The sequence below is a fragment of the Paracoccus alkenifer genome, from assembly GCF_900108405.1.
Classification (GTDB): domain Bacteria; phylum Pseudomonadota; class Alphaproteobacteria; order Rhodobacterales; family Rhodobacteraceae; genus Paracoccus; species Paracoccus alkenifer.
Genome location: NZ_FNXG01000003.1, coordinates 340,601 through 395,469, shown reverse-complemented (window position 1 = coordinate 395,469; position 54,869 = coordinate 340,601). Strand labels below are relative to the sequence as shown.

The following is a 54,869-nucleotide window of genomic DNA, read 5'->3' as shown; positions in this document are numbered from 1 at the left end:
CGTTTCTACAACCCGAATCTGCGGCTGATTCGCAGTCTGGAAAAGCCGGTGGTGTGCGCGGTGAACGGGGTGGCGGCCGGGGCGGGCGCCAATATCGCCCTTGCCTGCGACATCGTTCTGGCGGCGAAATCGGCGAAATTCATCCAGGCCTTTGCCAGAATCGGCCTGATCCCCGATGCGGGCGGCAGCTGGAGCCTGACCCGCATTCTGGGCGAGCCGCGCGCCAAGGCGCTGGCGCTGACCGCCGAACCGCTGACGGCGGAAAAGGCCGCCGAATGGGGGCTGATCTGGAAAGCCGTGGACGACGGCGCGCTGATGGATCAGGCGAACGCGCTGACCCGCAGCCTCGCGGCCGGGCCGACCCTCGGCCTTGGCCTGACCAAGCGGCTGGTCCAGGCCGCGGCGACCAACAGCCTTGACGAACAGCTCGATCTGGAACGCGATTGCCAGCAGGCTGCCGGCCGCAGCGCCGATTATGCCGAAGGCGTCACGGCTTTCCTCGAAAAACGCCCGGCCAGGTTCCAGGGGAAATGACATGACCCCGCAGCAACTTGCCGAAGCCTGCGCCGCGGCGTTGTGGACGGACGACAGCGCCTCGCAGCGCCTTGGGATGGTGCTTGACCGCATCGGCCCCGGCATGGCGGTGCTGTCGATGGCCGTGACCGGGCAGATGACCAACGGCCACGGCACCATCCATGGCGGCTATATCTTCATGCTGGCCGACAGCGCATTCGCCTTTGCCTGCAACACCGTCGACCAGCGTTCGGTCGGCCAGCAAGCGGCGATCACCTATCTTGCCCCCGCCTTCAGGGGCGACCGGCTGACCGCCACCGCCCGCGAAATTTCGCGCCGGGGACGAGGCGGGCTGTATGACGTGACCGTGACCAACCAGAATGACGAGATCATTGCCGAATTCCGCGGCCATTCGCGCACGGTCAAGGGGACATTGCTGGCGCCCGAGGGGACGCCCGCGACTGCAATCTGAGGGAGGACGATTATGGAAGACCTGACCCCGCGCAAACAGGATCTCGACCCGATCGAGATCGCCTCGCGCGATGAAATCGAGGCGCTGCAATTCCACCGGATGAAGCGGTCGCTCAAGCACGCCTTTGAAAATTCGCCGTTCTATCGCAACCGCTTTATCGAACATGACGTGCATCCCGAGGATCTCAAGACCCTGCGGGACATCGCCAAATTCCCCTTTACCGTGAAACAGGACCTGCGAGACAACTATCCCTTTGGGATATTTGCCGTGCCGCAGTCCAGGCTGGTGCGCATCCACGGTTCGTCCGGGACCACCGGCAAGCCGACCGTCGTGGGCTATACCCAGGCCGACATCGACCATTGGGCGAACCTGATCGCGCGCTCGATCCGGGCGGCGGGCGGGCGTCCGGGCGACATCCTGCACAACGCCTATGGCTACGGGCTGTTCACCGGCGGCATCGGCGCGCATTACGGCGCCGAGCGGCTGGGCTGCACCGTGGTCCCGATCTCGGGCGGCATGACCGAACGCCAGGTGACGCTGATCAACGACTTCAAGCCGCGCGTCATCATGGTGACGCCCAGCTACATGCTGTCGATCCTTGACGAATTCCGCCGCCAGGGGCTGGACCCGCGGCAAAGCTCGTTGCAGGTCGGGATCTTCGGCGCCGAGCCATGGACCAACGCCATGCGCGAGGAAATCGAGGACGCCTTTGACATGCACGCGGTCGATATTTACGGCCTGTCCGAGGTCATGGGGCCGGGCGTCGCGCAGGAATGCGTCGAGACCAAGGACGGGCTGCATATCTGGGAGGATCATTTCTATCCCGAGATCATCGACCCTGTGACCGGCGAGGTGCTGGAGGACGGCCAGATGGGCGAACTCGTGTTCACCACGCTGACCAAAGAGGGCCTGCCGATGGTGCGCTATCGCACCCGCGACCTGACCCGCCTGCTGCCCGGCACCGCCCGGTCGATGCGCCGCATCGAAAAGATCACCGGCCGGTCCGACGACATGATCATCCTGCGCGGCGTCAATGTCTTTCCGACCCAGATCGAGGAACAGATCCTGAAATGCCGGGGTCTGACGCCGCATTTCCAGATCGAACTGAGCCGTTCGGGCCGGATGGACAACATGGTCGTGCATGTCGAATGCACCCCCGACCACAGCGCCGAGGACGCGCGGGCCAAGTCGGCCAGGGATCTGGCGCATCACATCAAGTCGATCGTCGGGGTTTCAAGCCGGGTCGAGGTCTGCGATCCGCACTCGGTCGCCCGGTCCGACGGCAAGGCAAAACGCGTGGTGGACAACCGCCCGAAAGAATGACGCAGGATCTGCGCGGGCGTGACAGTCGCCCGCGCAGCCGCTAGAAGCGGAAAAAGCCGTGCTTTCTCCGGGTCTCGCAGGAGTGGCGCGCGCCCTGCACTCAGGAAAGTGACGGTCATGGCTCGGACACGGGCACAGGATTTCGAGGAAAAAAGTCGCGGCATTCTGGACAACGCTGCCCAGGTTTTTGCCGAGCAGGGCATGGACAAGGCGTCCATGTCGCAGATCGCAGCCCATGCGGGGGTTTCGAAAGCGCTGCTTTATCACTACTACCCCAGCAAGGACGCGCTGATCTTTGCGATCATCCTGACCCACCTGCAAGAGCTGGATTCAGCCGTGGAAGCGGCCGATGATCCGGCCCTGCCCCCCGATCAGCGGCTGCGCCGGCTGGTCGGCGCCGTGCTGGAAAACTATCGGGGTGCCGATAATCAGCACAAGGTCCAGCTTAATGCCACCTCGGCCCTTTCGGATGATCGAAAGGCTGAAATCCTGACGCTGGAACGCCAGATCGTGCGGCGCTTTTCGGTGGTGCTGGACCAGATCAATCCCGACCTGAACGACAAGAGCCGCCCGCTGCTGACCCCGGTCACCATGTCGCTTTTCGGGATGATGAACTGGATGTATATGTGGTTCAAGGATGGCGGCCGCATCTCGCGCGAGGATTACGCCGATGTGGCCACGACCCTGATTCTTGAAGGAATCAGGGCGGTCCGCTGAGGCGCGGGACTCAGGACCGGCCCGGCGCCGGTGCGGGTTTTCCCTGATCATGTCCAAGGTCGCGCTGGCCGGCGCTGCCGGTCCACGATCCCCGATCCCCGATCCTCGGTCCCGAGGGCCGGGGATGGCGGCGGCGATGCGCCCGGCCGCCGGCTGCGGCAACCATCTGGATCACGCGATCACATCAGCCGAGCGGCAGATTGACTCTCTCCCTTGATAGGAACAAACAGGGAACTAACTGGCGGAATCAGTCGATGCAAGATCAGAAGGCGCCATTCTCGCATGTCCAGCCGACCTCTCAGCCCCGCCCTCGTGGCGCTTCGTGCCCGCATCGCGCGGATCGAGGCCGGGGATGCGGCACGGCCCCAGGTGCTGCCTTTCGGGATCGCGCCCTTTGACCGCAGCCTGCCCGGCGGCGGGCTGGCGCTGGGGTGTCTGCACGAGGTCGCGGGGCAGGGGGACGGTGCGGCGGCCACCGGCTTTGTGGCAGGGATTGCCGCGCGCACGCGGGGCGGGGTGCTGTGGTGCGTGGCGCGGCAGGATCTGTTCGCGCCGGGGCTGGAACAATCCGGCCTGCCGCCCGACCGGGTGATCCATGTCGAGGCCGGGGACGACAGGGCGGTGCTGGCCTGCATGGAGGAAGGGCTGCGCCACGGCGGGCTTGGCGCGGTGATCGGCGATATCGCCCGGCTGCCGATGGTGGCCTCGCGCCGGCTGCATCTGGCCGCGCGGGAAAGCGGCACGCTGTGTCTTGCGCTGCGGCGATGGGGACCGGGTGCGGATGGCGATTTCGGGCAGCCGACGGCGGCGATGACGCGCTGGCGGGTTTCGGCGCTGCCCTCGGCCCCGCTGCCGGTGCCCGGCGTGGGCCGTGCGCGCTGGCGGATCGAGCTGGTCCGCGCCCGCGCCGGCGAAGGCTTTGAAATCGAACTGGAGGCATGTGATGGCACGGGTCATCTCGGTCTTCCTGCCGACATGGCCGGTGGACCGGCTGCGGCGGCAGGCGGACGGCGCCGCGCCCCCGGCTGAGGCGCCGCTGGTCATTGCGGGCCGGGACGGCAGCCGCCGGGTGGTGATGGCGGTGGACGGGCGCGCGCAGGCGCTGGGGCTGCGGGCCGGAATGGCGCTGGCCAAGGCGCAGGCGCTGGTGCCGGGGCTGGCCGTCGTGCCGGCCGACCCGCGGGCCGATGCCAGGGGGCTGGAACGTCTGGCGCTGTGGCTGATGCAGCGGATCGCGCCGGTGGTGGCGGTCGATGCGCCCGACGGGATCGTGATCGATTCCACCGGCGCCGATCACCTGCACGGCGGAGAGGCCCCGATGCTGGACGCGCTGGTCGGGCGGCTGGCCCTTGCCGGCGTGACCGCCCGGGCCGCCATCGCCGACAGCTGGGGCGCGGCCCATGCGCTGGCGCGCTATCGGGCCGATCCGGTGCTGGTCGCCGCCCCCGGCACCGCGGGGGCGATGCTTGCGCCGCTGCCGGTGCAGGCCCTGCGGCTGCCGCCGGCGCTTTGCGACGGGCTGCATGATCTGGGCCTTGCCTGTATCGGCGATCTTGTCGGCCAGCCCCGCGCGCCGCTGACCCGCCGTTTCGGCCCGGAACCCTGCCGCAGGCTGGATCAGGCGCTGGGGCGGGCGGTCGAGCCCATCATTCCCCTGCGTGCCTCTGATCCGATCGAGGCCCGGTGCAGCTTTGCCGAACCGATCGCCGCCGCTGAAACCATCGCGCGCCATATCGCCCGGCTGGTCGATGCCCTTTGCGCCCTGCTTGCCGAACGTGGGCTGGGCGCGCGTCGCCTTGACCTGCTGTGCCACCGGATCGACGGCACCGTGCAGCCTGTCCGCGTGGGGCTTGCCCGCCCGGTGCGCGACCCTCGTCGGCTGGCCCGGCTGCTTTGCGACCGGATCGAGACCATCGATCCCGGGCCGGGGATCGAGATCATGTCGCTGGCGGCGATCCTGGCCCAGCCCCTGGCCGAACGGCAATCGGCCAGCGCGCTGGTCGAACAGGCCGAGCCGGATCTGTCGGGACTGATCGACCGGCTGTCCAACCGGGTCGGGGCGGGGGCGGTCTATCGTTTCGCGCCGGTCGCCAGCGATGTGCCGGAAAGATCCGTGCGCCGCATCCCGCCTCTGGCCGGGGACTGCGGCGCCGGCTGGCCCGGCCACTGGCCCCGGCCCGCGCGCCTGCTGACGCATCCCGACCCGATCGAGACCATGGCGCTGCTGCCCGATCATCCGCCGCACTGGTTTCGCTGGCGCGGCGCCCGCCATCTGGTGCGCCGCGCCGACGGCCCCGAGCGCATCTTTGGCGAGTGGTGGAAACGCGACGCCGAACTGGCCGCGGTGCGCGATTATTTCCGCGTCGAGGACGACTCTGGCGCGCGGTTCTGGATCTTTCGCGCCGGCGACGGCGAGGATGCGGCCACCGGCTCGCACCGCTGGTTCCTGCACGGGGTGTTCGGATGAATCGGTGCGCCGGACAGGATCGCGGGCATGGTCGCGGGAACGGTGCGTGTGAACACGCACCCTACGGGGGGCGCCCATGACCCTGCGCTATGCCGAATTGCAGGTGACCTCGCATTTTTCGTTCCTGCGCGGAGCCTCGTCGGCGGCCGAGCTGTTCGCCACCGCCGCCGCGATGGGGATCGAGGCGCTGGCGGTCGCGGATCGCAATACGCTTGCCGGGATCGTCCGCGCGCATGAGGCGGCACGGGAAACCGGGGTGCGGCTGGTGGTCGGTTGCCGGCTGGACCTGGCCTGCGGCATGTCGGTGCTGGTCTATCCCACCGACCGCCCGGCCTGGTCGCGGCTGTGCCGGCTGCTGTCGCTGGGTAAATCGCGGGCGGGCAAGGGCGGCTGCCATCTGGAATGGCCGGATCTGGCCGCCAGTGCGCAGGGGCTGCTGGCGGTGCTGGTCCCCGATCTGGCCGACGACGCCTGCGCCCTGCGGCTGCGCCGCCTGCGCGAGGTGTTCGGCGACCGCGCCTATCTGGCGCTGACCCTGCGGCGGCGGCCGAACGACCAGCTGCGACTGTGGGAACTGTCGCAGCTGGCGCAGCGGTTCCGCGTGGCCACGGTCGCCACCAACGACGTGCTGTTTCACGACCCCGGGCGGCGGCAGTTGCAGGACGTGGTCACCGCCATTCGCCACAACACCACCATCGACGCGCTGGGGCTGCGCCGCGAACGCCACGCCGACCGCCATCTGAAACCCCCGGCCGAGATGCACCGCCTGCTGGCGCGCTGGCCCGAGGCGCTGGCCCGCACGCTGGAAATCGCCGACCGCTGCCGGTTCAGCCTTGACGAGCTGCGCTATCAATACCCCGAAGAACGCGACGACCCCGCGCTGACCCCGCAGGAAACGCTTGAGCATCTGACCTGGCAGGGCGCCGCCGGGCGCTATCCCGCCGGCATTCCCGACAAGGTGGCGGCCACGCTGCGCCATGAGCTGGCGCTGATCGGCAGGCTGGACTATGCGCCGTATTTCCTGACGGTGGACAGCATCGTGCGCCATGCCCGCGCGCAGGGTATCCTGTGTCAGGGCCGCGGCTCGGCGGCGAACAGCGCGGTCTGCTATGTGCTGGGCATCACCTCGATCGACCCCGGCCACATCGACCTGCTGTTCGAGCGTTTCGTCAGCGAGGAACGCCGCGAGCCGCCCGACATCGACGTGGATTTCGAGCATGAGCGCCGCGAAGAGGTGATCCAGTGGGTCTTTGATCACTATGGCCGCGACCGCGCCGCGCTGACCGCCACGGTGATCCGCTACCGCTCGAAAGGCGCGCTGCGCGACGTGGGCAAGGCGATGGGCCTGCCCGAGGATCTGATCGCGACGCTGTCCAGCCAGCTGGGGCGCTGGAACGACGGCATCGGCGCGCGCGAACTGGCGGAACTGAACCTCAACGCCCACGACCGCCGGCTGCGGCTGACGCTGGAACTGGCCGCCCAGCTGCGCGGCGCGCCCCGGCATCTGTCGCAGCACCCCGGCGGCTTTGTGCTGACCCGTGACCGGCTGGACGATCTGGTCCCGATCGAGCCGGCGGCGATGGCGGACCGCCAGATCATCGAATGGGACAAGGACGACATCGACGCCCTGCGCTTCATGAAGGTGGACGTGCTGGCGCTGGGGATGCTCAGCTGCCTGAAACGGGGGCTGAAGCTCTTGGCCGACCACAAGGGGCTGCGGCTGGATCTGGCGACGATCCCGCAGGACGACGGGCCGACCTATGACATGATCTGCAAGGCCGACACGCTGGGCACCTTTCAGATCGAAAGCCGGGCGCAGATGACGATGCTGCCGCGGCTGCGGCCCCGCGAATATTACGATCTTGTGATCCAGGTGGCCATCGTCCGCCCCGGTCCGATCCAGGGCGACATGGTGCATCCCTATCTGCGCCGCCGCAACGGGCAGGAAGCGGTCGTCTACCCCATGCCGGAACTGGAAAAGGTGCTGGGCAAGACCTATGGCGTGCCGCTGTTCCAGGAACAGGCGATGCGCGTCGCCATCGAATGTGCGGGCTTTACCCCCGGTCAGGCCGACCTGCTGCGCAAATCCATGGCGACCTTTAAATCCGCGGGCGGGATTGCGCATTTCCGCGACAGGCTGGTCGCCGGGATGGTCGCGCGCGGCTACCCGGCGGATTTCGCCGAACGCATCTTTCGGCAGCTCGAAGGCTTCGGCTCTTACGGGTTTCCCGAAAGCCATGCCGCCAGCTTTGCGCTGCTGGCCTATGCCTCGGCCTGGCTGAAATGCCGCCACCCGGATGTGTTCTGCGCGGCGCTGCTGAACAGCCAGCCGATGGGGTTCTATGCCCCCGCGCAGATCGTCCGCGACGCCCGCGAACACGGGGTGGAAATCCGCCCGGTCTGCGTCAATGCCAGCGACTGGGACTGCACGCTGGAACCGGCGGGGACGGGGTTTGCCGTGCGGCTGGGGCTGCGCATGGTCCGGGGGCTGTCCAAGGCCCATGGCAAAGCCATCGCGCGCCAGCGGGGGGACCGGCCCTTCGCCTCGGTGGACGAGCTGCTGCGCCGGGCAGGCGTGCCCGTCACGGCCCTGACCGCCCTGGCCGAGGCCGACGCCTTTCGCCCCGCCCTCGGCCTTGCCCGGCGCGAGGCGCTATGGGCGATCCGCGGCCTGCGCCATCAGGAACTGCCGCTGTTCGCCGCCGCCGCCGCCCGGCACGAGGGCGCGATGCTGCCCGAGATGGCAGAGCCGCCCGCGACCCTGCGTCCGATGCCCGCGGGGCGCGAGGTGGTGTCCGATTACCGCCACACCGGCCTGAGCCTGCGCCGCCATCCCGTGTCGTTTCTGCGCGCCGATCTGGCTCGCCGCCGCATCGTCACCTGCGCCGCGGCCATGGGCGCGGACAACCGCCGCCGGGTCGAGGCGGCCGGGATCATCCTTGTCCGCCAGCGCCCCGGCTCGGCCAAGGGGGTGATGTTCATCACGCTTGAGGACGAGACCGGCATCGCCAACGTGGTGGTCTTGCCGAAGCTGTTCGAGCGATACCGCCGCGTCATCCTGTCTGCCGGCATGATCGCCGTCGCCGGCCGCATCCAGAGCGCGGACGGGGTGGTGCATCTGGTCGCCCAGCGCATCACCGATCTTTCACCCGAGCTTGCCAGCGTCGGCGAACACGGCACCCTGTCCGCCACAAGGGAAACCAGGCTGCCCGAGACACTGCCCTGCCGCCCCCCAGATTCGATCCGCGTCCCGACCCGGGATTTCCGCTGACATATCCTGGCCGCCAGCCCCGGGGGCTGCGGATCACCCCTGCGCGGACAGCGCCTTGAGCTTGTATTCGCCCATGTCGTTCCAGACATGCTGGCGCCAGATCTTGCCGTCGCGCAGGTCGAACAGGTCGACAAAGCGGATGTCCTCGAAGGTCGAGCCGTCCAGCCATTCGCCATACAGCCGGCCGGCGATCAGCACGCTCTCGCCCTCGGGGGTGGTCCAGCTGTCGCGGCGGTCGAAATGCTTGCCGACAAAGCGATAGCGGGTGGCGGCGCCGGCGACCATCGCGTCGATGCTGTCGAATCGGGCCCCGCCGGGAAACACCATCTCAAGCGCATCGGCGGCGACAAAGCTGCGCGCCAGATCAAGGTCGCGTTTTTCCATCGCGATCAGAAAAGCCTCGCAGATCGCGACGGCATCGGTGGGTTGCGTCATCTGACTATCCTTCAGGTTGCGTGTGCGTCCCGGACCTCGCCGCTGCGCAAAAGATACTTTACAAATGACTTAAAGGAATAACAATATGCAGCATAGGCGCCCATGCGGGTCGCGGACCCCACCGGGTCGCGCCCGCACACGGCGCGCAAGCAGAGGAGATCACATGGAAACGTCATCGCTGACCGCCCGCCAGCTTTACGAACATGCCAAGGCCAACCCGACCCGGCGCCGCTTTGGCTTTGGTCGCAAGCCCATGCTGATCCATATCGACCTGCAACTTTCCTATACCGGCGTCGGCGAATTCGCGACGGCGTATGAAACCGACCCCCGGCAGGTGGATCACGTCAACCACCTGTCCACCCTGGCCCGCGCCAAGGGGCTGCCGATCACCTGGACTTATGTCGCCTATATGGAATCGGGCGAGGATTGCGGGGTCTGGGGCACCCGCACCGACACCCCCGATTCGCTACAGAACATCAAGGTGGGTTCGCGCCGGGCGGAACTGGACCCCCGGCTGGATGTCGATCGCGTCAAGGACATCGTCATCAACAAGCGCATGGCCTCGGCGTTTCATGAAACCAACCTGCAATCGCTGATGGTCTGGCATCAATGCGATACTGTGGTGCTGACGGGGGGATCCACCTCGGGGTGTGTGCGCGCGACGGTGGTCGATGCGATCTCGCGCGGGTATCGGGTGATCGTCCCCGAGGAATGCGTGGCCGACAAGCATGAAAGCCCGCATTTCGCCAATCTCTACGATATTTCGGTGAAATACGGCGATGTGATCCCCGTGGCCGAGGCCATCGAATGGTATGAATCCTTTCAGCCCGGGGATTGCTGAGATGACCGGCCAGCCGGAAATGCAGGCCGATCTGGGGCTTTACGACTATCTGCCCTGGCCGGGGCGGCCGAAAATCACCTGGCCCGGCGGCAAGAAGCTGGCGGTGTGGATCGCCCCGAACATCGAGTTCTACGAATACGACCCGCCCGACAATCCGACCCGCACCCCCTGGGGGCGGCCCAACCCGGATGTGCTGCAATATTCGCACCGCGATTACGGCAACCGCGCCGGCTGGCAGCGGATGATGGCGGCGATGGACCGGGCGGGATTTCGCGGCTCGGTCTCGCTGAACGTGGCGCTGTGCGACCACCACCCCGAAATCATCCGCGCCTGCGCCGACCGGGGGTGGGAGTTCTTTTCCCACGGCATCTACAACACCCGCTATGTCTATAACATGACCATCGAGCAAGAGCGCGAGATCATCCGCGACGCCTTCGACACGGTCCGCAACCATACCGGGCAAGAGCTGGCGGGCTGGCTGTCGCCGGCGCTGTCCAACAACCTGTGGACCATGGATATTCTGGCCGAAGCCGGCATCCAGTATACTTGCGACATGTTCCACGACGACCAGCCGATGCCGGTCAAGGTGGCGTCGGGGCGGCTGATCTCGATGCCCTACTCGCTGGAAATGAACGACGTGATCGTCTATAACAGCCACAAGGTGACGCCCCGCCATTACGGCGAAATCATTCGCCGCCAGTTCGACCAGCTTTACCGGGAATCGGACGACAGCGGCATGGTGATGTGCATCCCGTTGCATCCCTATCTGGTCGGCCAGCCGCATCGGATCGACGCCTTTGCCGAGGCCATCGCCTATATCGCCGGCCATGACGGTGTCTGGCAGGCGACGGGGCGCGAGATCGCCGCCGCCTATCACGCCAGCGGCGCCTATGACGCGATGACCGCCGCCGCGGCCGCACATGCAGGGGGGGCGCGCTGATGCCCATGCCCGACAGCTATCTGGATTATCCCGCCCGCCGCTACGGCATGGACCACGACCGCTACGATTGGTCCGACATGTTCCAGCGCCAGCCGATCCGCTGGCCGGGCGGCGCGCGCATCGCGCTGTCCATCGTCACCCATGTGCAGCATTTCCCGCTGGACATGCCGGCGAAACCCTTCAAGGCGCCGGGCGCGCTGTCGATGCCCTATCCGGATTTTCGTTATTTCACCAACCGCGACTATGGCAACCGGCTGGGCGTGTTCCGCATCCTGCGGCTGCTGTCCGACATGGGGCTGCGCGGCAGTTTCGCGATCAACGGCTGCATTGCCGCGCGCTATCCGGCGGTGGTGCGGGCGGTGGTCGAGGGCGGGCACGAGGTGGTGGCCCACGGGCTGGACATGGGCAAGGTCCACCACTCGGGCCTGACCGAGGCCGACGAGGACGCGATCATCGCCCAGGCGCTGCGGCTGCTGCGCGCAGGCTCGGGGCAGGCGGTCGAGGGCTGGCTGTCGCCCGGGCGCGCGCAGGGGTTCAACACCCCCGAGCTGCTGGCCCGCAACGGCGTGCGCTGGTGTCTCGACTGGGCCAACGACGACCTGCCCTATGAAATGCGCACCGCGCAGGGGCCGCTGCTGGCGATGCCGCTGGCCTATGAGACCGACGACCGGGTGGTGGCCAGCGAATATTTCCACTCGGAACCGGAATGGGTGCAGCAGGTCAAGGACCGCTTTGACGTGCTGTATCGCGAAAGCGCCGAATACGGCGGCCGGGTGATGAGCGTGCCGCTGCACAGCTGGGTCTCGGGGATGCCCTATCGGGTGGAATATCTGCGCGAGGCGCTGGGCTACATGCTGGCCCATGACGGCGTGTGGACCGCCCCGGCAGGCGAAATCGCCACGGCCTTTGCCGGTCAGGAATGACCGGCCCCGGCCCGCGCGCGAGATCCCGCGCGGGCCATCGCCGCGGCCAGCGGCGCCAGACACAGGAACGACCCGAATGACCGACCCCCGGCCCCCCGCACCGCGGACAATGTTCGAAAAGATCTGGGCGGCGCATGAGATCCTGCGCCATCCCTCGGGGCCGTCGCTGCTGTATATCGACCGCGACCTGATCCACGAGGGCAGCTTTCACGCCTTTGCCGATCTCAAGCGGCGCGGGCTGGCGCCGCGCCGGCCAAAGCAGGTGTTCGGCATCGCCGATCACTATGTGCCCACGCTTGGCCGCCGCCCCGAGGATGCGGCCACCCCGGCGATCGAGCGGATGATCCGCACCTTCGACGCCAATATGGGCTGGGGCGGCGTGCGCCATTTCGGCATCGGTGATCCGGCACAGGGCATCGTGCACGTGGTGGCGCCCGAACAGGGCATCACCCTGCCGGGGCTGACCATCGTCTGTTCGGACAGCCACACCTCGACGCAGGGCGCGCTGGGTGCGATGGCCTTCGGCATCGGCCAGTCGGAAAACGCCCATGTCCTGGCCACCCAGACCCTGTGGCAGATGCGCCCGAAAACCATGCGGGTCACGGTCGAGGGCAGGCTGGGCACCGGCGTCACCGCCAAGGACGTGGTGCTGACCCTGATCGCCCGTATCGGTGCGGCCGGCGCGGTGGGCCATGCCATCGAATATGCCGGGCCGGTGGTGCGCAACCTGTCGATCGAGGGGCGGCTGACCATCTGCAACATGTCGATCGAGGCTGCCGCAAGGCTGGGCATGGTCGCCCCCGACGAGACCACATTTCGCTATCTGCAAGGCAGGCTTTACGGCCCCGATGCGCAGGAATGGGACGGGGCGGTGGAAAAATGGCAGCGCCTGCCCAGCGACGAGGGCGCGGTTTTCGACCGCGAGATCACGCTGGACGGGGCCGCCATCGCGCCGATGGTCACCTGGGGCACCAGCCCCGACGATGCGGTGCCGATCACCGGGCGGGTTCCCGACCCGGCGGGCATGGCGGATGACGACAAGCGCAAATCGGCGGCCAAGGCGCTGGAATACATGGGCCTGACGCCGGGAACGCCGCTGGACGGGCTGCCCATCGACCGGGTGTTTCTGGGTTCGTGCACCAATGCGCGGATCGAGGATCTGCGCGCCGCCGCCGCGGTCCTGCGCGGGCGCAAGGCGGTGGTGCCGGCGATGGTGGTGCCCGGCTCGACCCGGGTGCGCGATCAGGCCGAGGCCGAGGGGCTGGGCGCGATCTTCCGCGAGGCCGGGTTCGAGTGGCGCCATTCCGGCTGCTCGATGTGTGCGGCGATGAATGGCGATGTGGTGGGGCGGGGCGAGCGCTGCGCCTCGACCTCGAACCGCAATTTCGTGGGCCGGCAGGGACCGGGCGCGCGCACGCATCTGCTGTCGCCGGCCATGGCGGCGGCGGCGGCGATCACCGGCCGGCTGACCGACGTGCGCCGCCTGATGGAGGATGCGCCATGAAACCTTTCACCCGTGTGACCGCGCCGGCGGTTTTCGTGCCCGGCCTCAATTGCGACACCGACCAGATCATTCCGGGGCGCTTCATCAAGGCCGACCGCGCCGAGGGTTATGACAAGTTCCTGTTTCACGACATCCGCCGCGATGCCGCGGGCGAGCTGGACCCGGATTTCCCGCTGAACCGCCCCGGCGCCGAGGCCGCGAAAATCCTGCTGGTCGAGGATAATTTCGGCTGCGGCTCGTCGCGCGAAGGGGCGGTCTATGCGCTGGCCGATGCCGGGATCCGGGCGCTGATCGCGCCGGGTTTCGGCGACATCTTTCACAGCAACGCGCTGAAAAACGGCCTGGTGCCGGTGCGCCTGCCGCCCGAGACCTGCGCGGCGCTGGCCGATCACCTGACCGACAATCCCGGCGCCGTCATCACCGTCGATCTCGAAGCCGGGCTTGTGACCCTGCCGGGCAATCTGGGCAGCCACGATTTTTCCATCCCCGCCTTTTCGCGCGAGGCGATCCTGAAAGGGTTGGACGAGATCGAGATGACCATGACCCATATGGACGAAATCCGCGCCTTCGAGACGGCGCGGATCGCCGCGAACCCGTGGCTGGGGCGGTAAGACCGATGCGAACCAAGTTCGGCCCAGCGGGCTGACAACACCAGGGAGGAAACCACGATGACCCATTATATCAACCGCCGCGGCCTGCTGAAGGCATCCGGGGCCATGGCGCTGCTGAGCGGGCTTGCCAGCCCCTCGATCCTGCGCGCGCAGACCCCGGTGGTCAAGATCGGCGTGCTTGAGCCGCTGACCGGCAACCTCGCCTATAACGGCACCCAATGCGCCGCCGGGGCGAAATTCGCCGCCGAGGCCATCAACGCCGCCGGCGGCATCAAAAGCATGGGCGGCGCGCAGATCGAGCTGGTGATCGTCGATGCCGAAAGCCGGCCCGAGGTCGCGGCCGCCGCCGTCGATACGCTGGCCGAGGCGGGCGTATGCGCCTTTACCGGCGCCAGCGCCTCGGCCCTTGGGCTGGCCTCGTCGCAGGCGGCGGCGAAATACGATCTGGCGCAGGTGTTCTCGGTCGGCACCGCCGAAGCCATCGTCGAGCGCGGGCTGCACAACGTGTTCCGCTATACCCCGGGGGTGAACAAGATCACCGCGGTGGCGATGGACAACCTCAAGCTGCTCAACGACGGGGCGGGCAATCCGGTCAAGACCGCGGCCATCATCCACGAGGACGGCCCCTTCGGGACCAGCATGGCCGACCTGATCGAAAAGACCCTGCCCGATCAGGGCATCACCGTGGTCGAGCGCATCGCCCACCCGACCCCGCATCGCGATTTCAACAACATCGCCCTGCGGGTCAAGGCGTCCAAGGCCGACATCATCATCCCCTCGAACTACATCAACGAATACACGCTGATGACGCGGGCGCTGCAACAGCAGCGGGTCGAGTTGATGGCGATCTATTCGGTGCTGGGCGGCGCGGCCTCGAACATCAAGTTCGTGCGCGAAAACAACGATCTGGCCCAGTATGTCATCGACTGCAACCACTGGTATGACCCCAAGAAAGAGGCATCGCAGGCGCTGGCCGCCAGCGTGGCCGCCGCCGGGCTGGACATGACCTATGACGTGATGGTGGCCTATGCCACGATCCAGGTCGTGGCCGACGCGCTGGAACGGGGGGCCTCGGACGATCGGCTCAAGATGATCGAGGCGCTGGCGGCGTCCGATTATGCGGATTCGATCATGCCCTACGGCCCGACCAAATTCGTCAACGGCGACAATGTGAGCGCGGCGCCGGTGAACCTGCAAGTGCGCGGCGACAAGATCGAGGTGATCTTCCCCGCCGAATACGCCACCGCCGAGCCGGTGTTCCCGCGCCCCGCCGCGGGCTGAGCCACCCGGTCCCCGCCGGCTTGCCCGGCGGGGGCCGCCACGTCTCTGAGAGCATGCACCCATGTCCAGCCTGATCCTGCCAGCCGTTCTGAACGGCCTGACGATGGGGGCGGTCTATGCGCTGATCGCGCTTGGCCTGACCCTGATCTACGGCGTTCTGCATATCATCAACTTTGCCCATGGTAGCCTGCTGATGCTGGGCCTCTATGCGGCTTATTTCCTGTTTTCATATCTGGGCATCGACCCCTATCTGGCGATCATCTTCGTGGTGCCGGCGTTTTTCGTGCTGGGCTATCTGCTGCAACGGGTGGTGATCGCCCCGATGAGCGCGGGGTCCGAACAGAACGTGCTGCTGGTCACGCTGGCGCTGTCGCTGGTGATCGACAATCTGGCGCTGTTTTTCTGGACGTCGAACACCCGCACGGTCGACATCCCCTATGCCTGGGACACGGTCGAGGTGCTGGGTGCCTATTTGACCAAGGGCCGCGTCATCGCGTTTTTCGCGGCGCTGCTGGTGGCCGGGCTGATGTGGCTGTTCATGACCCGCACCCGCACCGGCTCGGCCATCCGCGCGGTGGCGATCGAAAAGCGCGGGGCCGAGATCGTCGGCATCGACGTCAACCACACCTATGCGCTGACCTTTGGCATCGGCACCGCCTGCGTGGCGCTGGCCGCCTGCCTGCTGCTGCCGACATTCTACGCCACGCCGCAGGTCGGCTATACCTTTGTGCTGGTCGCCTTTACCACGGTGGTGATGGGCGGCATGGGCAGCCTGCCGGGCGCGCTGGTCGCGGGGCTGGCGCTGGGCGTCATCGAGGCGCTGGGCGGGCTGTTTCTGGGCGAAAGCCTGGGCCAGATCGGCATTTTCGTCGCCTTTATCCTGACATTGCTGTTCCGGCCTGCCGGGCTTTTGGGAAGGAAGCCGACATGATGCGTCTTGCTTCGTATGGGCAGGTCGCGCTGGTCGTGGCGGTTCTGGCCTATCTGGGGGCGGTCTATGTCATGCCCTCGCAGGTGTGGATGGGCTTTACCATCAACGCCCTGGCCATGACCATAGTGGCGCTGTCCTGGAACGTGACCGGCGGCTTTGGCGGCATGTCGTCCTTTGGCCATGCGGCGATGTATGGCACCGGCGCCTATGCCTCGGCGGTGTTGCAGGTGCAGTTCGGCGTCAATGCCTGGCTGGCCTTTGGCGCCGGCATCATGGCGGGCGCGCTGATGGGCGGCTTTATCGGGGCGCTGTCGTTCCGCTATGGGTTGAAGGGCTCGTATTTCGCGCTGGTCACGCTGGCCTTTGCCGAGGTGCTGCGCATCTGCGCGGCCTCGTTCAACATCACCGGCGGCGGGCGCGGGCTGCAACTGGCCATCGAGCCGGGGGTGGCGGCGCTGCAGTTCAACAAGGACCGGGTGCTGACCTATACGCTGCTGCTGGCCATCGTGGCGCTGGTGATGGCGCTGACCGCATGGCTGAAATATTCCCGCTTCGGCGCCTATCTGGTCGCCGTGCGCGAGAACGAGGACGCCGCGCGGGCGCTGGGCATCGACACCTATCGCGTCAAGGTGACCGCCATGGCGATCTCGGGCGCGTTCGGGGGGCTGGCAGGCGCGATCTATCTGCAACTGTGGCTGTTCATCGATTCCGCGGTGGTTTACGGGGTCGCGATTTCGGTGGTGGCGCTGATCGGGCCGATCATCGGCGGCGCGGGCACGGTCTGGGGGCCGCTGGTCGGCACGCTGGGCCTGCATCTGCTGGGCGAGGGTGCCAAGACCGCGCTGCACAACGCGCCGGGCCTGAATTTCGTGCTTTACGCGGTGGTGCTGATCGTGGCGCTGCGGTTCCTGCCCCAAGGCATCATGGGGCTGGCGGCGCGGATCGGCGCCTTTGGCCGAAAGGGGGGTGACGATGCTTGAGGTTCGCAACCTGACCAAGCGGTTCGGCGGGCTGGTGGCGGTGTCGGATGCCTCGCTCGACGTGCCCGAAGGCGCGATCGTCGGCCTGCTGGGGCCGAACGGCGCCGGCAAGACCACCTGCTTTACCATCATCGCCGGCTTTACCCGCGCCGATTCCGGCAGCGTGCGCCTGAACGGGCAGGACATCACCGGCATGGCCCCGCATCGCATCTGTGGGCTGGGCATGGTGCGGACCTTTCAGATCGTGCAGCCCTTTGCCGGGTTGACGGTTCAGGAAAACATCGCCGTCGGTGCCTATCTGCGCCATGACAACCGCCGCGATGCCATGGCCGAGGCCCGCGCCATCGGCAAAAGGCTGGGCATGGGCGCGATGCTGGACCGCCCGGCCAGTTCGCTGACCATCGCTGGCCGCAAACGGCTGGAAATCGCCCGCGCGCTGGCCACCGGCGCAAAGCTGCTGCTGCTGGACGAGGTGATGGCCGGGCTGATCCCCACCGAGGTCACCGAGATCGTCGGCATCATCCGCCAGATCCGCGACGAGGGGCACACTTTCCTGATGATCGAACATGTCATGCAGGCGGTGATGAGCCTGGCCGAGACCGCCTATGTCCTGAACTACGGCAAGATGATCGCGCAGGGCACGCCGCGGCAGCTGGTGCGCGACCCGGCGGTGGTCGAGGCCTATCTGGGCCACGGCGCCGCCGCCCGACTGCAAGAGGCCGAACATGCTTGAGATCACCGGAATCCATGCCGGCTACGGGCAGATGGCGGTGCTGCGCGGCATCGACATGCGGATCGGCCCCGGCGAGATCGTGGCGCTGCTTGGCTCGAACGGGGTGGGCAAGACCACGCTGAACAATGTCATCAGCGGCTTCATTGTGCCCAGTGCGGGCGAGGTGCGCTTTGACGGCGAGCGGCTGACCGGCCGGCGCCCGCGCGAGATCGTGGCGATGGGCATCGCGCAGGTGCCCGAGGGGCGCAAGGTGTTTCCCAACCTGACCGTGGCCGAAAATCTGGAACTGGGGGCGTTCCGGCGGGCCGGCGCGCGCAAGCGGCAGAATTTCGACCGTATCTGCGCGATCTTTCCGCGGCTTTCCGAAAGGCTGGAACAGCTTGCCGGCACGCTGTCGGGCGGCGAGCAGCAGATGCTGGCCATCGGGCGCGGCCTGATGTCGGAACCGCGGCTGCTGATCCTTGACGAGCCGTCGCTGGGCCTGTCGCCGCTGCTGGTCGAGGAAATGTTCGCGCTCGTCACCCGGATCAATGCCGAAGGCGTCGCGGTGCTGCTGGTCGAACAGAACGTCATGCAGTCGCTGGGTGTCGCCGGGCGGGCCTATGTGCTGGAACAGGGGCAGCTGGTCATGCAGGGCACCGCCGCCGAAATGCTGGCCGATCCGAAATTGCGGCAGGCCTATCTGGGCCTGTGAGGCTGGCGGCCGGCACCCGCCGGTCGCCCGGAAATGGAGAGATACTCATGTCGCTGACACGCACGCGCCGCCTGCGCCAGGCCCTTTCGGGGGACCGCGCCGTCATGGCCCCCGGGGTGGTCGATGCCATGTATGCAAGGCTGGTCGCCGAGGCCGGGTTCGAGGCCATGTACATGACCGGGGCGGGGACTTCGGCCACGCGGCTGGGCTATCCCGATGTCGGGCTGCTGACCATGACCGAGATGGTGGACAACGCCACCCGCATCGCCGACGCGGCCGACCTGCCGCTGATCGCGGACGCCGACAACGGCTTTGGCGGGCCGCTGAACGTGCGCCGTGCCATCCAGCTTTACGAACGTGGCGGCGTCGCCGCGGTGCATCTGGAAGATCAGGTGCTGCCCAAGCGCTGCGGCCATCTGGCCGGCAAGCAGCTGATCGCGGCCGAGGACATGGTGGCCAAGGTCAAGGCCGCGGTCGATGCCCGCGTCGATCCCGATTTCGTCGTCATCGCCCGCACCGATGCGCTGGCGGTCCACGGGCGCGAGGCCGCGCTGGACCGCGCCGCGATGTATCGCGAGGCCGGCGCCGACGTGATCTTTGTCGAAAGCCCGCTGCCCGACGACCTGCCCCATATCGCGCCGCGGTTTCCGGGGGTGCCGTTGCTTTACAACATGGCGACCTCGGGCAAGACGCCGTTCCTGACAAGGGCCGAGATCGAGGCGCTGGGATTCAAGCTGATCATCTATCCGAACTGGCTGCTGCTGTCCGCGCTGGAAGCGGCGCGGCGCACGCTTGAGGTGCTCAGGGCCGAGGAAACCATCGCCTCGGTCGCGCCGGGGGTGATGAGCTTCAAGCAATTCTTCGACACCGCCCGCATGGCCGAGATCCAGGAACTCGAAGCCCGCTATGGCACCTCGCCCGAGCATCGCACCGAGTATTGAAACACCGCGGCGCGCAGCCCCTGTGCGCCGCCCTTGCCAAGGTGAAAGGTCCGATATGGCTGTTCTTTCCGCCGAACATGTCGAGTTTGACGCCGAAATGCCGGTCGTGGTGGTCGGCGCGGGCGCCTGCGGCCTGGTCGCCGCGCTGGCCGCGCATGATGCCGGGGCCGAGGTGATGATCCTTGAACGCGACGCGAGCCCGCAGGGTTCGACCTCGCTGTCGGCGGGGCTGATCCCGGCGGCGGGCAGCCGCTTGCAGGCGCAGGCCGGGATCGACGACAGCCCCGAGGTTTTCGCCGGCGACATCATTGCCAAGACCGATGGGCGCACGCCCCCCGACATGGCGCTGCTGGCCGCGCGGACCTCGGGGCCGATGATCGACTGGCTGACCGAAACCCACGGCATCGAGTTCGAGCTGGTGACAGGTTTCCTTTATCCCGGCCATTCGCGGATGCGGATGCACGGGCCGAAAAGCCGCACCGGCGCCGACCTTGAACAGGCGCTGCTGTCGGCGGTGTCGGCCGCGGGGATCGACCTGATCACCGGCGCCTCGGTCGAGGATCTTTTCGCCGACACGCAAGGCCGGGTCAGGGGGCTGCGGTTCCGCCGCCCCGACGGCGCGCTGGAAACGCTGGGCTGCAAGGCGCTGGTGCTGGCCTGCTGCGGCTTTGCGGGCGATGCGGACATGGTGCGCCGCCATATCCCCGAGATCGCCGACGCCGAATGCTGCGGGCATATGTCGAACACCGGCGACGCGGTGAAATGGGGCCTGAGCCTCGGCGCGGCGGTGGCCGACATGGGCGCCTATCAGGGCCATGGCTCGGTCGCCCATCCCCATTCGCTGCCGCTGTCCTGGGCGGTGGTGACGCAGGGCGGCATTCTTGTGAACACCGAGGGGCGCCGCTTTTCCAACGAGATGCGCGGCTATTCGGAACACGGGGCCGAGGTGGCCGCCCAGCCCGGCCATGTCGCCTGGGACATCTATGACGCGCGCTGCGAGACGGCGGCGCTGGATTTCCACGACTACCGCGAGATCCGCAAGCTGGGCGCGGTCAAGACCGCCGACACGCTTGAGGAACTGGCCGCCGCGACCGGCCTGCCGCCGGCCGCACTGAAGGCCGAATTCGATGCGATCGCCGAGGCCGCCGCCAGCGGGACGCCCGACCGCTTTGGCCGCCGCTTTGGCGCGGGCGACCTGCTGAGGGCGCCATATCTGGCGGTCAAGGTGAACGGGGCGTTGTTTCACACCCAGGGCGGGCTGGTCATCGACGCGGACGCGCGGGTGCTGCGCGAGGATGGCGCCCCCCTGCCCAACCTGATGGCAGGCGGCGGCGCCGCCCGCGGGATCTCGGGCGATTCGAACTATGGCTATCTTTCGGGCAACGGCCTGCTGTCGGCGACGGCCTTTGGCCGGCTGGCCGGGATCAGCGCCGCGCGCATCGCGGCCGGCGCCTAGCCCGCGCATGACTTGGAGGAGGAGGAGAGGGTGAAGAAGGTGCTGGTGATCGTGCCCTTTCCCATGGGCGACGACGATCTGGCGCGCCGGCAGGCGCAGCTGGGCGCCGTCGATCTGGGGCCGGGGATTGCGTTCCATTATCGTGCCGTGCGGGTCGGCCCCAGGAACTATTCCAGCCAGCACGACATGGCGCTGGCGGATTTCTCGATCCTCGATGCCGGGCTGGATGCGCAGGCCGAGGGCTATGACGCGGTCTGCATCGACACCATGTCCGACAGCGGCATGGCGATGCTGCGCTCGATGCTGACGATCCCGGTGATCGGACCGGGGCGCCATGCCATGCTGGTGGCGCAGATGCTGGGCGACAGTTTCTCGATCCTGATGATGTGGGACCGCTGGCGGATGCTTTATACCCGCACGCTGGCCGAGCTGGGGATGGCGCATAAATGCGCCTCGCTGCGCAGCCTTGGCGTCACCCCCGACAACAAGGCGCTGCTGTCGGGCAAAGAGGACGAGGTGTTGCCGCTGCTGCTGGCCGCCGCCCGGCGCTGCATCGACGAGGACGGGGCGCAGGTGCTGATCCTCGGCTCGACCACCATGCACGAGGCCCATGCCTGGCTGGCCGAGCGCGTCGATGTGCCGGTGATCAACCCCGGCCCGCTCAGCTACAAGCTGGCCTCGGTCGCGCTGGATCTGGGGCTGGGCCATTCCCGCACCACATGGCCCGCGCCGCTGGCCCCCAAACACGCCATGATCCGCGCCATCGGCTATGCCGGCGCGGCCTGTCTGGAGAGCGCGCAATGACCCGTATCCTTGTGATCGTGCCCTTTGCGCTGGACGCGGCGGGGCTGGCCAACCGTCAGGCGCAATCGGCGCATGTGCCGCTGCCCGAGGGCTGGGCGCTGACCTATCGCCCGGTGGCCTGCGGGCCGACATCCTTCATGTCGCCGCATGACTGGGGGCTGATGGATCTGGCGATCTTCGAGGCCGGCAGCAATGCGCAGGCCGAAGGCTTCGATGCGGTCTGCATCGACACCATGTCGGATGGCGGCATGGCGGCGCTGCGTTCCGTGCTGGATATTCCGGTGATCGGGGCGGGCAAGGCGTCGATGCTGTATGCGCTGACGCTGGGCGCGCGGTTTTCGGTGCTGGCGCAATGGGACCCGGCCTTGCCGCGCTATCGCAAGGTGATCCGCGAATACGGGTTCGAGGGGCAGTGCGCCTCGGTCCGCAGCCTGAACCAGCCGCCGGATTTCGCCAATCTGCTGACCGGCAAGGAAGATGCGGTGTTCCCGAAGATGCGCGAGGTGGCGATGCGCTGCATCGACGAGGACGGCGCCGACGTCATCTGCCTTGGCTCGACCACCATGCATCAGGCGGCGGAATATCTGGCGGCGGAACTGCCGGTGCCGGTCGTCAATCCCGGCCCGCTCAGCTACAAGCTGATCGAGACCTTTCTGGCGCTGGGCCTGACCCATGGCCGCGCCGCCTATCCCGCCCCGGTCGAGCCGCGGCTGGACATGCTGCACCGGATGATGCGAGCAGGCGCCCGGGCCGAGACCGGCGCTGCGGGCTAAGGGCGCTGCGGGCCAAGGCATGACCAACAAGGCATGACCAAGGCGGGACCGGGGTCGCCCGGCCCGCCCCCCCCCCAACTATGGCCGCTTACTCTGACGGGGTGTCGTGCAGCAGGAAATCCTTGCCCGGCTCGCGCTTCAGCGAGACGCGGTATTCGTAGCGGTCGGCGCAATAGAGGATCTCGGCGGCGTAGAACGGCCCCAGCCGCGCATCGACGAACACCCGGATCAACCGCATCAGCGGCGAGCCGATGGGAACCCCCAGATGCTGGGCGGCGTGTTCGTCGGCCAGGGTCGCGGTCAGCACCTGCTCGACCTGCTCGACGCTGGCCCCGGCCTGCTGGACCAGATGGATCATGGTGGTGTGCGCCATGTCCTCGGCGCTGATCTGAACGCCGATCTCGGGCAGCAGATAGGCCATGGACAGCGAATAGGGGCGCCCGTCCAGCTCGCGCACCCGGATCGCGCGCACCACCTCGGCATCGGGGGCCATTCCCATCAGCCGGGCGATGCGCGGCGGCGCCTCGCCCCGGTCCAGGCTGATGACCCGCAACCGGGTGCTTTCGCCCACCGCGTTCAGATAGCTGAACAGGCCGTTGACGTTCGACACCACCGTGCGGTTCAGCTGCGTGCGCTGGGCGCGGTCGGTGACAAAGGTGCCGCGCCCGCGCATCCGCGTCACCAGCCCCTCGGCCGCCAGGATCTCCATCGCCTTGCGGATGGTGATGCGGCTGACCGCAAAGCTTTCGGCCAGCTCGGCCTCGCTGGGGACGGGGATGTTCTCGGGGTAATAGCCGTTGACGATACGCTCGCGCATCACCGCGTAAACACGATGGTAAAGCGGCGTCGGTGAAACCACCTCGCTCATCGGGTTACCTTTCATGGCTGTGCGGCCGGCCGCCGGTTCTGGGTCCGCCGCGGGCGTCGGGCCGCTGCCGGTCATTGTGTCCGGCAGCCAATCTTGCGGCAAACGGCGAAAGCGTCAAGGATCCGTCGTCATATCGTCATGTCTTTTGCGCAGAGTCCGCCATCCGCTGCGCCCATTCCTTGAGGATGGCGGTGGCGGGTTCTTCGCCGATCTGGATGGCGCGGTCGGGGCGCTGGTCAAGCGGCTGGCAAACATGCGCCTGCGCCGCGGTGTAGCGGGGGACGAAATCCGGCCACAGCGGCGCCAGCGCCTTGCCCGCGCCGGCAAAGGACGCCGCATAGAAGATGCGCGAGATCCCGGCCAGTTCCGCGGCGGCGACGCACATGATGCACGGCTCGCACGAGGTATAGAGATCGCAGCCGGCAAGGCTGGGCCCGTGGCTGGCGCAGGCATCGCGGATCGCCTCGACCTCGCCATGCGCCGTCGGGTCCGAGCGTTCGGCGACGCGGTTGATGCCGCGGCCGATGATCCGGCCCTCGCGCACCACGATGGCGGCAAAGGGGCGCTGGCCCGGCGTTTCAAGCGCGCCGCGCGACATCTCGATCACGGTGTCCATCAGTTCGGTGGGGGTGGTCATTCCTGCCTCTTGTCCAAAGGGGGTTGCCGGGGGCCGGGGGGGCGGGGGGGCGGGGCGGGTCACGCCGCCCGCGTCGGATTGCGCATCAGCTGCCCCAGGGCCGCGACATCGTCCAGCCGGTCTAGGTCCATGATCCGGGCATGGACCGCCTCGGCGTGGGGCACGCTCCAGCAGCGGGTGGCAAGGGACATGTATTTGTCGCGGATCTCGTCCGGGGAATAGGGGTCGGACCAGTCGCCGCGGTTGGTCCTTGTCGCGGCCTCGAGCACCTGCCCGTCGTGCAGGGTGATCCGCACGCGCGCCGGGCGCTGGTCGGGCAGGCGCGCGGTCATCGCCGGATCCTCGCGCAGCACCACCCGCGCCGCCAGCCGGGCGATGGCCGGATCGCGCACCGCGTCCCAGGTAAAGCTGTGCACCCCGCTGTCGCGATGGATCAGCGTCGTCGCGATCGCGAAGGGCAGCGAGAATTTCGCCGCCAGCGTATTGGCCGGCGCCGGGTCGGCCAGCTCGACCGCCAGCGAATAGCTGTCCACCTCGATCCGCGCCACGGTATCGGGGTCGATCTCGCCGCCCTCGCCCGCAAGGATCAGCTGCACCGCGTCGAGCGCGGCGTGGTTGTAGCGACAGCAGGCGTGCATCTTGAAATAGTTGCGGGTGACCTCCCACCGGCTGCCCAGCATGTCGCTGAGCGCGCGGGGATCGAAATCCTCGCCGGCGACCCGGCCGAAGACATGGCCGATCCCGTCGCGCTCGCCGGTCACCCCCGCGCCCAGCATGGCCAGGCACAGCACCCCGGTCTGCCCGGCAAGCCCGGTAAAGCTGTTGCGCACCGTCGCCCCTTCGAGCATGGTCCGCCGGCTGGTGGCAAGGCTGAGCGTCGGCGCCATGTTGAGCAGGCCCCGCATCCCCGCCGCATCGACCTGTCCGATGCGCCCGGCGGCGACGGCGGCGCAGATCACCCCCCAGGTGCCATGCGGGTGCATGGTGGGGCGCAGCCGCGTGCCGATGCCGACGCGGGCGCCGGCCTCATACCCCAGCGCCACCGCCGCCAGCAGCGCCATGCCGGTGGCGTGGCGGGTTTCGGCCAGCGCAAAGGCGGCGGGCAGGGCGTGCATTCCCGGGTGGCCGCGGCTGAACTGGTTGCCTTCGTCCATCTCCAGCCAGGTGCCGGCGGTGCCGTTGAGCAGGGCGGCGCGTTCGGCGGGGACCATGTGGCCGGTGCCGATCACCAGCGCGGACCCGCTGTCGGGGGCGGCCAGCGCCCCGGTCAGCGCCGCCATCTCGGGTTCCGCGGCGCCGCCGACGATGGCGCCGACGCAATCGGCGATGATCAGCTTGGTGCGCGCCACCACCTCGGGGGGCAATTCGGCCGCGGGGAAATCCGCCAGGAAATCGGCAAGCTGGTCAAGGTCGGGGGTGTGCGAGGGGGCTTGGGCGTGGGGGTCCATGATTCCGTCTCTGTTCAGGGGGTTTGCTTGGCGACCGGCAGCGACAGCGGCCACAACTCATCCGCCGAGCGTCCGGCCGCGTCGGGTCTGCTGGCGACGGCCGCGCACATCGCCGCCTGCGGGGCCGTCAGCCCGGCGCCCAGTCCGCGCAGGTCAAGCGTCAGCAGCTCGCCCCCGGCGACGACCTGCGTTCCCCCGACATAGACGTCGCGCACGGCCCGGTCGCCCGCGCAATAGATCAGGCTGCGCAGCGGATCGTGCAGCGGCATCATCCCGGGGTCGGTCAGATCGACGGTAAAGAAATCCGCCTTGCACCCCGGGGCCAGCCGCCCAAGGTCGGGCCGGCCCAGATAATCCGCCGCGCCGCAGGTGGCGGCCCGGAAGATCTCGCCCGCGCCCAGGCTGTAGCCTTGGGTCGAGGGATGGGTTGCGCGGCCGAGGTCGCGGCGCGATTTCAGGCGCGAGACCAGCACCGCCAGCTTCATTTCCTGCAACATGCCGTGCGGATAGGTGTCGTTGCCAAGGGTGACGTTCACTCCGGCGGCAAGATAGTCGCTCAGCGCCTCCATCCCCTCGCCCTGCGCCGCGAAAACGGTGGGGCAGTGGGTCACCGTGGTGCCGGTCTCGGCCAGCAGCCCAAGATCGCGGTGCGCCGGCGCGTGCAGGTCCGAGTGGTGGTCGAGATATAGCCCGTGGCCGATGGCGCTGTTTTCCCCCAGCAACCCGATCTGCGCCGCCCATTGGATCGGGCTTGTCCCGTGGCGGGCCAGGAACTCGGCATATTCGCGGGCGCTTTCGGCCGCATGGACGTGAAAGGGCCGTCCCGTCTGCCGAGCCAGCGCATGGCTTTGGCGCAGCAGGTCGGGGGTGGTCGCCTCAAGCTCGGACGGGGCGACCATGGCGGCAAGCCGGCCGCTGGGATGCGCCTCGGCCGCGTCCATCACTGCCTGCGCATGATCGAACAGCGCGTGGCCGTTGTCGGGCAGCCAGCGATAGCGCAGCAGCCGGTGGTCGCTTACCGACCATTCCGCCGAGGTGAAGAACGGCGCCGCATAGACCCGCGCCCCGGTCGCGGCCAGCGTGTCCAGCCAGCCGTCATAGGGTGCGACCCAATCCATCAGCGTGGTGGTGCCGCCGCACAGCAGCTGCCCGATGCCAAAGGCGGTGCCCGCCGCCTTGGCGGTTTCGGCGGGCTGCAAGATATTCACGTTCTGATAGAATGACGGCAGCAGGTAATTGCAGGCATCCTGCGTGATCCCTTTGCGGATCATCGTCACGTTCGAATGGTAATGGGTGTTGATCAGCCCCGGCAACACCAGCATCTGCCGCCCGTCGATTTCATGATCGACCTTCCCGTCGAAATGCCCGCCGACATGCAGGATGCTGTCGCCGCGAAACACCAGGTCGGCGCCGCGCAGATAATGGAAATCATTCCGCACCCCGTCCCAGGCGACCAGCCATTCCGCCTGCCGGATGCAACTGATCCTGCCGCTGTTCTGCAAGGCGCCAGCGCCGGGGAATTCTGCTGTCATCGAAATCACCTCCGGTTTTGCGATTCCCGCCGGCGGACCGGCAGCGCCGGGTGGGGCGGGACGATGGCGCCAGATGGACGGCGACCGCATATCCGCGATTTCACCCGCAGTTTCCGTTTCAAAAGCCGAATTGCGGCTCTTGCACTTCTATCATTGACTCAATGTCATAAACGTATAATTTTACATTATCAACTCTTAGTGAGGGGCCGATGAGGGGGAATCCCGGCCACTCCGGGCAGTTCGGCGGCGCAATCCCGGGAAACGGGCCGGCCGACAGGAACCATCCGATCTCTTGCCGGCCATGGCTTCCCTATCGGGGCGCCGGCAAGCGGAAAACACAGAGCGAAGGGAGGAACTTGATGAAATACCCGATGATCCTGGCGAGTGTCGCGCTTGGGCTGGCCGCGGGCAGTGCCGCGGCGCGCGACCTTGTGGTGGTGGGCTGGGGCGGGGCGCATAGCGCCGCCATGGAAAAGGCTTTCAACCAGCCGTTCACCGCAGACCGCGACATCACCATCCAGATGGAAAGCTATACCGGCGGGCTGGCGCAGGTGATGGCCCAGGTCGAAAGCAACAATATCCAGTGGCACGTGCTTGAGGCCAATCCCCCCGAGGCGGCGATCGGCTGCGACAACGATCTGCTGGAGCCTTTCCCGCTGGAAACGCTGCCGCCCGGTCTGGACGGCACCCCGGCGGCCGAGGATTTCTATCCCGGCACGCTGCATGAATGCGGCGTCGGCAGCGCGATCTATTCGTGGCTGCTGGCCTATGATCCCAAGTTCTTTCCCGATGCCGAACCGACCAGCGTCACCGATCTTTTCGACCGCGACAGGTTTCCCGTCCGGCGCGGCTTTCTGAAAGCGGCCCGCGGCACGCTGGAACTGGCGCTGATCAGCGACGGCGTGGCCAAGGACCAGATCTACGAGGTGCTCAAGACCCCCGAGGGGGTGGAACGCGCGTTGGCCGTGCTGGACCGGGTCCGGGATCTGTCGGTGTGGTATGACACCTCGGCGCAGGGCACCCAGCTTCTGGCTGATGGCGAGGTGGCGATGACCATCGGCCACAACGGCCGCTTCCACGCCGCGATCGAGCAGGAAAACCAGCCGTTCAAGCTGGCATGGGGTGACCAGATGTGGACCACGGGCATGATGATCGTTCCGCGCGGGACGCCGGTGCTCGACCTGGCCTTCGACTATGTGCGTTTCGCGCAATCGGCCGAAAGCCAGGCGGCATTCGCCAATCTGATGCCCTATGCGCCGGCGCGACAGTCCGCCATGGCGCTGGTCGACCCCGAGATGCACCCGTATCTGTCGACCTACGAGCCGAATTTTGCCACTGCGGTGAAACATGACACCGATTTCTGGACGGAATACGGCGATCTGGTGAACGAGCAGTTCAGCAACTGGCTGTCGCGCTGAGCGCCGGCCCCGTCATCCCTGTCATCCCTGCCGCCGCGCCCCGGCCGGCGGCAGGAAGCCTTGCCTGCTCGCCTGCGGCCCAGTGACGCCGGCGCCACGAACGGGACGCCGCCCGCGGAAAAGCCTTGCGACACGGCGCGGTTGGCGGAATCCTCATGGTGGCCGCGCCGCTTGGCCGCAGTTGCAACCGATGAGGGCAGAGATGCTGGCAGATTTCCCCGTGACCATCGACTATACGCAGATTGTCGTCGAGATCGGCGACCAGCCCGCCCCCGGGCTGCTGTGGACCGATGATCACGTCGCCCAGGGCTTCGCGTGGTCCCAGGGGCTGGTGTCCTTTGGTGTTCCCGACCACGACGGCGGCTCGCGGCTTCAGGTCGAACTCAGCCCCGACGCGGCGCTGGACCCGCAGGCGCTGTGGGCGGTGCAGGTGCCGTTTCGGGTGACCGGTCCGCTGCGGATCGGCAATATCTTCGACCCTACCCCGGTCGCGGTGCCCATGGGCAACTATATCGTGACCTATCAGGGGCTTGCCGACCCGGACTACGCCTATCTGCTGCGGCTGAGCTTTACCGCCGACGACGCCCCCGGCTTTCGCGTCCTGAAACGCGGCGGGGACATCACCGCCGACCAGGTGCTGCGCCGCGACGCCGAGCCTGCGTTTCCGGCCGGACAGTAGCGCCTGCCGGGCAACGACCCGTCCACCCGCCGGGTTGTGGCGTCGTCGGCAATCACAAAAATTCCGCCCCCCATTTCGCCCGCGCCACCGCAGCCCTTTCTTCCTTGCAGAAATATCCCGGGGGTCCGGGGGCAGCGCCCCCGGCTACAAACAAGCCGCGGTCGATGGTGTGAAAGACAAGGCGCCTCCCGGGTCCAGGCCCCGGTGCCATGCCCGCGCCTGCCGCCGCTGCCGTCGCCAGGGCGCGGGGGCGGTCGCCGGGCGGCGAGCCGCGTCCCTGTCTTGCCGCTGTTGCCGCGATAGGTCAGGAAACGGAACATGCCGGGGCTTGGGCCGGATCGGGCAGCGTGGGGGCTGGGGGTGGACAAAGCACAGCTGGACGGGATTCTGGCCGCCGTGCCGCTGCCGATGGTGCTGATCGGGGCCGAGGACCGCATCGTTACCGCCAACGCCCCGGGGCTTGCGCTGCTGGGCGCCGGGCAGGTCGGGCGCCACCATGCCATCGGCCTGCGCCAGCCGGCGCTGCTGGCCGCCATCGGCAAGGCGCTGCGCGAAGGCGTCGGGGGGCAGGCGCATTACGAGGTCATGGGGCCGCGGTCCAGGGTGACCTGGCTGGTCACGGTCACCCCGGTGCCGAATGGCGGCCGCCACGATGCGCTCTGCGCCTTTCAGGACATCACCGAACAGGAACTCATCGGCAGTTTCCGCCGCGATTTCGTGGCCAATGTCAGCCACGAGCTGCGCAGCCCGCTGACCACGCTGGTCAGCATCATCGACACGCTCAGGGGGGCGGCCCGCGACGATCCCGCCGCACGCGACCGCTTTCTGACCGCGATGCAGCACGAGGCGCAGCGTATGGCACGGCTGGTGCGCGACCTGCTGTCGCTGTCGCGGACCGAGGCCGAGGAACGCCGCCGCCCCACCACCCCGGTGGACGTGGCCGAGCTGGCGCGCGATGTGACCGACACGCTGCGTCCGCAGGCCGAGGCCGCGGGGGTGGTGCTGGAGCTGGCGGCGCCCCCGGGCATCCCCCCGATTCCCGCCGATGCCGACCAGTTGACGCAGCTGCTGCAAAACCTGATCGAGAACGCGGTCAAATACGACACTCTGGGCCGGCGCGTCACCGTCAGGCTCTGCCCCGAGCAGGCGGAGGGGATGTTGCGCATCGACGTGGCCGATCAGGGCGAGGGGATCGAGCCCCAGCACCTGCCGCGGCTGACCGAGCGGTTCTATCGCGTGGACCGCGCGCGCTCGCGCGAGCAGGGCGGCACCGGGCTGGGGCTGGCCATCGTCAAGCATATCGTCAATCGCCACCGCGGCCGGCTGGCCATCGCCAGCGAACGGGGCCGCGGCACCACGGTTTCGGTGTTCCTGCCGACCGCCTGACGCAGCCGGTTTGCTGCGGCTGCAATCTTCATCGAACCGTTACAGAACCGTCGTCAAACCGTTGCAGCCGGGCGCTAGACCTGCCCGCATCGACCGTCACCCCGACGGTCGTGCGTGATACGAACAGGAAGACCGTATGTCCTGCATCAGACAGACTGCCTCGATCCTTGCCATTCTGGCCGTGTCGGCCGGCGCTGCCGCCGCCCGCGACCAGGTGCAGGTGGCGGGGTCGTCCACCGTGCTGCCCTATGCCACCATCGTCGCTGAGATCTTTGGCGAAAGCGCCGGATTTCCGACCCCGGTGGTCGAATCCGGCGGCTCTTCGGCGGGGCTCAAGAAGTTCTGCGAAGGCGTGGGCGAAAACACCGTCGACATCGCCAACGCCTCGCGCCGCATCAAGGACAGCGAGATCGAGGCCTGCCGCGCCGCCGGCGTCGCCGACATCATCGAGGTGCAGTTCGGCTATGACGGCATCGTCTTTGCCTCGGACATCGGGGGCAATGCCTTCGCCTTTACCCCGGCCGACTGGTATCGGGGGCTGGCCGCGCAGGTGATCGTGGACGGCAAGCTGGTCACGAACCCCGCCACCAGCTGGGATCAGGTGAACCCGGACCTGCCCGCGCAGCCGATCATGGCCTTTATCCCCGGCACCAAGCACGGCACCCGCGAGGTGTTCGACCTGAACGTGATCGAGCGCGGCTGCAAGGACAGCGGCGCCGAACAGGCGCTGGCTGCGCTGGTCGGTGACGATGCCGCCAAGACCTGCACCACCCTGCGCACCGACGGCCGCGCGGTCGAGATCGACGGGGACTATACCGAAACCCTGTCGCGCATCGACAGCAACAAGGAAGGTATCGGCGTCTTTGGCTTGTCCTTTTACGAAAACAACGCCTCCAAGCTGCAAGTCGCGACGATGAACGGGGTCACCCCTTCGACCGAGACCATCGCGTCGGGCGAATACCCGGTGTCGCGGCCGCTGTTCTTCTACGTCAAAAAGGCACATATCGGCGTGATCCCCGGGCTCAAGGACTACGCCGAGCTGTTCGTCTCGGACGAGATCGCCGGTCCCGGCGGCCCGCTGGCGGAATACGGGCTGGTGCCCGACCCCGAGCTGGCGAAAGCGCAGGCGGTGGTCGCGGACGAGACCGCGCTGGACTGATCCCCAAGGCCGAAACCAGGGCGATCCGGCGGCGTGCCGGATCGCCGAGCCTGCCGACCGGAGGTCCAAGTGTCCCCATTCTGGCTTGTCACCGCAGTGCTGGCGCTGGCCGGTGCCGCCTATGCCCTTGGCCGCGCGCGGGTGCTGTCCGCGGCCGCGGGCGATCACCGCGCCCTGCATTCGCTGCCCGCACATTACGGCTGGGCGGCGGTGCAGATGACGCTGGCCCCGGCGCTGCTGCTGTATCTGCTGCTGTTGCTGGCCGGGCAGGCCGGGCCGGTCGCCGCCGCCGCGGCGCTGGCCTTGGCGCTGGGTGCGCTGATCTGGGCGCTGCGCCGCAACACCCCCGATTTCCGCGCCCGCAACGCGGTCGAGCGCGGGATGATGGCGGTGCTGATCCTCGCCTCGACCATCGCCATCGCCACCACCGCGGGCATCGTGCTGTCGATGCTGTTCGAGACGCGGCATTTCTTTACCCTCTATGACTGGCGCGAGTTCTTTTTCTCGGCCATCTGGGCGCCGCAGTTCCAGGGGCGCTCGCAGCTGGGCATCCTGCCGCTGCTGTGGGGGACGCTGTATATCAGCCTGATCGCGCTGGGCTTTGCGGTGCCGGTGGGGCTGTTCGCGGCGATCTACATGTCGGAATATGCCGGGCGGAGGATGCGGGCGCTGGTCAAGCCGGCGCTGGAAATCCTCGCCGGGATCCCGACCATCGTCTATGGGCTGTTCGCGCTGATCACCGTCGGGCCGCTGCTGCGCGACTGGCTGGCGCAGCCCTTGGGGCTGGGCAGCAGCGCGTCCTCGGTGATGACGGCGGGGCTGGTGATGGGGATCATGCTGATCCCGTTTGTGTCGTCGCTGTCCGACGACATCATCAGCCAGGTGCCGCAGTCGCTGCGCGACGGGGCCTTTGCGCTGGGGGCCACCCGTTCGGAAACCATCCGGCAGGTGATCCTGCCCGCGGCGCTGCCCGGCATCGTCGGCGCGGTGCTGCTGGCCGCAAGCCGCGCCATCGGCGAGACGATGATCGTGGTGCTGGGGGCAGGGGCGGCCGCGCGGCTCAGCCTCAACCCGTTCGAGGCGATGACCACCATCACCGTCAAGATCGTCAGCCAGCTGACCGGCGACAACGACTTTGCCGCCCCGGAAACGCTGGTCGCATTCGCGCTGGGGCTGACGCTGTTCGTGATCACGCTGGGGCTGAACATTGCCGCCCTGGCCATCGTGCGCCGCTATCGGGAGCAATACGAATGAGCATCCCCCAACAGTCATTATTCGCCAGCGACCCCGGCACCGCGCGGCGCCGCGCGGCCGAGGCGCGGTTCCGCGCCTATGGCCTGGGCGCGGTGCTGGTGGGCGTGGCGGCGCTGCTGCTGTTGCTGTCCTCGGTGCTGTCTTCGGGGCTGGGGGCGTTCTGGCAGACGCGGATCCACATCCCCGTCACGCTGGCCGGGGCCGCGCTGGATCCTTTGGGGGGCCGCGATCCGGCGGCCATGCGCAAGGTCACCACCATCGCCTATGGCAAGGTGATCGAGGCGGCGCTGCGGGACGCAATCGCGCAGGCCGGCATCGAGCTGCCGCTGACCGACGCCGAAATCGCGGCGATGCTGTCGAAAGAGGCCCCGGCGCAGCTGCGCAACAAGGTGCTGGCCGATCCCGCGCTGGTGGACGGGACCATCGAGGTCTCGCTGCTGGCGAACGGCCGCATCGACGGCTATCTGAAGGGCCGGGTGACCATGGACAGCGCGCAGCTGGACCGCAACGTCACCCCGCAGCAGCTTTTGCTGGCGGACCGGATGCTGGCGCGGGGGATGCTGTCGCGCGACCTCAACCCCGGTTTCCTGACCGCCCCCGATGCATCCGACCTGCGCCCCGAGGCGGCGGGGCTGGGCGTCGCGATCCTCGGCTCGGCCTATATGATGCTGATCGTGCTGGGGCTGGCGCTGCCGATCGGCGTCGCGTCCTCGATCTATCTGGAGGAATTCGCGCCCAGGAACCGCTGGACCGACCTGATCGAGGTGAACATCGCCAATCTGGCGGCGGTGCCCTCGATCGTGTTCGGGGTGCTGGGGCTGGCCATCTTCATCAACTTTGCCGGGCTGCCGCAGTCGGCGCCCATCGTCGGCGGGCTGGTGCTGACGCTGATGACCCTGCCCACTATCATCATCGCCACCCGCGCGGCGCTGAAATCCGTGCCGCCCTCGATCCGCGATGCGGCGCTGGGGGTGGGGGCGTCGCGGATGCAGGCGGTGTTTCACCACGTGCTGCCGCTGGCCGCCCCCGGCATCCTGACCGGCGCCATCATCGGGCTGGCGCAGGCGCTGGGCGAAACCGCGCCCTTGCTGCTGATCGGGATGGTCGCATTCGTGCGCGAATTTCCCGCCGCCCCGCCCGAGGGCTTTTTCGACCCCGCCCCGGCGCTGCCGGCGCAGATCTACAACTGGACCCAGCGCGCGGACCCGGCCTTTGTCGAACGGGCCTGGGGCGCGATCATCGTGCTGCTGGGGTTCCTGCTGGTGATGAATGCAGCGGCGATCCTGCTGCGCCGGCGTTTCGAGCGCCGCTGGTGATGGAGGCTCTGATGTATGACATGGGGATGGCGCAATCCGTGGCGGCCGAGGCGGCCGGCAAGGTCAGCGCGCGGGGGGTGCAGGTGTTTTACGGCACCACCCACGCGCTGCGCGATGTCGATATCGACATTGCCGACCGGGCGGTGACGGCCTTTATCGGCCCGTCGGGCTGCGGGAAATCGACGTTCCTGCGCTGCCTGAACCGGATGAACGACACCATCCCCGGCTGCCGGGTGCTGGGCGATATCCGGCTGGACGGCGAGGATATCCACGACCCCCGCGTCGATCCGGTGCAGCTGCGGGCGCGGGTGGGGATGGTGTTCCAGAAGCCCAACCCCTTTCCGAAATCCATTTACGACAACGTGGCTTACGGCCCGCGCATCCACGGGCTGGCGCGTTCGCGCGCCGATATGGACGTGGTGGTGGAAAAATCCCTGCGCCGGGCGGCGCTGTGGAACGACGTCAGGGACCGGCTGCACGACGCGGGCACGGGCCTGTCGGGCGGGCAGCAGCAGCGGCTGTGCATCGCCCGCGCCATCGCCACCTCGCCCGAGGTCTTGCTGATGGACGAGCCGTGTTCCGCGCTGGACCCCATCGCCACCGCGCAGATCGAGGAACTGATCCATGAGCTTGCCGACCAGTTCTCGGTGGTGATCGTCACCCACTCGATGCAGCAGGCGTCGCGGGTCAGCCAGCACACGGCTTTCTTTCACCTTGGCGAGCTGGTGGAATACGGCGACACCGAAACGGTCTTTACCAACCCTGTCGATCCGCGCACGGAAAACTATATTACCGGACGGATCGGGTGACGGAGGGCATGATGGACAGGCGACAGCATATCGTCACGGCCTTTGACCGCGACCTGGAAACCATCGAGGCGCTGCTGGCGCGCATGGGCGGGCTGGTCGAGGCCGCAGTGGTGGACGCGATCCGCGCGCTGGAAACCCGCGACGAGGATCTGGCCGAGGCCGTGCGCCGCGGCGACAAGGCCATCGACGCGCTGGAGGAACAGATCGACATCGAGACCGCGCGGCTGATCGCGCTGCGTGCGCCCACGGCGTCGGACCTGCGCTATGTGCTGGCCACGATGAAGATCGCGGCGGCGCTGGAACGCTGCGGCGATTACGCCAAGAACCTGGCGCGGCGTTCCACCGTTCTGGCGCAGATGCCGGCGATCGACGGCGCCTCGGGGTCGATCCGGCGCATGGGCGACGCGGTGCGGTTGCAGATGAAGAACGCGCTGGACGCATTCATCCAGCGCGACCTTGAACTGGCCGAGCAGGTGCGGCTGGGCGATCACGACGTGGACCAGATGTATAACACCCTGTTTCGCGAATTCCTGACCCACATGATGGAGGATCCGCGCAACATCACCGCCTGCATGCACCTGCATTTCATCGCCAAGAACATCGAGCGCATGGGCGACCACATCACCGGCATTGCCGAGCAGGTGATCTATCTGATCACCGGCAACCTGCCCGACGACGAACGCCCCAAGGCCGACCACACCGCGCTGGCCGCCGGCGACCACACGCAGGAGGGCGCATGGCAGTCGCCGTAAAGCCGCTGATCCTGCTGGTCGAGGATGAACCGGCGCAGCGCGACGTGATCGCCTATAACCTTGCGGCCGAGGGCTATCAGGTGGCCGAGGCCGGCGACGGCGAAGAGGCGATGCTGCTGGTCGCGGAAAACCCGCCCGATCTGGTGATCCTGGACTGGATGATGCCGAAGCTGTCGGGGATCGAGGTCTGCCGTCGGCTCAAGTCCGACCCCGCCACCCGTGCGATCCCGGTGATCATGCTGTCGGCGCGGCTGGACGTGCCCGACCGGGTGCGCGGGCTGGAAACCGGCGCCGACGATTATGTGGGCAAGCCCTATTCCGTGGCCGAGCTGATGGCCCGTATCCGCGCCAACCTGCGGCGGGCGCATCCCGCCGCCGCCGGCGCGGTGCTTGAATTCCGCGACCTGCGGCTGGACGCCGAGACCCACCGCGTCACCCGCGCCGGCCACGAGATCGAGCTGAGCCCGACCGAATTCCGCCTGCTGGCCACGCTGATGGAAAAGCCGGGGCAGGTGCTTAGCCGCGAACGGCTGCTGGACCGGGTCTGGGGCCGCGACATCCACGTCGAATCGCGCACCGTCGATGTGCATGTCGGGCGGCTGCGCAAGGCGCTGTGCCAGCACGGGGGCGACGACCTGCTGCGCACCGTTCGCGGCGCGGGCTACGCGCTGGGCTGACCCCGGCCGGTTCCCGGCACCGCGGCACGCCGGCCGCAACCCCTTTCGTCCCATCACAAATTGCCGCGGCTTTGTGACAGCGCGCGCAATGGACGGGCCTTGCGGCCTGTGGCAATGATCCGCCAAAGGGCGCGCCCCGGTATTCCGGGGCCGCTGGCTGCCCGGCAGGGGCGGCCATGCCCGCGTGGAAACGGAGACCGGCATGAAGCTGCGCAGGATGCATCTGGCGGTGCTTGCCGCCGTCGTGGCGGCGGGGGTCGGGGGCTGGCTGCTGTTTGCGGGCAGCGCACCGGCGCCGGTGCCCAGCCTTGCGCCGGTGCAGCGCGGCACGGTCACCCGCTCGGTCCTTGCGTCGGGGATGCTTGAGGCGCGCCAGCTGGTCAGCGTGGGCGCGCGGGTGTCGGGGCAGGTGGAAACCCTTGCCGTGGTGCTGGGCCAGCAGGTCAAGGCCGGTCAGGTGATCGCCCGCATCGATTCCCAGGACCAGCAGAACGCCCTGTTGCAGGCCGAGGCCGCGCTGGCCGGCATCGATGCCCAGATCGCCGCGAAAGAGGCCACGCTGGAACGCGGCGAGCGGGTGCTGGCCCGGCAGCAGGCGTTGCAGGCGCAGAATATCGCGTCGAAAGAGGCGCTCGACACCGCCACCGCCGATGTGCTGATCTATCGCGCCGACCTTGACGCGCTGCACGCGCAAAAGGCCAGCGCCGAGGTCACCGTCTCGACCGCGCGGGTGGCGCTGGAACGCACGCAGATCACCGCGCCGATCGCGGGCACGGTGGTGGCGATCCTGGTCAAGCAGGGCCAGATGGTCAACGCGGCGCAATCCGCCCCGACCATCGTCAAGATCGCCGATCTGTCCACGATGCTGGTCAAGGCCGAGATTTCCGAGGCCGACGTGATGAATGTCGCGTCGGGGCAAAGCGTTTCCTTTACCACGCTGGGCGCGAGCGACCGGCCCTTTCAGGCGGTGGTGCGCGACATCGAACCCGCGCCGACCGAAATCGAAAGCAGCGACACCATCTCGTCGGACCGGGCGATCTATTACAACGGCCTGCTTGAGGTCGAAAACCCCGAGGGGCGCCTGCGCATCGGCATGACCGCCGAGGTCTCGATCGAGCTGGACCGCGCCGAGGACGTCCTGACCGTGCCCGCAGCCGCCGTGAAACGGGACCGCGCCGGCCAGTATGTCGAGATCATGGACCCCGTCACCGGTTCGGCCACCCGGCGCGAGGTCGTGGCCGGCCTTAGCGACAAGGTCGTCACCGAGATCCGCGACGGGCTGGCCGAGGGCGAGCGCGTCGTGACCGGCACCGCCGCCCCCGCCCCCGCCAGAGCCGCGGCAGGGGAACGGATGCGGCCGCCGAGGATGTTCTGATGGACACCGGCGCGCAGCCGCCGCTGATCTCGGTGCGCGGCATCACCCGCAGCTTTGCCGCCGGCGCGGAAACCATCACCGTGCTGCGCGACATCGACCTGGATATCAGGGCGGGCGAGCTGGTGGCGATCATGGGCGCCTCGGGTTCGGGCAAGTCCACGTTGATGAACATCCTGGGCTGTCTCGACCGGCCCAGCAGCGGCAGCTATCATTTCGGCGGCCGCGATGTGGGCGCGCTTGAACCCGACGAATACGCCGGGCTGCGGCGCGAGCATTTCGGCTTTATCTTTCAGCGCTATCAGCTGCTGGGCGATCTGGACGCCGTCGGCAATGTCGAGGTGCCCGCGATCTATGCCGGCGCCGGCCGCGAGCCGCGCCGCGCCCGGGCGCGCGAATTGCTGGGTCGTCTGGGTCTGGCGGACCGGCTGGACCATCGCCCGTCCGAACTGTCGGGCGGGCAGCAGCAGCGGGTCTCGGTCGCGCGGGCGCTGATGAACGGCGGCGAGGTGATCCTTGCCGACGAACCCACCGGCGCGCTGGACACCAAAAGCAGCGCCGAGCTGATCGCCCTGCTGCTGGAACTGCACCGGCAGGGCCACACGATCATCATCGTGACCCACGATCCCAAGGTGGCGGCCCATGCCCATCGCACCATCGAGATCAGCGACGGCCGCATCGTGGCCGACAGCGGCAGCCCCCCCGACAATGGCGGCAGGGCTGCTCGCGCAGCGACCCCTCGCCGGGCCGGCGCGGCATTTTCCGCCGCGACCCGCCTGCGCGAGGCGCTGAGCATGGCGCTTATCGCCATGATGGCGCACCGGATGCGCAGTTTCCTGACCATGCTCGGCATCATCATCGGCATCGCCTCGGTCGTGCTGGTGGTCGCGCTGGGGTCCGGCAGTCAGGAAAAGGTGCTGGAAAACATCTCGTCGCTGGGCACCAACACCATCACCGTGCGGGCGGGATCGGGGTTCGGCGCCCGCAACGCGGGACGGATCGAGACGCTGGTCCCCTCGGACGCCGCGGCGCTGGCGTTGCAGGATTACGCCGCGGGGGTGTCGCCCGCGGTTTCGGCCAGCGCCACCGTGCGCCATGGCGCCACCAGCGCCAGCGCGCAGATCAGCGGGGTCAGCGGCGAATATTTCGCGCTGCATTCCTATGTGACCGTGGCGGGCAGCATCTTTGACGCGGCCGACATCGCGACGCTTTCCCAGGTCGCCGTCATCGACGAAGACACGCGCGACGCGTTTTTCGAGCGCGGCGCGGACCCGACCGGCGAGGTGCTGCATCTGGGGCAGGTGCCTGTGCGGGTGATCGGCGTGGTGCGGGCGGGCGGCGCCTCGTTCGGGCCAAGTTCGCTGAACGTGTGGATGCCCTATACCACGGTCATGTCGCGGGTGTCGGGGCAGCGGCATCTCAGCAGCATCGGGGTGCAGATCGCCGACGGCCACGACATGGCGCAGGCGCAGCAGCAGATTTCCGCGCTGATGCTGTCGCGCCACGGTGTGCAGGATTTCTTTTTGCAAAACAGCGACACGATCCGCGAGACGCTGACCTCGACCACGCGCACCATGACGGTTCTGGTGGCGGCCATCGCCGTCATCTCGCTGATTGTGGGCGGCATCGGGGTGATGAACATCATGCTGGTCTCGGTCACCGAGCGCACCCGCGAAATCGGCGTCCGCATCGCCGTGGGCGCAAGGCGCTCGGACATCACCGCGCAATTCCTGATCGAGGCGGTGCTGGTCTGTCTTATCGGCGGGGTGCTGGGGGTGGCGCTGGCGATCGGCGGCGGAATGCTGGCCGGGTCGTTGACGGATGTCATGAGGCTGAGTTTCTCGACCCTGTCGATCGTGGCGGCGTTCCTGTCCTCGACCGCGATCGGCGTGATGTTCGGGTTCCTGCCGGCCCGCGCCGCCGCGCAGCTGGATCCCGTCGTCGCGCTGAGCCGCGACTGACCCCCCCTGCATCTTGCACAAACCGGCCAGCGGGTGTTCCATCCGGGCTGGCTGACGAAAGGGCAAGCGGAACGGATGCGGATCGACCTGAACTCGGATCTTGGCGAAGGCTTTGGCCCGTGGGTGATGGGCGATGATCCCGCGATGCTGGATGTCGTCACCTCGGCCAATATCGCCTGCGGGGGCCATGCGGGCGACCCTCAGACCATGTTCGCCACGCTGCGGCTGGCGGCGGCGCGCGGCGTCGTGGTCGGTGCGCATCCGGGCTATCCCGACCGCGAGGGGTTCGGGCGCCGGGTGATCCCGATGCAGCCGGCCGAAATCGGGCGCATGGTCGCGGCGCAGGTGGGCGCGTTGCAGGGCGTTGCCGCGCTGGCCGGCGCGCGGGTGCGCTATGTGAAACCGCACGGCGCGCTGGGCAATCTTGCCGCCGAGAACCGCGAGGTGGCCGATGCCGTTGCGGCCGCGGTGGCGGCGCTGCCGGGCGGTCTGGCGGTGCTGGCGATCTCGGGCACCGAGCTTGAGCTTGCGGCCCGCGCCGCCGGCATGGCCGTGTTTTCCGAGATCTTCGCCGACCGTGCCTATCTGCCCGACGGCCGGCTGGTGCCGCGCACGCAGCCCGGCGCGGTGCTGCACGATGCCGGGCAGGCGGCCGAGCGTCTGGCCCGCTTTCTGGACAGCGGGCTGATGCCGGTGATCGGCGGCGATCCGATCCCGCTGGCCGCGCATTCCGTCTGCGTGCATGGGGATTCGGCGGGTGCGGTCGCGATGGCGCGGACGCTGCGGGCGCGGCTGGATGCGGCGGGCGTGACCGTCGCGCCGTTCCTGTCGGGCTGAGGGGCGATGGCAGTCACCTTGCCAAAGGCGCGCCGCAAGTGAGCGCCGACCAGATAAACGCAGGCCATACAAGCTTGGGCCCGGGGCGCAGCTTTCCGGTGTTCAGCCCCGTCGCCGAACACAGCATTCTGGTCGAGTTCGGCGACCGCATCGCCCCTGACATCCACGCAAGGGTGCTGCAACTGGACAGGGCGCTGGCCGCGGCGCCCTTTGACGGGTTCATCGAGTCGGTCCCGGCCTATGCCGCCATCCTGATCCATTTCGACCCGCTGACCTGCGACCACCGCACCGCCGAATCTGCGGCCCGCCAGCTGATCGGGCAGCCCGCGCCGCCCGCCGTCCCCGCGCCGGCCCCGCGCGAGGTTCTGGTCTGCTACGACGACGAACTGGCCCCCGATCTTGCGGCGGTTGCCCGGGCCGCCGGCCTGTCCCCCGAGGCCGTCATCAACGCGCATCTGGCCGGGCGATACGAGGTGTTCATGTATGGGTTCGCGCCGGGCTATGCCTATCTGGCGGGCGTGCCCGGCGCGATCCACATGCCGCGCAAGCCCGCGGCGGTGCGCGGGGTGGCGGCCGGCAGCGTGCTGATCGCGGGGCCGCAATGCCTGGTCTCGACCCTCACCATGCCGACCGGGTGGTGGGTGATCGGGCGATCCCCCAGCCGCATCCTGACGGGCGATCCGGGGCGGCCGTTCCTGTTCGACGTCGGTGACCGGGTGCGTTTCCGCCGCATCGACCGCGCCGGATTCGAGGCCGCGACATGACCGATACGGTGCTTTCAGTCAGTTTCGCCGGCCCGCATGTGTCGGTGCAGGACGCGGGCCGGCCGGGGCTGATGCGCTACGGCGTGCCGCGCTCGGGCCCGATGGATCGCCGGTCGTTCGCCGCCGCGAACCTCGCGCTTGGCAACCCGGCGGGGGCGCCCGGAATCGAGGTCTCGATGGGCGGGCTGGTGCTGCAATGCCTGTCCGGAGCGGTCGGTTTCGCGGTGGCGGGGGGCGGCTTTATCGTCGAACATGCCGGGGACAGGCGCGGCTCGTGGCACGCAGCCACCCTGCGGGCCGGAGAACATCTGACCATCCGCCCGGGGCCGTGGGGCAGCTGGTGCTATCTGGCCTTTGCCGGGCGGTTGCAGGCGCCGCAATGGCTGGGCAGCGCCTCGACCCACGCGATATCTGGCCTTGGAGGTGGCCGGCTGGCGGCGGGGACGCGGCTGGTGATCGCCGACGCCGCCCCGCACCCCGCGCGCGAGGTCGAGTTTCCCTGTCCCGTCGCCGCCCGCCCGCGCCGCGAGCTGCGCGTTACCCTTGGGCCGCAGCAGCGGTTCTTTTCGTCCCGGGCGGTTGCGGCGTTCCTGACGGGCGAATGGCGCATGACCGATGCCTGGGACCGGATGGGGGTGCGGCTGGCGGGGCCGCAGATCGCGCCGCACGCTGCGCTGGACATGCCGTCCGGGCCGATCACCCGCGGCTCGGTGCAGGTTGCCGGCGACGGGGTGGCCACGGTTCTGCTGGCCGATCACCAGACCACCGGAGGCTATCCCCGCATCGCCACGGTGCTGGACTGCGATCTTGACGGGTTTGTCCAGCTGCGCCCCCGCGACCCGGTGCGGTTCCGCCCCGTCAGCGCCCGGCAGGCGGTGGCCCTCGCAAGAACCGCTGCAATTGCTGCGCCCGCGGCGTGGCTGCGCTAGGTTTTCGACGTTGACTCGCAGCTGCGGACCCGCGATAAGCCGCCATCGCAGCCGATTTCGTTAATCCGCACCCGAATCGGTTGCATCTGTTCAGGCCGCCCGCTATGGGGGCGGCCTTGCAGTTTTTCTGTTTAAGGTCCGACGCTGGCTTCGCGTGGTGCGCTGTCAGCCTCTCGACTGAAATCCCCATCCGAGGGATGCTTGATGCAAAGCCAGACCATCCGTATCCGGCTCAAGGCGTTCGACTATCGCGTGCTCGATTCCAGCACCGCCGAGATCGTCAACACCGCCAAGCGGACCGGCGCGCAGGTGCGCGGCCCGATTCCGCTGCCGAACAAGATCGAGAAATTCACCGTCCTGCGCGGTCCGCACATCGACAAGAAGTCGCGCGACCAGTGGGAAATCCGCACGCACAAGCGGCTGCTGGACATCGTGGACCCCACGCCCCAGACCGTTGACGCCCTGATGAAGCTCGACCTCGCCGCCGGCGTGGATGTCGAGATCAAGGTGTAAGGGGGCCATCATGCGGACTGGTGTTATCGCCAAGAAACTGGGCATGACCCGGCTGTTCCTTGAGGACGGCCGGCAGGTGCCCGTGACCGTGCTGCAACTGGACAACCTTCAGGTCGTCGCGCAGCGCAAGACTGAAACCGACGGCTATGTCGCGCTGCAACTGGGCGCCGGCGATGCCAAGCCCAAGAACGTCAGCGCGCCGATGCGCGGCCATTTCGCGAAAGCGAACGTGGCCCCCAAGCGCAAGATCGTCGAATTCCGCGTGTCCGAGGACAACCTGGTCGACGTGGGCGAGGAAATCATCGCCGCGCATTACTTTGCGGGTCAGTTCGTCGACATCGCCGGCACCTCGATCGGTAAAGGCTTTGCCGGTGCGATGAAGCGGCACAACTTCGGCGGGCTTCGCGCCTCGCACGGGGTGTCGATCAGCCACCGCTCGCACGGTTCGACCGGCCAGTGCCAGGATCCCGGCAAGGTGTTCAAGGGCAAGAAGATGGCCGGCCACATGGGCGCGGCGCGGGTTACGACCCAGAACCTTCAGGTCGTGCGCACCGACGCCGACCGCGGGCTGATCATGGTCAAGGGTTCGGTCCCCGGTTCCAAGGGCGGCTGGGTCACGATCAAGGACGCCGTGAAAAAGCCGCTGGCGGAAAACACCATCTTCCCCGCCGCGCTGCGTTCGGCCGAGCGTGAGGCCAAGCGTCTGGCCGAGGAAGCCGCCGCCCAGGCTGCCGCCGAGGAAGAAGCCGCGCGTCTGGCCGCTGCCGAAGCCGAAGCCGCCGTTCAGGAAGCTGCGCTGGCCGAGGCCGAAGCCTCGACCGAGGCCGGCAGCGATGCCGCCGCCCCCGAGGGAGACGAGAGCAAATGAAACTCGACGTGATTTCGCTTTCCTCGGGCAAGACCGGGGACATCGAGCTGTCCGACGACATCTTCGGGCTGGAGCCGCGCGCGGACATCCTGCATCGGGTGGTGCGCTGGCAGCGCGCCAAGGCACAACAGGGCACCCACTCGACGCTGGGCCGGTCCGAAGTGTCTTATTCCACCAAGAAGATCTATCGCCAGAAGGGCACCGGCGGCGCACGCCACGGCAGCCGCAACGCGCCGATCTTCCGCAAGGGCGGCATCTACGCCGGCCCGACGCCGCGCAGCCACGCCTTTGACCTGCCGAAAAAGGTCCGGGCGCTGGGGCTGAAACACGCGCTGTCGGCCAAGGCCGCCCGTGGCAAGCTGGTGATCGTGGACAGCCTGGACCTGGCCGAAGCCAAGACCGCGGCCGTCGCCAAGGCGGTCAAGGAACAGGGCTGGAAGCGGGTGCTGGTCATCGACGGTGCCGATGTGAACGAGAACTTCGCCCGCGCCGCGCGCAACCTGCAAGGCGTGGACGTCCTGCCCTCGATGGGCGCCAACGTCTACGACATCCTGCGCCGCGACACGCTGGTGATCACGCGCGCGGGCGTCGAGGCCCTCGAAGCCCGTCTGGGCAAAGGTGCATGAGATGAGCGCGAAACCCGAACATTACGACGTGATCCGCAAGCCGGTCATCACCGAAAAGGCGACCATGGCCAGCGAGCTGGCCAACGCGGTCACCTTTGAGGTGGCGAAATCGGCCAGCAAGCCGCAGATCAAGGACGCGGTCGAGGCGCTGTTCAACGTCAAGGTCAAGGCGGTCAACACCGTGCTGACCAAGGGCAAGACCAAGCGTTTCCGCGGCCGCCCCGGCGTGCGCAGCGACGTCAAGAAAGCCTATGTGACGCTCGAGGCTGGCAACAGCATCGACGTGAACACCGGGCTGTGATTGCAGATGCGGCCCCCGGTTTGACCCGGGGGCCGCAATTCGGACTGAAACGGACCTATGGTCCAAGGCAAACGGAAGACAGGAACCATGGCACTCAAGTCGTACAAGCCGACGACGCCTGGCCAGCGAGGGCTGGTGCTGATCGACCGTTCGGAGCTTTGGAAAGGCCGCCCCGTCAAGATGCTGACCGTCGGGTTGAGCAAGTCGGGTGGCCGGAACAATACCGGGCGGATCACCATGTGGCACAAGGGCGGCGGGGCCAAGCGGCTCTACCGCATCGTCGATTTCCGCCGCAACAAGCTGGACGTCCCGGCGACGGTCGAGCGGATCGAATACGATCCCAACCGCACCGCCTTCATCGCGCTGCTGCGCTATGACGACGGCGAACAGACCTATATCATCGCGCCGCAGCGTCTGGCCGTGGGCGACAAGGTCGTCGCCTCGCAAAAGGCCGACATCAAGCCGGGCAACGCGATGCCGTTCTCGGGGATGCCGATCGGCACGATCGTCCACAACGTCGAGCTGAAGCCCGGCAAGGGCGGCCAGCTGGCGCGCTCGGCCGGCACCTATGCGCAGTTCGTGGGCCGCGACGGCGGCTATGCGCAAATCCGCCTGTCCTCGGGCGAGCTGCGTCTGGTGCGTCAGGAGTGCATGGCGACCATCGGCGCGGTGTCGAACCCCGACCACTCGAACCAGAACTTCGGCAAGGCCGGCCGGATGCGGCACCTGGGCGTGCGCCCGACCGTCCGCGGCGTCGCGATGAACCCGATCGACCACCCGCATGGCGGTGGTGAGGGCCGGACCTCGGGCGGCCGCCACCCGGTCACGCCTTGGGGCAAGCCCACCAAGGGCAAGCGCACCCGTTCCAACAAGTCGACCGACAAGTATATCCTGCGGTCGCGCCACGCCAAGAAGAAGGGGCGCTGATCCATGGCACGTTCAGTTTGGAAAGGCCCGTTCGTCGACGCCTATGTGCTGCGCAAGGCCGAAAAGGCACGCGAATCGGGGCGTTCGGACGTCATCAAGATCTGGTCGCGCCGTTCGACCATCCTGCCGCAGTTCGTCGGCCTGACCTTTGGCGTCTACAACGGGAAAAAGCACATCCCGGTCAACGTGACCGAGGAAATGATCGGCCAGAAGTTCGGTGAATACTCGCCGACGCGGACCTATTACGGTCACGCGGCCGACAAGAAAGCGAAAAGGAAGTAAACCGTCATGGGTAAGGAACAGAATCCGCGCCGCGTGGCGGATAACGAGGCGATGGCCAAGACCCGCATGCTGCGCACCTCGCCGCAGAAGCTGAATCTGGTCGCCGCCATGATCCGCGGCAAAAAGGTGGAAAAGGCGCTGGCCGACCTGACCTTTTCCAAGCGCCGCATTGCGGGCGACGTCAAGAAATGCCTGCAATCCGCGATCGCCAACGCCGAGAACAACCACAACCTGGACGTCGACCAGCTGGTCGTCGCCGAGGCGTGGGTCGGCAAGAACATGGTGCTCAAGCGGGGCCGTCCGCGCGCCCGCGGCCGGTTCGGCAAGATCCTGAAGCCGTTCTCGGAAATCACCATCAAGGTGCGCGAGATCGACGCCGAGGCCGAGGCCGCCAAAAAGGCCGCCAAGTCGCAGAAACGCGCCGCCGCCACCAATCAAGCCGCCGCTGCCGAGGAGCTCGCGTAATGGGTCAGAAGGTCAACCCCATCGGGATGCGCTTGCAGGTCAACCGCACCTGGGACAGCCGCTGGTTCGCCGACAGCAAGGACTATGGCAACCTGCTGCTCGAGGACATCAAGATCCGCGAGTTCATCCACAAGGATGCCAAGCAGGCCGGCGTCAGCCGCGTCATCATCGAGCGTCCGCACAAGAAATGCCGCGTGACGATCCATGCCGCCCGCCCGGGCGTCATCATCGGCCGCAAGGGCGCCGACATCGAGACGCTGCGCAAGAAGCTGGCGAATTTCACCGACTCGGAACTGCACCTGAACATCGTCGAGGTCCGCAAGCCGGAACTGGACGCGCAGCTGGTGGCCGAATCGATCGCCCAGCAGCTCGAGCGCCGGGTGTCGTTCCGCCGCGCCATGAAGCGCGCGGTGCAGAACGCCATGCGCATGGGCGCGCTGGGGATCCGGGTGAATGTCGGCGGCCGCCTGGGCGGTGCCGAGATCGCGCGGACCGAATGGTATCGCGAAGGCCGGGTGCCGCTGCACACGCTGCGGGCCGACATCGACTATGCGCTGTCGGAAGCCTCGACCCCCTACGGGATCATCGGCGTCAAGGTCTGGATCTTCAAAGGCGAGATCATGGAGCACGACCCGCAGGCCCACGACCGCAAGGCCGCCGAGGCGCAGGAAGGCCCGTCCCCCCGCGGCCCGCGCCGCGACCGCGACGCGCGCTGAGGAGTAAACAGGAATGCTGCAACCGAAACGGACCAAGTTCCGCAAACAGCACAAGGGCCGGATCCACGGCGAGGCCAAGGGCGGGTTCAACCTGAACTTCGGCTCTTACGGCCTCAAGGCGACGGAACCCGAGCGCGTCACCGCCCGCCAGATCGAAGCGGCCCGCCGCGCGATCACCCGCCACATGAAGCGTCAGGGCCGGGTCTGGATCCGGATCTTCCCGGACGTGCCGGTGTCTGGCAAGCCGACCGAAGTGCGGATGGGTAAAGGCAAGGGCTCGGTCGATTTCTGGGCCGCCCGCGTCCACCCCGGCCGCATCATGTTCGAAATCGACGGCGTCGAGGACGACATCGCCCGCGAGGCCCTGCGCCTTGGCGCGATGAAACTGCCGGTCCTGACCCGCATCGTTCAGCGCGAAGACTGGTAAGGGTGGTGCGTGCAAAGCACGCACCCTACGGGTTGAGGAAAGCCCCGCCGGCTTGGCGGGGCTTCTTTTATCGAAGCCGTTGCCAAAGTGCTTGCCTGATGCGGCGAATCCGCGTATGGGCGGGTCTTCATCTCGAACTCCACCGGGAATCAGGGTGTCCCAGGCACTGGGGCCCTCCGGTGATGTTGAAAGGAAAAGGCGCATGAAAGCGCAGGAACTGAGAGACAAGACGCCCGAACAGCTGCGCGAGCAGCTGGTCGCGCTGAAGAAAGAGGCGTTCAACCTGCGCTTCCAACAGGCCACCGGCCAGCTTGAATCGACCGCGCGCATGCGCTCGGTCCGCAAGGACGTGGCCCGCGTGCTGACCGTCATGAACCAGAAAGCGGCCGACGCCGCGGCATCGCAGTAAGGAGCCGGACCCATGCCCAGACGCATCCTGCAAGGCAAGGTGACCAGCGACAAGAACGCGCAGACCGTCACGGTCCTGGTCGAACGCCGCTTCAAGCACCCGCTGATGGACAAGATTGTCCGCAGCTCGAAGAAATACCGCGCCCATGACGCGGAAAACCAGTTCAAGGTCGGCGACACCGTCCGCATCATCGAATGCGCGCCGATGTCCAAGACCAAGCGCTGGATCGTCCTGACGGACAACAGCGCGACAGCCGGCGAGACCGCCGAAGCCTGACACCGATCGACGGGCCGGATGGCCGGCCCGTGACATAGCGAAACCCTGGGGCCGGGCCTGCAACCGGTCCCCATAGGTCGGGAGCAAACCATGATCCAGATGCAGACCAATCTGGATGTCGCTGACAACTCCGGCGCACGCCGGGTGCAGTGCATCAAGGTTCTCGGCGGCTCGCACCGCCGCTACGCCTCTGTCGGCGACATCATCGTGGTGTCCGTGAAAGAGGCGATTCCGCGCGGTCGCGTGAAGAAAGGCGACGTCCGCAAGGCCGTCGTCGTGCGCACCGCCAAGGAAGTGAAGCGCGAGGACGGAACCTCGATCCGCTTCGATTCGAACGCCGCAGTGATCCTGAACAACCAGGGCGAGCCGGTCGGAACCCGTATCTTCGGGCCGGTCGTGCGCGAGCTGCGCGCCAAGAACTTCATGAAGATCATCTCGCTGGCGCCGGAGGTGCTGTGATGGCTGCGAAGCTGAAAAAGGGCGATACCGTCGTCGTGCTGACCGGCAAGGACAAGGGCAAGCAGGGGCAGATCCTGCAAGTCATGCCCAAGGACGACAAGGCGGTCGTCGACGGCGTGAATGTCGCGCTGCGCCATACCCGCCAGTCGCAGACCAGCCCGGGCGGCCGCGTGCCCAAGAACATGCCGATCCACCTGTCGAATCTGGCGCTGCTGGACAAGAACGGCAAACCGACCCGCGTCGGCTTCCGCATGGAAGGCGATCAGAAGGTCCGTTTCGCCAAGACCACCGGAGACGTGATCTGATGCTGGACGCCGCGAAATACACCCCGCGCCTCAAGGCGGAATATCGGGAACGGATCCGCGCCGCGCTCAAGGAAGAGTTCGGCTACAAGAACGACATGATGATCCCGCGTCTGGACAAGATCGTCCTGAACATGGGCATCGGCGAGGCCGTCAAGGACACCAAGAAGGTGCGCCAGGGCGCCGAGGAACTGTCGCTGATCGCCGGCCAGAAGGCCGTGATCACCAAGGCCAAGAAATCCATCGCCGGCTTCCGCCTGCGCGAGGAAATGCCGCTTGGCGCCAAGGTCACGCTGCGTGGCGACCGGATGTATGAATTCCTGGACCGCCTGATCAACATCGCGCTGCCCCGCGTCCGCGACTTTCGCGGCGTCAAGGGCACGTCGTTCGACGGCCGCGGCAACTACGCCATGGGTCTCAAGGAACAGATCGTGTTCCCCGAGATCGAATTCGACAAGGTCGACGAGGTGCTGGGGATGGACATCATCATCTGCACCACCGCCGCGACCGACGCCGAGGCAAAGGCGCTGCTGAAGCAATTCAACATGCCGTTCAACAGCTGATCGCGCGAGGAAGAACGATATGGCAAAGAAATCCATGATCGAACGTCAGAAAAAGCGCGAGCGTCTGGTGGCCCAGTATGCCGCCAAGCGCGCTGCTCTGAACGAAGTCATCAACGACCAGTCGAAGCCGATGGAAGAGCGCTTCAAGGCCACGCTGAAGCTGGCCGAGCTGCCGCGCAATTCGTCGCCGACCCGGCTGAACAACCGCTGCGAACTGACCGGCCGTCCGCGGGCGTATTATCGCAAGCTGAAACTGTCGCGGATCATGCTGCGCGAGCTTGGCTCGTTCGGGCAGATCCCCGGCCTGGTGAAATCGAGCTGGTAAGGAGGCAGGAAAGATGTCGATGAACGATCCGCTCGGCGATATGCTGACCCGCATCCGCAACTCTCAGCTGCGCGGGAAATCCACCGTCCGCACCCCGGCCAGCAAGCTGCGCGCCTGGGTTCTGGATGTGCTGAAGGCCGAGGGTTATATCCGCGGCTACGAAGAGGTGAAGACCGAGACCGGTCACACCGAGCTTGAAATCAGCCTCAAGTATTTCGAGGGTGCTCCGGTGATCCGCGAGCTGGCCCGGGTGTCCAAGCCCGGCCGCCGCGTTTACGCCGGCGCGAAAGAGCTGCCGCAGGTCCGCAACGGCCTGGGCGTCTCGATCGTGTCGACGCCCCGCGGGGTGATGTCGGATGCAGCGGCTCGCAGCGCCAATGTCGGCGGCGAAGTCCTCTGCACGGTGTTCTAAGGAGGGCAGGATGTCTCGGATTGGTAAACGACCGGTCGAACTGCCCAAGGGCGTGACGGCCGAAATCAAGGGCCAGACCATCTCGGTCAAGGGCCCCAAGGGCACGCGCAGCTTCACCGCGACCGATGACGTGGATCTGGTGCTGGAAAACGACAGCGTCACCGTCAAGCCGCGCGGCCTGTCCAAGCGCGCCCGCCAGCAATGGGGGATGTCGCGGTCGATGGTCGCGAATCTCGTCACCGGCGTCAGCGAGGGTTTCAAGAAAGAGCTTGAGATCCAGGGCGTCGGCTATCGTGCCTCGATGCAGGGCAAGACGCTCAAGCTGGCGGTCGGCTATACGCATGACGTCAACTTTGACGCGCCCGAGGGCGTGACCGTCAACGCGCCCAAGCAGACCGAGATCGTGGTCGAGGGCATCGACCAGCAGGTCGTCGGTCAGGTTGCGGCAAACATCCGCGAGTGGCGCCGCCCCGAGCCCTACAAGGGCAAGGGCATCCGCTACAAGGGCGAGCAGGTCTTCCGCAAGGAAGGCAAGAAGAAGTAAGGATCACGCAGATGGCACTGAACAAAAGAGAACTGTTCCAGAAGCGCCGCTTGCGCGTCCGGAACAAACTGCGCGCGATGTCCGACGGGCGTCCGCGGCTGTCCGTCCACCGCTCGTCCAAGAACATCAGCGTGCAGCTGATCGACGACGCGCAGGGCGTGACGCTGGCCTCGGCCTCGACCCTGGAAAAGGATCTGGGCCTGGTCGGCAAGAACAACGTCGAGGCTGCCGCCAAGATCGGCGCCGCGATCGCGGAACGGGCCAAGGCCAAGGGCGTCGAGACGGTCGTGTTCGACCGTGGCGGCTTTCTGTTCCACGGCAAGATCAAGGCGCTTGCCGATGCGGCCCGCGAGGGCGGGTTGAAGTTCTGATCGGTTGCGGGCGGCGCGTCGTGCAAGCGGCGCGCCGCCCCGATGATCCGGGGGCGACCTTTGCCGCGGCCCACCAGGATCGGTATTGACGGCGCCGCGCGCGCCACAGGATAGGGAATGCCGCATGGCAGAACGTGACAACCGCCGGGGCCGCCGCGAAGAGCGCGAAGAAACCCCGGAATTCGCCGACCGTCTGGTCGCGATCAACCGCGTGTCGAAAACCGTCAAGGGCGGCAAGCGCTTTGGCTTTGCGGCGCTTGTCGTCGTGGGCGACCAGCGCGGCCGCGTCGGCTTTGGCAAGGGCAAGGCGAAAGAAGTGCCCGAGGCGATCCGCAAGGCGACCGAACAGGCCAAGCGCGGCCTGGTCCGGGTGCCGCTGCGCGACGGCCGCACCCTGCACCACGACATCGAGGGGCGCCACGGCGCCGGCCGCGTGGTGATGCGCACCGCCGTTCCGGGGACCGGGATCATCGCCGGCGGCCCGATGCGCGCCGTGTTCGAGATGCTGGGCGTGCAGGACGTGGTGGCCAAGTCGCTGGGGTCGCAGAACCCCTACAACATGATCCGCGCCACCATCGACGGGCTCAAGGCCGAAGCCTCGCCCCGCTCGGTGGCCAGCCGACGCGGCAAGAAAGTCGCCGACATCCTGCCTGCGCACGACAAACCCGCCGCGGCGCCGGCGGCCGAAACCGCGGAGGCCTGAGCATGGCAACCATCGTCGTCAAGCAGATCGGCAGCCCGATCCGCCGCCCCGCCGTCCAGCGTGCCACGCTCAAGGGCCTGGGGCTGAACAAGATGCATCGCACCCGCGAACTCGAGGATACCCCCGCGGTCCGCGGCATGGTCAACTCGATCCCGCATCTGGTGCAGATCATCGAGGAAAAGAACTAAGATCAGGGGCGCTTCGGCGCCCCTCATGTTTTGCAGATAATTGTCTTTGTTCGGCAGCCGGAAGAACGGGGAAAACCCGTCGCTGCCTGCGCCCGGTTGATCCGCCCGGGGCGTTTCCGGTCCCGTGCCGCCCGCGCGCTTTCATCTTGCCGCAAATATCCTCGGGGGAATCGCCGCAGGCGATGGGGGCAGAAGCCCCCTTCTGCAACCCGGCCGCCGCCGCGTCATTGCGCTACCGGCACAAGCCCGCTGATAATTCCGTGCCAGGGAACCAACCGGCCGCAGCCAGGCTTGAAGAGGTAATGGATACAAAGGAGTCTGCCATGCGCCTGCCTGTCATCATCGCCGCAATCGGGGGAACTGCTGCGCTTGCTGCCTGTGCGCCGCCGCCCTCGACGACGACCATCATCGTGCCCGAAGGCCCCGAAACCTGCATTGCGACCGATTACGCGCAATATGTGGGCGAGCGTTCGCCCGCGATTTCGCTGCCCGCCGGCACGGTCTATCGCCACTATCGCACCGGCGATCCGGTCACCGCGGACTTCAACCCGAACCGGGTGAATTTCGAATACAACCGCTCGGGCACGCTGGTAAAGGTCAGCTGCGGCTGATCTGCGCCGGGGGATCACCCCGACGAAATACGCCCCGGCGGTTGCCGGGGCGTTTTCATTTCGCGGGATCCGTTCCTCTGGCCGTGGCTCAGCGTCCGGGCTGGGACACGAAGCGCAGATAGGGCAGCTTGCGGTCCACGCGGCCGAACTTGGCCTCGGCCTGCTCGTCGGTCAGCGACAGCGCGGCGATCACGTCCTCGCCCGGGCGCCAGTCGGCCGGGGTCGCGATCGGCACGCCGTCGGTGGCCTGCACCGCATCCAGCGCCCGCAGGATTTCCGCAAAGTTGCGGCCCACCGACATTGGATAGGTCATCATCAGCCGCACCTTCTTGTCGGGACCGATGATATAGACGGTGCGGACCGTGGCGCTGTCATTGGCGGTGCGCCCGTCGGGCAGATACGCCTCGGCCGGCAGCATGTCGTAAAGCTTGGCGACCGTCAGCGAGGTGTCGTCGATGATGGCGAAATTCGCCGGGCAGTTGGCAAAGGTCTCGATGTCGCGTTTCCACTTCAGGTGGTCTTCGACTGAATCGACCGACACGCCCACCACCTTGGTGCCGCGCTTTTCCCATTCCTCGGCCAGACGGGCCACCGCGCCGAACTCGGTCGTGCAGACGGGGGTGAAGTCCTTGGGATGGCTGAAGATGATCCCATAGCTGTCCCCCAGCCATTCGTGAAAGCTGATCTCGCCGTCGGTGGTCTCGGCAGTGAAGTCGGGGGCGATATCATTGATGCGCAGGGACAATTCGGTGATCCTTGTTGTTGGGAGGTTGTTCAGGGCCAGACTGTTCAGATAGGGCCGGCGCCCCCGATTACCAGAGGGCGCCGGTCGGATTGCCCGGTGTGCCGGCCAGATCGCCGGCTTTGCCGACCTTGCGCCGGGCCGGCTGCGGTGCAACCCTTGCCGCCGACACAGATAGATAGCGGAGTGCAGGCGATGGCCGGGCTGGAGGACAGGCGGAAATTCTATATCGACGGCGCATGGGTGGACCCCGCGGCGCCCGATGATCTTGAGGTGATCGACCCCTCGACTGAGGAAGGTTTTGCGGTGATCTCGCTGGGCGGGCAGCAGGATACCGACCGGGCGGTGGCGGCGGCAAGGGCGGCGTTTCCGGCCTGGTCCGCCACGCCCCCGGCCAAGCGGCTGGCCCATGTCGAGCGGCTGCTGGAAATCTACCAGCGGCGCAACGACGACGTGGCCCGCGCGATGACCTGCGAGATGGGGGCGCCCACCTCGATGTCGAGGGCCGATCAGGCCGGCGCGGGGTCGTCCCATATCGCGACCTTCATCGACGCGTTCCGCGATTTCAAGTTCATCCGCCCCCTTGGCCCCCATGCCCCGACCGCGATGACGGCGTGGGAGCCGATCGGGGTGGTGGCGCTGATCACGCCGTGGAACTGGCCGATGAACCAGGTCACGCTCAAGGTCGTGGCCGCGGTGCTGGCGGGCAACACGGTGGTGCTCAAGCCGTCGGAAATCGCGCCGCTGTCGTCGATGGTGTTTGCCGAGATGATGGCCGAGGCAGGTTTCCCCAAGGGCGTGTTCAACCTGGTGAACGGGGACGGGGCAGGGGTGGGCACGCAGCTGTCGACCCACAAGGATGTGGACATGGTGTCTTTCACCGGCTCGACCCGCGCGGGCATCGCGATCACCAAGGCCGCGGCCGATTCGATGAAAAAGGTGGTGCTCGAGCTGGGCGGCAAGGGCGCGAACCTGATCTTTGCCGATGCCGACGACAAGGCGGTGGAACGCGGCGCCAAGCACTGTTTCTACAACACCGGCCAGTCCTGCAACGCCCCGACCCGGATGCTGGTCGAACGCCCGCTATACGAGGCGGCGATCGAACGCGCCCGCGCGGTCGCCGAAAACACCCGCGTCGGCAGCGCCCATGACGAGGGCCGCCACATCGGCCCGGTGGTCAGCAAGCAGCAGTGGGACAAGATCCAGGACCTGATCCAGACCGGCATCGACGAGGGCGCGCGGCTGGTCGCCGGCGGCCCCGGCCTGCCCGAGGGCGTCAACCGCGGCTATTTCGTCCGCCCCACGGTGTTCGCGGATGTCAGCAACGACATGACCATCGCGCAGCAGGAAATCTTTGGCCCGGTGCTGTCGATCATCCCCTTTGACACCGAGGACGAAGCCATCGCCATCGCCAACGACACCCCTTACGGC

Annotated in this window: 62 protein-coding genes and 1 pseudogene (2 of these 63 running past the window's edge); 57 read left to right on the top strand and 6 right to left on the bottom strand. The window is 67.5% G+C overall.

From position 1 onward, the window contains the following. The 7 genes from paaG to BLW83_RS10270 all read left to right on the top strand — a co-directional run. Window positions 1–534: the 3' portion of a 2-(1,2-epoxy-1,2-dihydrophenyl)acetyl-CoA isomerase PaaG gene (gene paaG / locus BLW83_RS10300; protein WP_090848105.1), read on the top strand. Its footprint begins 255 nt before the window's first position; 534 of the gene's 789 nt are visible here — the last part of the coding sequence; its start codon lies beyond the left edge, outside the window; it ends in the stop codon at window positions 532–534. Between the two features lies 1 nt (window position 535). Continuing rightward, window positions 536–985 (top strand): hydroxyphenylacetyl-CoA thioesterase PaaI, encoded by a 450-nt coding sequence (gene paaI, locus BLW83_RS10295; RefSeq protein ID WP_090848104.1) that lies wholly within the window; start codon window positions 536–538, stop codon window positions 983–985. Window positions 986–997: 12 nt separating this feature from the next. Beyond that, a complete protein-coding gene (gene paaK, locus BLW83_RS10290; protein ID WP_090848103.1) occupies window positions 998–2,308 on the top strand; it encodes a phenylacetate--CoA ligase PaaK in 1,311 nt (436 codons plus the stop codon). Between the two features lie 117 nt (window positions 2,309–2,425). Then, window positions 2,426–3,025 (top strand): TetR/AcrR family transcriptional regulator, encoded by a 600-nt coding sequence (locus BLW83_RS10285; protein WP_090848102.1) that lies wholly within the window; start codon window positions 2,426–2,428, stop codon window positions 3,023–3,025. 282 nt (window positions 3,026–3,307) lie between these two features. Beyond that, window positions 3,308–4,054, top strand: coding sequence for an ImuA family protein (locus tag BLW83_RS10280; RefSeq protein WP_090848101.1), 747 nt, complete (start codon window positions 3,308–3,310; stop codon window positions 4,052–4,054). Further along, the gene (locus BLW83_RS10275) at window positions 3,969–5,492 is read left to right on the top strand and encodes a Y-family DNA polymerase (protein WP_090848100.1); all 1,524 of its coding nucleotides are present in this window, start codon (window positions 3,969–3,971) and stop codon (window positions 5,490–5,492) included. The genes BLW83_RS10280 and BLW83_RS10275 overlap by 86 nt, the downstream gene beginning before the upstream one ends. 76 nt (window positions 5,493–5,568) lie before the next feature. Continuing rightward, on the top strand, window positions 5,569–8,763 hold the full coding sequence (locus BLW83_RS10270; protein ID WP_090848099.1) for an error-prone DNA polymerase: 3,195 nt from the start codon (window positions 5,569–5,571) through the stop codon (window positions 8,761–8,763). 33 nt (window positions 8,764–8,796) lie between these two features. On the opposite strand, the gene BLW83_RS10265 is transcribed toward BLW83_RS10270, so the two are convergent. Further along, window positions 8,797–9,198 (bottom strand): nuclear transport factor 2 family protein, encoded by a 402-nt coding sequence (locus BLW83_RS10265; protein WP_090848098.1) that lies wholly within the window; start codon window positions 9,196–9,198, stop codon window positions 8,797–8,799. Between the two features lie 163 nt (window positions 9,199–9,361). Between BLW83_RS10265 and BLW83_RS10260 the strand changes: the two genes are divergently transcribed. The 14 genes from BLW83_RS10260 to BLW83_RS10195 all read left to right on the top strand — a co-directional run bounded on the left by BLW83_RS10260 (window position 9,362) and on the right by BLW83_RS10195 (window position 22,610). Beyond that, on the top strand, window positions 9,362–10,039 hold the full coding sequence (locus tag BLW83_RS10260; protein ID WP_090848097.1) for an isochorismatase family protein: 678 nt from the start codon (window positions 9,362–9,364) through the stop codon (window positions 10,037–10,039). 1 nt (window position 10,040) lies between these two features. Then, window positions 10,041–10,979 (top strand): polysaccharide deacetylase family protein, encoded by a 939-nt coding sequence (locus BLW83_RS10255; RefSeq protein ID WP_245728772.1) that lies wholly within the window; start codon window positions 10,041–10,043, stop codon window positions 10,977–10,979. Continuing rightward, entirely contained in the window at window positions 10,979–11,902 is a 924-nt protein-coding gene (locus tag BLW83_RS10250) for a polysaccharide deacetylase family protein (RefSeq protein WP_090848096.1), read from the top strand. The genes BLW83_RS10255 and BLW83_RS10250 overlap by 1 nt, the downstream gene beginning before the upstream one ends. Before the next feature lie 109 nt (window positions 11,903–12,011). Then, window positions 12,012–13,406 carry a 3-isopropylmalate dehydratase large subunit gene (gene leuC / locus BLW83_RS10245; RefSeq protein ID WP_245728770.1) on the top strand — a complete coding sequence of 465 codons (1,395 nt, stop codon included), beginning with the start codon at window positions 12,012–12,014 and terminating at the stop codon, window positions 13,404–13,406. Beyond that, on the top strand, window positions 13,403–14,017 hold the full coding sequence (gene leuD, locus BLW83_RS10240) for a 3-isopropylmalate dehydratase small subunit (protein WP_090848094.1): 615 nt from the start codon (window positions 13,403–13,405) through the stop codon (window positions 14,015–14,017). Before leuC ends, leuD begins: the two co-directional genes overlap by 4 nt. A 57-nt stretch (window positions 14,018–14,074) precedes the next feature. Continuing rightward, the gene (locus BLW83_RS10235; protein WP_090848093.1) at window positions 14,075–15,298 is read left to right on the top strand and encodes an ABC transporter substrate-binding protein; all 1,224 of its coding nucleotides are present in this window, start codon (window positions 14,075–14,077) and stop codon (window positions 15,296–15,298) included. 61 nt (window positions 15,299–15,359) lie between these two features. Then, window positions 15,360–16,229, top strand: a complete 870-nt coding sequence (locus BLW83_RS10230; protein WP_090848092.1) for a branched-chain amino acid ABC transporter permease — start codon at window positions 15,360–15,362, stop codon at window positions 16,227–16,229. Continuing rightward, entirely contained in the window at window positions 16,226–17,209 is a 984-nt protein-coding gene (locus BLW83_RS10225) for a branched-chain amino acid ABC transporter permease (RefSeq protein WP_090848091.1), read from the top strand. The genes BLW83_RS10230 and BLW83_RS10225 overlap by 4 nt, the downstream gene beginning before the upstream one ends. Beyond that, complete coding sequence (locus tag BLW83_RS10220) at window positions 17,202–17,942, top strand: ABC transporter ATP-binding protein (RefSeq protein ID WP_090848090.1); 741 nt, start codon at window positions 17,202–17,204, stop codon at window positions 17,940–17,942. Before BLW83_RS10225 ends, BLW83_RS10220 begins: the two co-directional genes overlap by 8 nt. Continuing rightward, a complete protein-coding gene (locus BLW83_RS10215; protein WP_090848089.1) occupies window positions 17,935–18,636 on the top strand; it encodes an ABC transporter ATP-binding protein in 702 nt (233 codons plus the stop codon). The genes BLW83_RS10220 and BLW83_RS10215 overlap by 8 nt, the downstream gene beginning before the upstream one ends. Window positions 18,637–18,683: 47 nt before the next feature. Further along, window positions 18,684–19,577: an isocitrate lyase/PEP mutase family protein gene (locus BLW83_RS10210; RefSeq protein WP_090848088.1), complete on the top strand. Its 894-nt coding sequence runs from the start codon at window positions 18,684–18,686 to the stop codon at window positions 19,575–19,577. A gap of 55 nt (window positions 19,578–19,632) precedes the next feature. Next, entirely contained in the window at window positions 19,633–21,033 is a 1,401-nt protein-coding gene (locus BLW83_RS10205; protein ID WP_090848087.1) for an FAD-dependent oxidoreductase, read from the top strand. Between the two features lie 30 nt (window positions 21,034–21,063). Further along, complete coding sequence (locus tag BLW83_RS10200; RefSeq protein ID WP_090848086.1) at window positions 21,064–21,837, top strand: aspartate/glutamate racemase family protein; 774 nt, start codon at window positions 21,064–21,066, stop codon at window positions 21,835–21,837. Next, window positions 21,834–22,610, top strand: a complete 777-nt coding sequence (locus BLW83_RS10195) for an aspartate/glutamate racemase family protein (RefSeq protein ID WP_090848085.1) — start codon at window positions 21,834–21,836, stop codon at window positions 22,608–22,610. The genes BLW83_RS10200 and BLW83_RS10195 overlap by 4 nt, the downstream gene beginning before the upstream one ends. Before the next feature lie 88 nt (window positions 22,611–22,698). Here the strand turns inward: BLW83_RS10195 and BLW83_RS10190 are convergent, their stop codons facing one another. The 4 genes from BLW83_RS10190 to BLW83_RS10175 all read right to left on the bottom strand — a co-directional run bounded on the left by BLW83_RS10190 (window position 22,699) and on the right by BLW83_RS10175 (window position 27,095). Beyond that, window positions 22,699–23,478, bottom strand: coding sequence for a GntR family transcriptional regulator (locus BLW83_RS10190; RefSeq protein ID WP_177172544.1), 780 nt, complete (start codon window positions 23,476–23,478; stop codon window positions 22,699–22,701). Window positions 23,479–23,614: 136 nt separating this feature from the next. Continuing rightward, window positions 23,615–24,115 (bottom strand): nucleoside deaminase, encoded by a 501-nt coding sequence (locus tag BLW83_RS10185; protein ID WP_218139112.1) that lies wholly within the window; start codon window positions 24,113–24,115, stop codon window positions 23,615–23,617. Window positions 24,116–24,174: 59 nt separating this feature from the next. Next, entirely contained in the window at window positions 24,175–25,563 is a 1,389-nt protein-coding gene (locus BLW83_RS10180) for an MmgE/PrpD family protein (protein ID WP_090848083.1), read from the bottom strand. Window positions 25,564–25,577: 14 nt separating this feature from the next. Beyond that, entirely contained in the window at window positions 25,578–27,095 is a 1,518-nt protein-coding gene (locus BLW83_RS10175) for an amidohydrolase family protein (protein WP_177172543.1), read from the bottom strand. Between the two features lie 359 nt (window positions 27,096–27,454). Here BLW83_RS10175 and BLW83_RS10170 point away from each other — a divergent pair, with 359 nt between their 5' ends. From BLW83_RS10170 to BLW83_RS10000, 35 genes and pseudogenes are all read left to right on the top strand, one after another. Continuing rightward, a complete protein-coding gene (locus BLW83_RS10170) occupies window positions 27,455–28,513 on the top strand; it encodes an extracellular solute-binding protein (RefSeq protein WP_177172542.1) in 1,059 nt (352 codons plus the stop codon). Window positions 28,514–28,715: 202 nt separating this feature from the next. Continuing rightward, window positions 28,716–29,192 carry a competence protein ComJ gene (comJ, locus tag BLW83_RS10165; protein WP_090848080.1) on the top strand — a complete coding sequence of 159 codons (477 nt, stop codon included), beginning with the start codon at window positions 28,716–28,718 and terminating at the stop codon, window positions 29,190–29,192. 318 nt (window positions 29,193–29,510) lie between these two features. Beyond that, window positions 29,511–30,578: an ATP-binding protein gene (locus BLW83_RS10160; protein ID WP_090848079.1), complete on the top strand. Its 1,068-nt coding sequence runs from the start codon at window positions 29,511–29,513 to the stop codon at window positions 30,576–30,578. A gap of 136 nt (window positions 30,579–30,714) precedes the next feature. Next, window positions 30,715–31,737, top strand: coding sequence for a substrate-binding domain-containing protein (locus tag BLW83_RS10155; RefSeq protein WP_090848078.1), 1,023 nt, complete (start codon window positions 30,715–30,717; stop codon window positions 31,735–31,737). A gap of 69 nt (window positions 31,738–31,806) precedes the next feature. After that, entirely contained in the window at window positions 31,807–32,991 is a 1,185-nt protein-coding gene (gene pstC, locus BLW83_RS10150; protein WP_090848077.1) for a phosphate ABC transporter permease subunit PstC, read from the top strand. Next, a complete protein-coding gene (pstA, locus tag BLW83_RS10145; RefSeq protein WP_090848076.1) occupies window positions 32,988–34,307 on the top strand; it encodes a phosphate ABC transporter permease PstA in 1,320 nt (439 codons plus the stop codon). Before pstC ends, pstA begins: the two co-directional genes overlap by 4 nt. A gap of 11 nt (window positions 34,308–34,318) precedes the next feature. Beyond that, the gene (gene pstB / locus BLW83_RS10140) at window positions 34,319–35,116 is read left to right on the top strand and encodes a phosphate ABC transporter ATP-binding protein PstB (RefSeq protein ID WP_090848187.1); all 798 of its coding nucleotides are present in this window, start codon (window positions 34,319–34,321) and stop codon (window positions 35,114–35,116) included. 11 nt (window positions 35,117–35,127) lie between these two features. Then, on the top strand, window positions 35,128–35,868 hold the full coding sequence (phoU, locus tag BLW83_RS10135) for a phosphate signaling complex protein PhoU (RefSeq protein WP_090848186.1): 741 nt from the start codon (window positions 35,128–35,130) through the stop codon (window positions 35,866–35,868). Continuing rightward, on the top strand, window positions 35,853–36,545 hold the full coding sequence (gene phoB / locus BLW83_RS10130; protein WP_090848075.1) for a phosphate regulon transcriptional regulator PhoB: 693 nt from the start codon (window positions 35,853–35,855) through the stop codon (window positions 36,543–36,545). The genes phoU and phoB overlap by 16 nt, the downstream gene beginning before the upstream one ends. 202 nt (window positions 36,546–36,747) lie before the next feature. Continuing rightward, window positions 36,748–37,920 carry an efflux RND transporter periplasmic adaptor subunit gene (locus BLW83_RS10125; protein WP_090848074.1) on the top strand — a complete coding sequence of 391 codons (1,173 nt, stop codon included), beginning with the start codon at window positions 36,748–36,750 and terminating at the stop codon, window positions 37,918–37,920. Continuing rightward, window positions 37,920–39,878: a MacB family efflux pump subunit gene (locus tag BLW83_RS10120; RefSeq protein ID WP_090848073.1), complete on the top strand. Its 1,959-nt coding sequence runs from the start codon at window positions 37,920–37,922 to the stop codon at window positions 39,876–39,878. The genes BLW83_RS10125 and BLW83_RS10120 overlap by 1 nt, the downstream gene beginning before the upstream one ends. 75 nt (window positions 39,879–39,953) lie before the next feature. Next, window positions 39,954–40,715 (top strand): LamB/YcsF family protein, encoded by a 762-nt coding sequence (locus tag BLW83_RS10115; RefSeq protein ID WP_090848072.1) that lies wholly within the window; start codon window positions 39,954–39,956, stop codon window positions 40,713–40,715. Between the two features lie 98 nt (window positions 40,716–40,813). After that, window positions 40,814–41,479: a 5-oxoprolinase subunit B family protein gene (locus BLW83_RS10110; protein WP_245728767.1), complete on the top strand. Its 666-nt coding sequence runs from the start codon at window positions 40,814–40,816 to the stop codon at window positions 41,477–41,479. Beyond that, window positions 41,476–42,408, top strand: a complete 933-nt coding sequence (locus tag BLW83_RS10105) for a 5-oxoprolinase subunit C family protein (RefSeq protein ID WP_090848070.1) — start codon at window positions 41,476–41,478, stop codon at window positions 42,406–42,408. Before BLW83_RS10110 ends, BLW83_RS10105 begins: the two co-directional genes overlap by 4 nt. Window positions 42,409–42,612: 204 nt before the next feature. Continuing rightward, window positions 42,613–42,921, top strand: coding sequence for a 30S ribosomal protein S10 (gene rpsJ, locus BLW83_RS10100; protein WP_073067250.1), 309 nt, complete (start codon window positions 42,613–42,615; stop codon window positions 42,919–42,921). A 7-nt stretch (window positions 42,922–42,928) separates the two neighbouring features. Beyond that, window positions 42,929–43,789, top strand: coding sequence for a 50S ribosomal protein L3 (rplC, locus tag BLW83_RS10095; protein WP_090848185.1), 861 nt, complete (start codon window positions 42,929–42,931; stop codon window positions 43,787–43,789). After that, the gene (gene rplD, locus BLW83_RS10090) at window positions 43,786–44,415 is read left to right on the top strand and encodes a 50S ribosomal protein L4 (RefSeq protein ID WP_090848069.1); all 630 of its coding nucleotides are present in this window, start codon (window positions 43,786–43,788) and stop codon (window positions 44,413–44,415) included. Before rplC ends, rplD begins: the two co-directional genes overlap by 4 nt. A 1-nt stretch (window position 44,416) precedes the next feature. Continuing rightward, complete coding sequence (locus BLW83_RS10085) at window positions 44,417–44,716, top strand: 50S ribosomal protein L23 (protein ID WP_090848068.1); 300 nt, start codon at window positions 44,417–44,419, stop codon at window positions 44,714–44,716. An 87-nt stretch (window positions 44,717–44,803) separates the two neighbouring features. Continuing rightward, on the top strand, window positions 44,804–45,643 hold the full coding sequence (gene rplB / locus BLW83_RS10080) for a 50S ribosomal protein L2 (RefSeq protein ID WP_090848067.1): 840 nt from the start codon (window positions 44,804–44,806) through the stop codon (window positions 45,641–45,643). Window positions 45,644–45,646: 3 nt separating this feature from the next. Then, window positions 45,647–45,925, top strand: a complete 279-nt coding sequence (gene rpsS, locus BLW83_RS10075; protein ID WP_090848066.1) for a 30S ribosomal protein S19 — start codon at window positions 45,647–45,649, stop codon at window positions 45,923–45,925. Between the two features lie 6 nt (window positions 45,926–45,931). Next, a pseudogene (gene rplV / locus BLW83_RS10070) lies at window positions 45,932–46,309 on the top strand (50S ribosomal protein L22); the annotation flags it as partial. An 80-nt stretch (window positions 46,310–46,389) separates the two neighbouring features. Beyond that, the gene (gene rpsC, locus BLW83_RS10065) at window positions 46,390–47,106 is read left to right on the top strand and encodes a 30S ribosomal protein S3 (protein ID WP_090848064.1); all 717 of its coding nucleotides are present in this window, start codon (window positions 46,390–46,392) and stop codon (window positions 47,104–47,106) included. 13 nt (window positions 47,107–47,119) lie between these two features. Next, window positions 47,120–47,533: a 50S ribosomal protein L16 gene (gene rplP / locus BLW83_RS10060; RefSeq protein WP_090848063.1), complete on the top strand. Its 414-nt coding sequence runs from the start codon at window positions 47,120–47,122 to the stop codon at window positions 47,531–47,533. A 202-nt stretch (window positions 47,534–47,735) separates the two neighbouring features. Continuing rightward, on the top strand, window positions 47,736–47,942 hold the full coding sequence (gene rpmC / locus BLW83_RS10055) for a 50S ribosomal protein L29 (RefSeq protein ID WP_073067236.1): 207 nt from the start codon (window positions 47,736–47,738) through the stop codon (window positions 47,940–47,942). A gap of 12 nt (window positions 47,943–47,954) precedes the next feature. After that, complete coding sequence (rpsQ, locus tag BLW83_RS10050; RefSeq protein WP_090848062.1) at window positions 47,955–48,218, top strand: 30S ribosomal protein S17; 264 nt, start codon at window positions 47,955–47,957, stop codon at window positions 48,216–48,218. Window positions 48,219–48,308: 90 nt separating this feature from the next. Beyond that, window positions 48,309–48,677 (top strand): 50S ribosomal protein L14, encoded by a 369-nt coding sequence (gene rplN / locus BLW83_RS10045; protein ID WP_073067232.1) that lies wholly within the window; start codon window positions 48,309–48,311, stop codon window positions 48,675–48,677. Continuing rightward, entirely contained in the window at window positions 48,677–48,982 is a 306-nt protein-coding gene (gene rplX, locus BLW83_RS10040) for a 50S ribosomal protein L24 (protein WP_090848061.1), read from the top strand. The genes rplN and rplX overlap by 1 nt, the downstream gene beginning before the upstream one ends. Then, window positions 48,982–49,542 (top strand): 50S ribosomal protein L5, encoded by a 561-nt coding sequence (rplE, locus tag BLW83_RS10035; RefSeq protein ID WP_090848060.1) that lies wholly within the window; start codon window positions 48,982–48,984, stop codon window positions 49,540–49,542. The genes rplX and rplE overlap by 1 nt, the downstream gene beginning before the upstream one ends. A gap of 19 nt (window positions 49,543–49,561) precedes the next feature. Next, window positions 49,562–49,867 (top strand): 30S ribosomal protein S14, encoded by a 306-nt coding sequence (rpsN, locus tag BLW83_RS10030; RefSeq protein WP_073067226.1) that lies wholly within the window; start codon window positions 49,562–49,564, stop codon window positions 49,865–49,867. 13 nt (window positions 49,868–49,880) lie between these two features. Then, entirely contained in the window at window positions 49,881–50,279 is a 399-nt protein-coding gene (gene rpsH / locus BLW83_RS10025) for a 30S ribosomal protein S8 (protein WP_090848059.1), read from the top strand. A 10-nt stretch (window positions 50,280–50,289) separates the two neighbouring features. Then, window positions 50,290–50,823 carry a 50S ribosomal protein L6 gene (gene rplF / locus BLW83_RS10020; RefSeq protein WP_090848058.1) on the top strand — a complete coding sequence of 178 codons (534 nt, stop codon included), beginning with the start codon at window positions 50,290–50,292 and terminating at the stop codon, window positions 50,821–50,823. Between the two features lie 11 nt (window positions 50,824–50,834). Further along, entirely contained in the window at window positions 50,835–51,194 is a 360-nt protein-coding gene (gene rplR, locus BLW83_RS10015; protein WP_090848057.1) for a 50S ribosomal protein L18, read from the top strand. 124 nt (window positions 51,195–51,318) lie between these two features. Then, window positions 51,319–51,897, top strand: a complete 579-nt coding sequence (gene rpsE, locus BLW83_RS10010) for a 30S ribosomal protein S5 (RefSeq protein ID WP_090848056.1) — start codon at window positions 51,319–51,321, stop codon at window positions 51,895–51,897. A 2-nt stretch (window positions 51,898–51,899) separates the two neighbouring features. Beyond that, window positions 51,900–52,085: a 50S ribosomal protein L30 gene (rpmD, locus tag BLW83_RS10005; RefSeq protein WP_090848055.1), complete on the top strand. Its 186-nt coding sequence runs from the start codon at window positions 51,900–51,902 to the stop codon at window positions 52,083–52,085. A gap of 323 nt (window positions 52,086–52,408) precedes the next feature. Continuing rightward, window positions 52,409–52,696, top strand: coding sequence for an I78 family peptidase inhibitor (locus BLW83_RS10000; protein ID WP_090848054.1), 288 nt, complete (start codon window positions 52,409–52,411; stop codon window positions 52,694–52,696). Window positions 52,697–52,784: 88 nt separating this feature from the next. Here the strand turns inward: BLW83_RS10000 and BLW83_RS09995 are convergent, their stop codons facing one another. Continuing rightward, window positions 52,785–53,441, bottom strand: a complete 657-nt coding sequence (locus tag BLW83_RS09995) for a peroxiredoxin (protein ID WP_090848053.1) — start codon at window positions 53,439–53,441, stop codon at window positions 52,785–52,787. 192 nt (window positions 53,442–53,633) lie between these two features. Between BLW83_RS09995 and BLW83_RS09990 the strand changes: the two genes are divergently transcribed. Then, window positions 53,634–54,869, top strand: the 5' portion of a protein-coding gene (locus tag BLW83_RS09990; RefSeq protein ID WP_090848052.1) for an aldehyde dehydrogenase family protein. 216 nt of this gene lie beyond the right edge of the window; the window shows 1,236 of its 1,452 coding nt (coding positions 1–1,236); the start codon lies at window positions 53,634–53,636; its stop codon lies beyond the right edge, outside the window.

Bases quoted from the DNA above. Each gene is read 5' to 3' on its own strand.
- paaI (WP_090848104.1), top strand. From the start codon at position 536: ATGACCCCGCAGCAACTTGCCGAAGCCTGCGCCGCGGCGTTGTGGACG.
- paaK (WP_090848103.1), top strand. From the start codon at position 998: ATGGAAGACCTGACCCCGCGCAAACAGGATCTCGACCCGATCGAGATC.
- BLW83_RS10285 (WP_090848102.1), top strand. From the start codon at position 2,426: ATGGCTCGGACACGGGCACAGGATTTCGAGGAAAAAAGTCGCGGCATT.
- BLW83_RS10280 (WP_090848101.1), top strand. From the start codon at position 3,308: ATGTCCAGCCGACCTCTCAGCCCCGCCCTCGTGGCGCTTCGTGCCCGC.
- BLW83_RS10275 (WP_090848100.1), top strand. From the start codon at position 3,969: ATGGCACGGGTCATCTCGGTCTTCCTGCCGACATGGCCGGTGGACCGG.
- BLW83_RS10270 (WP_090848099.1), top strand. From the start codon at position 5,569: ATGACCCTGCGCTATGCCGAATTGCAGGTGACCTCGCATTTTTCGTTC.
- BLW83_RS10265 (WP_090848098.1), bottom strand. From the start codon at position 9,198: ATGACGCAACCCACCGATGCCGTCGCGATCTGCGAGGCTTTTCTGATC.
- BLW83_RS10260 (WP_090848097.1), top strand. From the start codon at position 9,362: ATGGAAACGTCATCGCTGACCGCCCGCCAGCTTTACGAACATGCCAAG.
- BLW83_RS10255 (WP_245728772.1), top strand. From the start codon at position 10,041: ATGACCGGCCAGCCGGAAATGCAGGCCGATCTGGGGCTTTACGACTAT.
- BLW83_RS10250 (WP_090848096.1), top strand. From the start codon at position 10,979: ATGCCCATGCCCGACAGCTATCTGGATTATCCCGCCCGCCGCTACGGC.
- leuC (WP_245728770.1), top strand. From the start codon at position 12,012: ATGTTCGAAAAGATCTGGGCGGCGCATGAGATCCTGCGCCATCCCTCG.
- leuD (WP_090848094.1), top strand. From the start codon at position 13,403: ATGAAACCTTTCACCCGTGTGACCGCGCCGGCGGTTTTCGTGCCCGGC.
- BLW83_RS10235 (WP_090848093.1), top strand. From the start codon at position 14,075: ATGACCCATTATATCAACCGCCGCGGCCTGCTGAAGGCATCCGGGGCC.
- BLW83_RS10230 (WP_090848092.1), top strand. From the start codon at position 15,360: ATGTCCAGCCTGATCCTGCCAGCCGTTCTGAACGGCCTGACGATGGGG.
- BLW83_RS10225 (WP_090848091.1), top strand. From the start codon at position 16,226: ATGATGCGTCTTGCTTCGTATGGGCAGGTCGCGCTGGTCGTGGCGGTT.
- BLW83_RS10220 (WP_090848090.1), top strand. From the start codon at position 17,202: ATGCTTGAGGTTCGCAACCTGACCAAGCGGTTCGGCGGGCTGGTGGCG.
- BLW83_RS10215 (WP_090848089.1), top strand. From the start codon at position 17,935: ATGCTTGAGATCACCGGAATCCATGCCGGCTACGGGCAGATGGCGGTG.
- BLW83_RS10210 (WP_090848088.1), top strand. From the start codon at position 18,684: ATGTCGCTGACACGCACGCGCCGCCTGCGCCAGGCCCTTTCGGGGGAC.
- BLW83_RS10205 (WP_090848087.1), top strand. From the start codon at position 19,633: ATGGCTGTTCTTTCCGCCGAACATGTCGAGTTTGACGCCGAAATGCCG.
- BLW83_RS10195 (WP_090848085.1), top strand. From the start codon at position 21,834: ATGACCCGTATCCTTGTGATCGTGCCCTTTGCGCTGGACGCGGCGGGG.
- BLW83_RS10190 (WP_177172544.1), bottom strand. From the start codon at position 23,478: ATGAGCGAGGTGGTTTCACCGACGCCGCTTTACCATCGTGTTTACGCG.
- BLW83_RS10185 (WP_218139112.1), bottom strand. From the start codon at position 24,115: ATGACCACCCCCACCGAACTGATGGACACCGTGATCGAGATGTCGCGC.
- BLW83_RS10180 (WP_090848083.1), bottom strand. From the start codon at position 25,563: ATGGACCCCCACGCCCAAGCCCCCTCGCACACCCCCGACCTTGACCAG.
- BLW83_RS10175 (WP_177172543.1), bottom strand. From the start codon at position 27,095: ATGACAGCAGAATTCCCCGGCGCTGGCGCCTTGCAGAACAGCGGCAGG.
- BLW83_RS10170 (WP_177172542.1), top strand. From the start codon at position 27,455: ATGAAATACCCGATGATCCTGGCGAGTGTCGCGCTTGGGCTGGCCGCG.
- comJ (WP_090848080.1), top strand. From the start codon at position 28,716: ATGCTGGCAGATTTCCCCGTGACCATCGACTATACGCAGATTGTCGTC.
- BLW83_RS10160 (WP_090848079.1), top strand. From the start codon at position 29,511: ATGCCGGGGCTTGGGCCGGATCGGGCAGCGTGGGGGCTGGGGGTGGAC.
- BLW83_RS10155 (WP_090848078.1), top strand. From the start codon at position 30,715: ATGTCCTGCATCAGACAGACTGCCTCGATCCTTGCCATTCTGGCCGTG.
- pstA (WP_090848076.1), top strand. From the start codon at position 32,988: ATGAGCATCCCCCAACAGTCATTATTCGCCAGCGACCCCGGCACCGCG.
- pstB (WP_090848187.1), top strand. From the start codon at position 34,319: ATGTATGACATGGGGATGGCGCAATCCGTGGCGGCCGAGGCGGCCGGC.
- phoU (WP_090848186.1), top strand. From the start codon at position 35,128: ATGGACAGGCGACAGCATATCGTCACGGCCTTTGACCGCGACCTGGAA.
- phoB (WP_090848075.1), top strand. From the start codon at position 35,853: ATGGCAGTCGCCGTAAAGCCGCTGATCCTGCTGGTCGAGGATGAACCG.
- BLW83_RS10125 (WP_090848074.1), top strand. From the start codon at position 36,748: ATGAAGCTGCGCAGGATGCATCTGGCGGTGCTTGCCGCCGTCGTGGCG.
- BLW83_RS10120 (WP_090848073.1), top strand. From the start codon at position 37,920: ATGGACACCGGCGCGCAGCCGCCGCTGATCTCGGTGCGCGGCATCACC.
- BLW83_RS10115 (WP_090848072.1), top strand. From the start codon at position 39,954: ATGCGGATCGACCTGAACTCGGATCTTGGCGAAGGCTTTGGCCCGTGG.
- BLW83_RS10105 (WP_090848070.1), top strand. From the start codon at position 41,476: ATGACCGATACGGTGCTTTCAGTCAGTTTCGCCGGCCCGCATGTGTCG.
- rpsJ (WP_073067250.1), top strand. From the start codon at position 42,613: ATGCAAAGCCAGACCATCCGTATCCGGCTCAAGGCGTTCGACTATCGC.
- rplD (WP_090848069.1), top strand. From the start codon at position 43,786: ATGAAACTCGACGTGATTTCGCTTTCCTCGGGCAAGACCGGGGACATC.
- BLW83_RS10085 (WP_090848068.1), top strand. From the start codon at position 44,417: ATGAGCGCGAAACCCGAACATTACGACGTGATCCGCAAGCCGGTCATC.
- rplB (WP_090848067.1), top strand. From the start codon at position 44,804: ATGGCACTCAAGTCGTACAAGCCGACGACGCCTGGCCAGCGAGGGCTG.
- rpsS (WP_090848066.1), top strand. From the start codon at position 45,647: ATGGCACGTTCAGTTTGGAAAGGCCCGTTCGTCGACGCCTATGTGCTG.
- rpsC (WP_090848064.1), top strand. From the start codon at position 46,390: ATGGGTCAGAAGGTCAACCCCATCGGGATGCGCTTGCAGGTCAACCGC.
- rplP (WP_090848063.1), top strand. From the start codon at position 47,120: ATGCTGCAACCGAAACGGACCAAGTTCCGCAAACAGCACAAGGGCCGG.
- rpmC (WP_073067236.1), top strand. From the start codon at position 47,736: ATGAAAGCGCAGGAACTGAGAGACAAGACGCCCGAACAGCTGCGCGAG.
- rpsQ (WP_090848062.1), top strand. From the start codon at position 47,955: ATGCCCAGACGCATCCTGCAAGGCAAGGTGACCAGCGACAAGAACGCG.
- rplN (WP_073067232.1), top strand. From the start codon at position 48,309: ATGATCCAGATGCAGACCAATCTGGATGTCGCTGACAACTCCGGCGCA.
- rplX (WP_090848061.1), top strand. From the start codon at position 48,677: ATGGCTGCGAAGCTGAAAAAGGGCGATACCGTCGTCGTGCTGACCGGC.
- rplE (WP_090848060.1), top strand. From the start codon at position 48,982: ATGCTGGACGCCGCGAAATACACCCCGCGCCTCAAGGCGGAATATCGG.
- rpsN (WP_073067226.1), top strand. From the start codon at position 49,562: ATGGCAAAGAAATCCATGATCGAACGTCAGAAAAAGCGCGAGCGTCTG.
- rpsH (WP_090848059.1), top strand. From the start codon at position 49,881: ATGTCGATGAACGATCCGCTCGGCGATATGCTGACCCGCATCCGCAAC.
- rplF (WP_090848058.1), top strand. From the start codon at position 50,290: ATGTCTCGGATTGGTAAACGACCGGTCGAACTGCCCAAGGGCGTGACG.
- rplR (WP_090848057.1), top strand. From the start codon at position 50,835: ATGGCACTGAACAAAAGAGAACTGTTCCAGAAGCGCCGCTTGCGCGTC.
- rpsE (WP_090848056.1), top strand. From the start codon at position 51,319: ATGGCAGAACGTGACAACCGCCGGGGCCGCCGCGAAGAGCGCGAAGAA.
- rpmD (WP_090848055.1), top strand. From the start codon at position 51,900: ATGGCAACCATCGTCGTCAAGCAGATCGGCAGCCCGATCCGCCGCCCC.
- BLW83_RS10000 (WP_090848054.1), top strand. From the start codon at position 52,409: ATGCGCCTGCCTGTCATCATCGCCGCAATCGGGGGAACTGCTGCGCTT.